This window comes from Flavicella marina (assembly GCF_009193215.1).
Lineage (GTDB): Bacteria > Bacteroidota > Bacteroidia > Flavobacteriales > Flavobacteriaceae > Flavicella > Flavicella marina.
Genome location: NZ_VYVA01000005.1, coordinates 115,344 through 173,014, shown reverse-complemented (window position 1 = coordinate 173,014; position 57,671 = coordinate 115,344). Strand labels below are relative to the sequence as shown.

Here is a 57,671-nt window from a genome sequence, read left to right as displayed (position 1 = left end):
TGCTTTATGACGCAATTCATAAGACAATGCATCCAAATCAATACGATCTAACAAATCAATCAAACACTCAGCTCCCATCTTCGCAATGAATTTATTTGGATCTGAATCGTCTAAATATCTGTTTTCCATTGGAATTGTTTCCAAAATATCAAGATACTCTTCTTCAGTTAAGAAGTCCATTTTTTGCAATGGTGTACCGTCTAAATTAGATGCAATACCTGGTTGAATTACTACGTAACGCTCGTAGTAAATAATCATGTCTAATTTTTTAGATGGTAATCCCAAAAGGTATCCCATTTTATTAGGCAATGATCTAAAGTACCAAATATGAGCAATAGGCACAACCAAATTGATATGACCTACTCTGTCTCTACGTACTTTCTTCTCTGTTACTTCTACACCACAACGGTCACAAACGATTCCTTTATAACGGATTCTTTTGTATTTTCCACAGGCACATTCAAAATCCTTGATAGGACCAAAAATACGCTCACAGAACAAACCATCTCTTTCTGGCTTGTGTGTACGGTAGTTTATAGTTTCTGGTTTTAAAACTTCTCCTTTAGAAACATCTAAAATAGATTCTGGAGAGGCTAAACCAATTGATATTTTACTGAATTTTTTTACAGTGTATTTATCTTCTTTTCTTGCCATGGTAAATGGATTCGAATTTAAAATGTAAATATTATTTTCCTGTCTGACTTTATATAATGGGTAGTATCAATTACTTAATACTACCCTTGTATATTTAGTCTTCTAATCTAACGTCTAATCCTAAACCTTTCAGTTCGTGCATTAATACGTTAAATGATTCAGGTAAACCTGGCTCTGGCATTTGCTCTCCTTTTACGATTGCTTCGTAAGTTTTAGCTCTTCCCATTACATCATCAGATTTAACTGTTAAGATTTCTCTCAAGATACTAGAAGCACCATATGCCTCTAATGCCCAAACTTCCATCTCTCCAAAACGTTGACCTCCAAATTGAGCTTTACCTCCAAGTGGTTGTTGCGTAATTAATGAGTAAGGTCCGATTGAACGAGCATGCATCTTATCTTCAATCATATGACCTAATTTGATCATATAAATAACACCCACCGTTGCTGGTTGATCAAAACGTTGTCCAGTTCCACCATCATATAAGTAAGTATGTCCAAATCTTGGCACACCTGCCTCATCTGTATGTGCATTGATTTCGTCTAATGAAGCTCCATCAAAAATTGGAGTTGCATATTTCTGACCTAGTTTTTGACCAGCCCATCCTAATACAGTTTCATAGATTTGTCCAATATTCATACGAGAAGGTACCCCTAGTGGATTCAATACAATATCTACTGGTGTTCCGTCTTCTAAGAAAGGCATATCTTCTGCTCTTACAATTCGAGCAACAATACCTTTATTCCCGTGACGTCCTGCCATCTTATCACCCACTTTTAACTTACGTTTTTTAGCAACATAAATCTTAGCTAGTTTTAATATTCCAGCTGGTAACTCATCCCCTACACTAATCGTAAATTTGTTACGACGCAATGTACCTTGTAAATCACTCACTTTAATTTTATAATTGTGAATCAATTCACTAATCATATCATTAAGGGCTTCATCAGTAGTCCAAGAACCTTTAGTTAAATGCGTGTAATCATTCACAGAATTTAACATCTTCAATGTATACTTCTTTCCTTTAGGGAAAACATCTTCACCCAAATCATTTTGTACACCTTGAGAAGTTTTTCCAGTTACAAGATTGAATAATTTTTCAATCAATGTATCTTTTAAAGCTTCAAATTTTACAGCAAAATCAGTCTCTAATTTCGCGATTTCTTCTTTATCACGAGTACGTTTAGATTTATCTTTTACTGCTCTTTGGAATAACTTTTTATCAATTACAACTCCTCTTAAAGAAGGTGAAGCTTTCAACGAAGCATCTTTTACATCACCAGCTTTATCACCAAAAATTGCACGTAATAATTTTTCTTCTGGAGTTGGATCAGATTCACCTTTTGGTGTAATTTTACCAATTAATATATCTCCAGGTTTTACTTCAGCTCCAATTCGGATCATACCATTTTCATCCAAATCTTTTGTTGCTTCTTCAGAAACATTTGGGATATCATTTGTCAACTCTTCGTTTCCAAGTTTTGTATCCCTAACATCTAAAGAATATTCATCAATATGAATCGAAGTAAATATATCTTCTCTTACAACTCTTTCAGAAATTACAATCGCATCCTCAAAGTTATACCCTTTCCAAGGCATAAAGGCTACTTTCATATTTCTACCCAAGGCCAATTCACCTTTTTGAGTTGCATATCCTTCACAAAGAACTTCTCCTTCTTCAACTCTATCACCTTTTCTAACGATAGGCTTCAAGTTAATATTTGTTCCTTGGTTGGTTTTTCTAAATTTAATCAAGTCGTAAGACTTCTCATCAGAATCAAAACTTACAAGTCTCTCATCATCTGTTCTATCGTACTTGATAGTAATTTTGTTTGCATCAACATACTCTACCACACCTGCTCCTTCTGAGTTGATCAAGATTCTAGAATCTTTTGCAACTCTACGTTCTAAACCTGTTCCTACAATAGGAGATTCAGGACGCAATAATGGCACTGCTTGACGCATCATGTTAGATCCCATCAATGCACGGTTGGCATCATCATGCTCTAAGAAAGGAATCAAAGAAGCTGAAATAGATGCAATCTGGTTTGGAGATACATCCATATAACTTACTTCTGTTGGAGATACTACTGGATAATCCGCTTCTTCTCTAGAAATAATTTTATCAGCAACAAAATTTCCACTTTCATCTAACGGCAAGTTAGACTGAGCAAACTTATGTCCTTCTTCCTCTTCAGCACTTAAATAAATAGGTTCATCATTGATGTTAACAACACCATCATTCACCTTTCTATAAGCAGTTTCGATAAATCCAAGGTGATTCACTTTTGCGTATACTGCTAAAGACGAAATCAAACCAATATTTGGTCCCTCTGGTGTTTCAATCGGACACAAACGACCATAGTGCGTATAGTGTACATCACGAACCTCAAATCCTGCTCTTTCTCTCGAAAGTCCACCAGGTCCTAAAGCTGATAATCTACGCTTATGTGTAATCTCTGCTAATGGATTTGTTTGATCCATAAACTGAGATAATTGGTTGGTACCAAAGAACGAATTGATCACTGAAGATAAAGTCTTCGCATTGATCAAATCAATAGGTGTAAACACCTCATTGTCACGAACGTTCATTCTTTCACGAATCGTACGAGCCATTCTTGATAAACCTACTCCAAACTGACTAGCCAATTGCTCACCAACAGTTCTTACACGTCTATTAGATAAGTGATCAATATCATCAACTTCTGCTTTCGAGTTGATCAATTCAATCAAATATTTAACGATGGTAATAATATCATTCTTAGTTAAAACTTTTTCATCTAAAGATTCATCAAGTTGTAACTTTTTGTTCATTCTATAACGACCAACTTCACCCAAATTATAACGTTGCTCAGAGAAGAACAATTTGTCAATAATTCCACGTGCCGTTTCCTCATCAGGCGGTTCAGCATTACGCAATTGACGGTAAATATGCTCAACAGCTTCTTTTTCAGAATTGGTTGGATCTTTTTGTAAAGTATTATGAATAATAGCATAATCTGCCATTTCATTATCCTCTTTGTGTAATAAAACGGTTTTAGCACCAGAATCAATAATCTCTTCGATATGCTCTTTTTCAAGAATAATATCACGATCTAAAACAATCTCATTTCTTTCGATAGATACTACTTCACCAGTATCTTCATCAACGAAGTCTTCATGCCATGATTTCAATACACGAGCAGCTAACTTTCGTCCTAATATTTTCTTTAAACCACTTTTAGAAACCTTTACTTCTTCAGCAAGGTCAAAAATTTCTAAAATATCTTTATCTCTTTCAAATCCGATCGCACGGAATAACGTAGTAACTGGTAATTTTTTCTTTCTATCAATATAAGCATACATTACTTGATTGATATCAGTTGCAAATTCGATCCAAGATCCTTTGAAAGGAATAACTCTTGCTGAGTATAACTTGGTACCATTTGCATGAAATGATTGTCCAAAGAAAACACCAGGTGAACGGTGTAACTGAGAAACAACCACACGTTCTGCACCATTAATAACAAAAGTACCTGAATCTGTCATATAAGGAATCGTTCCTAAATAAACATCTTGTACAATTGTTTCAAAATCCTCGTGTTCAGGATCTGTACAGTATAATTTCAAACGTGCTTTTAGAGGAACACTATGCGTTAAACCTCTTTCGATACATTCTTGAATAGAATATCTAGGCGGATCTACAAAGTAGTCTAGAAACTCTAATACAAAATTATTTCTTGTATCTGTAATTGGGAAATTGTCCATGAAGGTTTTGTATAACCCTTCATCACTTCGCGAATCTGCTTTTGTTTTTAACTGGAAAAAATCTTGAAAAGATTTGATCTGAATATCCAAGAAATCTGGATAGTCTGTAGCTAATTTAGCCGATGCAAAGTTTATTCTTTCAGTACTATTTTTCGTTGCCAAAGGAGAAAAAATTTTAGTTAAAATTCTGTGTTAAATAAAGAATAAATATAAATGCAAAAAATGGTCTAGGTCAAAAGGATACTCCTTCTGACCTAAACCTTAATTTAGTTGTTGGGTAAGATGCTTATTTAAGCTCTACCTCAGCTCCAGCTTCTTCTAAAGATTTTACAAGACCTTCTGCCTCATCTTTAGCGATTCCTTCTTTGATTGGTGCTGGTGCACTATCAACGATACCTTTAGCTTCTTTCAATCCTAAACCAGTTAATTCTTTAACTAATTTTACAACTGCTAATTTAGAAGCTCCTGCTGCTTTTAAGATTACGTCAAACTCAGTTTTTTCTTCTGCTGCGTCTGCTCCTCCTGCTGCTGGTCCTGCTACTGCTACTGCTGCTGCAGCTGGCTCGATACCATACTCATCTTTTAATATAGTAGCTAACTCGTTTACTTCTTTTACTGTTAAGTTAACTAACTGTTCTGCGAAATCTTTTAATTCTGCCATTTTGATTTTTTTTAATTGTAATATAATAATTTATTTGTGCGCTAATTTTATCTCTCTGATAACGTTTTAACGATACCTGAAAGCGTCTGACCTCCTGATTGTAATGCTGAAATAACATTCTTAGCAGGCGATTGTAACAATCCAACGATTTCTCCAAGTAACTCTTCTTTCGACTTGATGTTTACTAGACTTTCTAATTGATCGTCTCCTACATAAACAGCCTCTTCGATATAAGCTCCTTTTAAAACTGGTTTGTCAGATTTTTTTCTAAATTCTTTAATTATCTTAGCAGGAGCGTTTCCTGTTTCTGATAATAAAATTGATGAATTCCCTTTCAATGTTGCAGGTAATTCTCCGAACTCTTTTGTAGAGTTTTCCATTGCTTTTGAAAGCAATGTATTTTTAACTACAGCTAATTTTACGTCAGCTTTAAAACAAGCTCTTCTTAAGTTAGAAGTAGCTTCAGCGTTTAAACCTGAAATATCAGCCACATAGATGACACTGTTATCACTTAATTGGGCAGTTAAAGCATCTATTACTTGCGATTTTTCTTCTCTTGTCATAATTTACGATTTAACTTCCTATTAATTTGATTTTACATCTACAGCTAAACTAGGACTCATAGTACTTGAAATGTAAGTACTTTTGATATAAGTTCCTTTAGCAGCAACTGGTTTCATCTTAATAAGTGTCTGAATTAATTCATTTGCGTTATCAGCAATCTTCTCAGCATCAAAAGATACTTTTCCAATTGCAGCGTGTACGATTCCAGTTTTATCAACTTTAAAGTCAATTTTACCAGCTTTCACCTCAGAAACTGCTTTAGCTACATCCATAGTAACTGTACCAGTTTTTGGGTTAGGCATCAAACCTCTAGGTCCTAAAACACGTCCTAATGGTCCTAATTTACCCATTACACTTGGCATAGTGATGATCACATCAACATCTGTCCAACCACCTTTAATCTTTTGTAAGTACTCATCTAATCCAACATAATCCGCACCAGCTTCTTTAGCCTCTGCCTCTTTATCTGGAGTTACCAATGCTAATACTTTTACATCTTTACCTGTTCCGTGTGGTAAAGTTACAACTCCACGAACCATTTGATTAGCTTTTCTAGGATCTACTCCTAAACGAACTGCTAAATCTACTGATGCGTCAAAGTTTACATTTGAAATCTCTTTTACTAATACAGATGCTTCTGATAAAGAATATACTTTAGAACTGTCTACCTTAGCTTGAGCTTCTTTTTGCTTTTTTGTTAATTTTGCCATTTCTTAAAGTTTATTGTGGAGCATCTCCTTTCATAGTAATCCCCATAGAACGAGCAGTACCAGCAACCATTCTCATAGCTGACTCAACAGTAAATGCATTTAAATCTGCCATTTTGTCTTCTGCGATTGCTTTTGCTTGGTCCCAAGTGATACTTGCTACCTTGTTACGGTTTGGTTCTCCTGAACCTTTCTTGATCTTTGCTGCTTCTAAAATTTGAACAGCTGCTGGAGGAGTTTTGATTACAAAATCAAAAGATTTGTCTTTGTATACAGTAATTGCTACTGGTAAGACTTTCCCTTGTTTGTCTTGAGTTCTAGCATTAAATTGCTTACAGAACTCCATAATGTTAACTCCGGCAGCACCTAAAGCAGGACCTACTGGTGGAGACGGGTTAGCGGCTCCTCCTCGTACTTGTAATTTTACTACTTTACTTACTTCTTTTGCCATTTTCTAATTATTTATTAACTATAGTGGAAGCTATTTGTAACAGATAATATTCTTTTTACTGCAATTATGATATTTTATCAACTTGCATATAACTTAGCTCTAATGGTGTTTTTCTTCCAAATATTTTCACCATTACTTCTAATTTTCTCTTTTCTTCATTCACGTTTTCGATAATACCATCAAAACCGTTGAAAGGTCCATCAACAACTTTTACAGTTTCTCCAACTGTATAAGGAATTGCTACGTTATCGTTTTGAATAGCTAATTCATCAACTTTACCTAACATTCTATTGATTTCACTTTTTCTTAATGGCACAGGTTCACCTCCTTTAGTTTCCCCTAAAAAACCAATAACTCCAGTTACCGATTTAATTACATGAGGAACCTCTCCAGTAAGATTTGCTTCTACCATTATGTAACCTGGAAAATAAATTCTTTCTTTATTTATTTTCTTACCATTACGAATTTGAATTACCTTTTCCGTAGGAACCAATACCTGGTCTACATAATCAGACAATCCAAGTCTAGAAATTTCCGTTTCTATATAAGACTTAACTTTATTTTCTTGGCCACCGATAGCTCTAACTACGTACCATTTTTTTACAGAATCAGCCATTTGTCTTAATTAAACATGTTAAAAAACTTATCCAAACCATTTTGAAACACTGAATCTACAGCAAAAACTGCCAATGCAAATAACACTGTAAACACTGCTACAACCACTGTTGATTTTTGAGCTTCAGCTTTTGGCAACCAAGTCATATTGGTATTCAACTCTTCAAATGATTCTTTGATATATTTTATAACACTCATTCTATTCTATTTTTTTATGCACGGGCGGAGAGACTCGAACTCACGACACCTGGTTTTGGAGACCAGTGCTCTACCAACTGAGCTACGCCCGTAAAAACGGAGTGTTCTACATAAAAGTAAAACACTCCGAACTTAACTTATTTTGTATTCTTACAAGATTTCAGTTACCTGACCTGCACCTACAGTTCTACCTCCTTCACGGATTGCAAAACGTAAACCAACATTCATTGCGATTGGTTGGTGTAAATCAACAGTAATTGTCAAGTTATCTCCTGGCATTACCATTTCAACTCCATCAGGCAAGTTAATTGTTCCTGTTACATCAGTTGTACGTACGTAGAACTGTGGACGGTAGTTGTTATGGAATGGAGTATGACGTCCACCTTCTTCTTTTTTCAATACGTATACCTCAGCTTTGAATTTAGCATGTGGAGTTACAGAACCTGGCTTACAGATTACCATTCCTCTCTTGATATCTTCTTTATTAATACCTCTTAACAAGATACCTGCGTTATCTCCAGCCTCACCTCTATCTAAGATTTGACGGAACATCTCGATTCCTGTAATAGTAGAAGCTAATTTTTCAGCACCCATACCAATGATATCAACAGCATCTCCAGTATTAGCTACTCCAGTTTCGATACGTCCAGTTGCTACTGTACCACGACCTGTAATAGAGAATACATCCTCGATTGGCATTAAGAAATCTTTATCCACTTCTCTTAATGGCTCCTCGATCCAAGTATCACAAGCTTCCATTAATTCTAAAATCTTCTCAGACCATTTAGCATCACCATTCAATCCACCTAATGCAGATCCAGCGATTACTGGTCCATTATCACCATCATAGTCATAGAAAGAAAGCAAGTCTCTTACTTCCATCTCAACTAATTCTAACAACTCTTCATCATCAACTAAATCTACCTTGTTCATGAAAACAACAATTCTAGGAATTCCTACTTGTTTCCCTAATAAGATATGCTCTCTAGTCTGAGGCATTGGTCCATCAGTAGCAGCAACTACTAAAATAGCACCATCCATTTGAGCAGCACCTGTTACCATGTTCTTTACGTAATCCGCGTGACCTGGACAGTCAACGTGAGCGTAGTGACGATTTGCAGTTTGATACTCTACGTGAGAAGTGTTAATTGTAATACCTCTTTCTTTTTCTTCTGGAGCATTATCAATTTGATCAAAGTCTTTCACTTCTGAAAGCCCTGCAGCAGCTAATACAGTAGTAATAGCAGCAGTTAATGTTGTTTTACCGTGATCTACGTGCCCGATTGTACCAATGTTTAAGTGTGGTTTCGAACGATCAAAAGTTCCTTTAGCCATGATTATTAATTTTAATTCTTAGTTTATTATACTTTTTATTTATACTCTTTCATTTATTTCTTTGAGCCAATGACGGGAATTGAACCCGTGACCTCTTCCTTACCAAGGAAACGCTCTACCTCTGAGCTACACCGGCCAATTTGACTTAGAGCGAAAGACCGGGTTCGAACCGGCGACATTCAGCTTGGAAGGCTGACGCTCTACCAACTGAGCTACTTTCGCTTTTTATTTAGTCAAATTCCCTTTCCGACATTTCTATCGAAAAGCATTGTGGTGAGAGTAGGATTCGAACCTACGAAGCTTGCGCAGCAGATTTACAGTCTGCCCTCGTTGGCCACTTGAGTATCTCACCATTATTCAAAGAACAAAGTTTTTATCATTTTCAATCTAAAAACTCCAATTTGTCTTTTTGTACTTTTCTAACAACTTTTCAGTTGTTTTGAGCCGATAGAGGGACTCGAACCCACGACCTGCTGATTACAAATCAGCTGCTCTAGCCAGCTGAGCTATATCGGCGAAGCTGCACAAAAAAACAGTCCATTATTTCTAACGGACTGCAAATGTATAAAGTTTATTTTATTAAACAAACTTTTTATAATTATTTTTCTTTTTTTTTAGTGTTGTAATTCCCTTTCTTTTTCTTTTGATTTTTTCAACTGACGCTTCATTGAATCAGTTGCTGCTGAAGCACCCTCTTCAAAGGTCTTTGTTTCTTTTTTAACAATTAATTCACTTCCCGGAATGTTAATTTTAATCTCGGTAATCTTATTCTCTTTTTCACTTGTTTTTTGAACTTTCAAAAACACCTCAATATCAATAATCTTATCGTGAAACTTTTCAAGTCCCATTACCTTCTTTTCAACAAAATCAACTAACTTTTTATCTGCGTTGAAATTCACAGATTGTACAAATACATTCATGTAATACTATTTTTTATCACTCCTAGGGTGAGCTTGGTTATACACTTCTTTTAAATGATCTAGACTGGTATGTGTGTAGACTTGTGTCGCGGCCAAACTGGAATGCCCTAGTAATTCCTTAACCGAATTCAAATCTGCTCCTTCGTTTAACAGGTGTGTCGCGAACGAATGCCTGATAACATGAGGACTTTGTTTTACCTTGGTAGATACCCTACTAAAATAGGATTTAATTATTCTATAAACAAGCGTTCCGTACAATTTATTTCCTTTATTTGACACCAATAGATGATCTGTAGATCCAAACTGCTCTTCTTTTAATTTTAAATAATTTTTCATAGTTTTTCGAACAGAAGAAAGCAAAGGAATATATCTTTCTTTATTTCTCTTGCCTAACACCTTTAAAGTATTGCTATGCAGATCTACAGCATCTTCAGTAAGCGTTATCAACTCTTCTCTTCTCATACCTGTAGAATACAATAGCTCAACAAGTAGTTTGTCTCGAGCCGCCTCAAAGGTGGTCGCATCTATCATTTCTATCACTTCTATGATTTCGTTTTCAGAGAAGGGCACATTCACTCGCTTTGCAGTCTTCAAAGCCTTGTGACTCGCTAATGGATTCACAGATACCTCTTCAATCCGTTGTAGATATTTATAAAAACTATTAAGAGAACTCACTTTTCGGTTTACACTTCTATTTGAAACACCTGATGATACCAGCGCTACAATCCACGCCCTGATCTCACCATACGATGCCGATTCAATCTTCTTGTTTCCATATTCTTTTATGGAAAACTCCAAAAAACTCTTCAAATCATTTTGGTAAGCTGTTACCGTATGTTTTGAATATTTTTTTTCAAATGAAATATAATTTAAAAAATGTGTTATCATTTTATCGTAAAATTGACCTCTAACAAAACTAAAGAAATATGAATGCATAAAAAAGCCTGTTTCAATAAATTGAAACAGGCTTTTTATTTTGAAAACTCAAAAATTAACTCAACTCTTCGTTTGTTCTTAATCTTTGGATGTATTTCGCTTTGATTTTTTGCTTACGATTCACGACTGACGGCTTATTAAACTGCTGACGATCACGTAATTGTCTCATCGTTTTTGTGCGATCAAACTTTCTCTTAAAACGTTTTAACGCTCTATCGATATTTTCTCCTTCTTTAATAGGTATAATTAACATTGTGTATCACCTCCTCTCATCGTACTCTCTTTAATATGTTTGAATTGAAATAATTGTATTTCAATGATTCGTCTTTCTTTTCGGATTGCAAAAATACAACTTATTTTGAATTGGCAATCTTTTTTTATTCTTTTAATATATTTCTTGAGATGACCACCTTTTGAATTTCTGTAGTTCCCTCACCTATTGTGCATAATTTAGAATCACGGTAAAATTTTTCTACTGGAAAATCTTTGGTATAACCATATCCTCCATGCACTTGAACTGCTTCATTGGCAACCTTAACACAAGTTTCAGATGCATACATTTTTGCCATTGCTCCAATTTTGGTCATTGGTTTTTTGGCGTTTTTTAAAGCCGCTGCTTTGTGAACTAATAACTCAGAAGCTTCAATTTCCGTAGCCATATCAGCTAATTTAAAAGAGATTCCTTGAAACGAAGAAATTGGTTTACCGAACTGCACACGTTCTTTCGAATATTTTAGCGCCGCTTCATAAGCTCCTTTAGCGATTCCTAAAGACAAAGCTCCGATAGAAATTCGACCACCATCTAATATCTTCATGGACTGTATAAATCCTTCTCCTTTTTCACCTAATATATTCTCTTTAGGAACACGACAATTATCAAAAATCAACTCAGCAGTTTCGGAAGCACGCATCCCTAATTTGTCCTCCTTTTTCCCAGAAGAAAAACCTGGAGTACCTTTTTCAATAACAAAAGCCGTCATTCCATGTGAGTCACCTTTTTCTCCTGTTCGAGCAATCACCACAGCTATATCTCCACTAATCGCATGAGTTATAAAGTTTTTTGCTCCATTCAACACATAAAAATCTCCGTCTTCAACAGCAGTAGTACTCATCCCACCGGCATCGGAACCTGTATTGTGCTCCGTCAAACCCCAAGCACCAATAGATTGACCAGTAGCTAATTTTGGCAACCATTTGTTTTTTTGCGTTTCATTTCCAAATTGCAAGATATGTCCCGTACATAATGAATTATGCGCGGCAACCGAAAGTCCGATAGACCCATCAACTTTAGAGATTTCTTCAAGTATACTAATGTATTCGTGATATCCTAAGCCCGATCCACCATATTCTTCAGGTACCAAAATACCCATAAACCCCATTTCGCCTATTTTTCGGAAAAGCTCGACAGGGAATATCTGTTTTTCATCCCACTCCATTATGTGTGGCTTGATGAATTGTTGTGCAAAATCTTTAACAGATGCTGCAATCATTGTTTGTGTTTCTGTATACTCGAAATTCATGAAGAATATTTTGTTTAATCTTTTGTTTAAAATACTAAACAAAAATACGACCTAATTATTCAGCTCGCAAATATAAAACTATTCTATCGTATTTATCAATTGGAAATTGTGGTATTTTTTTTATTTCAGAAATATCCTTGATTATTTTCACAGAATCTCTGTACTGAAAGATCAACTTGGTTGCTTCATAATCTAAATAAACGATAGATAAAACTTCTTTAAAACTTGCCTTATTGATATTTAATTTTACCAATTTTGGCTTCTGATAAATTTTATAATTTGCTTTTATTTTGTTTATTACATCAGCATCTAAACCCCACACCTCTTCAAGCTGACTCATTAAGGTGAACCCACCTAATTTACTTCTATACTTTACAATACGCTCCGACAAAACCTCCCCAACACCGTAAATCTCTTTAAAATCACTTGTGTTTGCTTTATTCAAGTCCTTAAATTTCACTGGTGCGACTTTCTTCGTATTCTGAACTGTTCGTTTTTTGTGTTTTGGAAATTTGAACCTTTTTGTCAATACTACAAGTAGCGAATCTGAAACTTTAGTGATCCGTTGAAACTCTTCAACACTAGTGCACCATTTCCCATTTTTACGAAAGACCAATAATCTATCAATTTCCCAGATAGACATCCCTAATTCATACCCTTGTGCATCTGTTATAAAGTTAGGATTGATCAAAAATTCCTTTTTTTGCTCTCTAACAACATTCTTTAATGAATCAATCCTCGAATTCAAAGCAAGTATTTCACTCTCGTTTTCTTCAACAAATTTATCATGGCTAGCATAAAAAAAATACACTATTTGCAATAGCACCAAAAAACTCAAGAAATAAAAAACCCCATTCCGTTGTCTTTTGTTATAAACGAAATGGGGTCTTAATTTTTTCATAGTAAATTATTCTTTGATAGCCTTTAAATATCTTTTTAATTCATCTTTCACTTTAGGAGCTAAAATCAACAACCCTAAAACATTTGGAAAAACCATTGCAAAAATCATAGAATCCGAAAACTCTACTACTGAATTTAAACTTGAAGAGGCCCCTATTATTACTACCAATAAAAATAATCCTTTATAGGTTAAATCAGAAACTCTTCCCTTACCAAATAAATATTTCCATCCCTGAATTCCATAGTAAGACCAAGACAACATCGTAGAGAACGCAAATAATATTACAGCAATTGTCAAAATTAATGAGAAATTTGGAATCGCTGAATCAAACGCAACAGAAGTTAAATCTACTCCTCCAACACTTTTACCAGAACTATTAAGAACCACACTACTACCATCTAAATTTCCATAAATAAATAAATTACTTTTGATATTCGTAATCACAATCACTAAAGCAGTCATTGTACATATTACAACAGTATCAACAAACGGACCTATAGATGCCACAATACCTTCACTTGCCGGGAAGCGTGTTTTTACCGCTGCGTGAGCAATTGACGCAGAACCAACACCTGCTTCATTTGAGAATGCTGCTCTTCTAAAACCTTGAATCATAACTCCGATAACACCACCTACAACTGCTTTATTCCCAAAAGCACTTGACCATATCTGTCCTAACCCTTCAGGTACTACATCAACATTCATAAAAATTATGACAAAAGCGGCACCTACATAAAGAATCCCCATAAATGGAACTATCTTTTCCGTAACCTGACCAATACGTTTTATTCCCCCTATAATCACGGCTCCAACCAAAATTGCCATTATCACACCAAACCAAAACCCATCTTTTACGTCGAACAAAACTTTTAATTGGCTTGCAGCTTGATTTGACTGAAACATATTACCTCCTCCAAAAGAACCACCTACAACAAAAACTGCATAAATTGCGGCCAATACTTTTCCGAGGCCCATCATGTTTTTTTCTTTTAATCCTTGTTTCAAATAATACATTGGACCTCCATAAATTTTACCATCTGTTCCAACTTCACGATATTTTACACCCAAAGTTGCCTCTACTAATTTGGTCGACATACCAAGAAAACCAGCTAGAATCATCCATAAGGTCGCTCCTGGCCCACCGATTGCAATTGCTACAGCAACCCCAGCAATATTCCCTAAACCAACGGTTGCGGATAGCGCAGCTGTTAAAGCCTGGAAATGGGTTACCTCACCAACAACACCTTCGTGCTGCGGGCTTTCAAAAACATCACCACCTGGAGTAGGGTCCCCTGCTACAGTATCAACACTATGATGATCTACGGCATCATACTTTCCTTTGGCTGCATTAAAAGCCACTCCTAACAATCTAACATTCGCGAACTTAAAATACATCGTAAAAAAAAGTGCACCTAACAACAAAACTATTAACACAATCGGTACAGAAATCCCAACAATTGATACCGGATAAAACACGATAGAACCTATCCAATCTGCAAAAGGCTTGAATTCTTTTTCTATTTTTTCATCAATCGATAGCTCCTTCGCAAATCCAAAAAATGGCATTATCATTACAGCAAGGCTCGTTAGTAAGTTAGGCTTCATAAAATTCTGGTTCTTAATTTAATATTGAATGCAATATAGGAACTTCTCATGATATTTAATTTTTCATTTGAAAAACTATACTGTATACACAAGAGTTTCTTTTAAAACAATGTTTTGATTTTTGCTATTTGATCAGGTCTTCCTAAAAGGATCAGGTTTGATTTTGGTTCCAAAATCATATCCGAAGATGGATTAATAATGTACTCTCCATTCCCTGTAATAAAACCAATAACACTGCACCCGGTCGTTCTTCTTAAATCTAATTCTCGAATCGACTTGTTCAGATATTTACTTGGCAAATCTTCTACAGAAATCTCTTCCAAATTCGCGTAGCTTTCACCATCTAACGAGATCCTATTTACAAATTCAACCAAATCTGGAGTTACGACTAAAGATGCCATATGGTCTCCACCTAATTTATCAGGCATTATCACATTATCAGCCCCAGCAATCTTTAATTTTTTCTGAGACGACTCATTGTTGGCCCTACTCACAATATTCATTTTAGAATTCAACTGCCTAGCAGATAACACAACATATAAATTATCTGCATCTGATGGAAGTGCCGTAATCAAGTTTTCAGCATTTTTAACCCCTGCTTCTAACAACGAATCATCATCTGTCGCATCACCTTCAATATAAAAGAAACCTTCTTCTTCAATCTCTTTCAATAGTTCAGGAGATTTTTCTATAATAACACAAGATTTTTTAAAGTTTTGTAATTTAGAAACTGCTTGTCTACCATTTCTACCATAGCCACAAACAATGGTATGGCCTTCTAACTGCTGAATCTTTTTTACCATTTTATTTTTTTTAAGTTCTTCCATTAAATTACTATTCGAGAAAAATTCTGACACCACAGCAACTAAATAACCATAGATACTAATGCTAGTTAGAATTAAAAAAACTGTAAACAATTTTGCTCCATCACTCAATGGATTTACTTCACTAAACCCAACTGTTGTAATCGTAATTATGGTCATATAAAGACCATCTATAAACGAAAAGTCGAACAGGGATGAATAACCAATTACCCCTAGAATAATTGCTCCTAAAAAAAGGACTGCAGCCTTGTAAATTTTAGATGACAAATGATTAATTTTTTTAAATTACAAATCAAAAACAGAAGTTCTTTTGGTGTATACCATATCTTTCAACTTAAGCAAAAATGCTAGCATAAGATACAATCCAAAAGAGACTCCAAAAGTAACGAACGACAAGTAAATAAATAGGAGACGAATATTTTTTACGCCTATTCCTAAACGTTCAGAAAAACGCGTAGAGACATCAAAGCCATGCCTCTCAAAATAGTGTCTTATCTGGTGAATCCAATTCATAACTCTTTATTCGAATAATTTTTATGCAAGATAGCAAAAGCATTGAAATATTTCAATGAATCCATTGGTTTCCTCTTTAAAAAAAACAACAAGAAGCTTTGCTTATAAAAACTTTCACAAAAACTTTGAAAAGTATATTTTTGCCATTCAAAATCTTAGCAATGACAAAACAAGAATTAATCGAGCAAATCAAACTAAAAAAATCGTTTTTATGTATTGGTTTGGATGTAGACATCAACAAGATACCGAAACATTTGCTGGAAACAGAAGACCCAATTTTTGAATTCAACAAACAAATTATTGACGCTACACATCATTTAGCTGTTGCTTATAAACCAAACACAGCATTTTACGAGTGTTATGGTTTGGAAGGATGGAAGTCTTTAGAGAAAACGATTGCTTATATCAACGAAAAGCATCCTGAAATATTTACAATCGCCGATGCGAAACGTGGGGATATTGGTAACACTTCAACGATGTATGCCAAAGCATTTTTCGAAAATTTAGATTTTGATTCTGTTACCGTTGCCCCTTACATGGGTAGTGATTCTGTAGAGCCTTTTCTAGCTTTCAAAGATAAGTTTACCATAATGCTCGCTTTGACATCAAACAAGGGAGGTTTGGATTTCCAAGCACAACAGGTTGCTCAAGATGAAAAATTATACCAAAATATACTAAAACAGTCATTGACTTGGAATAACAACGAACAATTGATGTATGTTGTAGGTGCTACAAAAGCAGAATATTTTAAAGGGATCAGAGAAATTGTGCCAAACCACTTTTTATTAGTTCCAGGCGTTGGAGCTCAAGGAGGAAACCTACAAGACGTTTGTAAATATGGATTAAACAAAGATTGTGGTTTATTAATCAACTCTTCTAGAGGAATTATTTATGCCGGTCAAGGAGAAGATTTTGCCACCATCGCTCAAGAAAAAGCAAAAGAACTTCAAATCGAAATGGAAACAATTTTAAACGAAATGTAAAATACATTCGATTTCATCAAATTTAAGTAAAAACAAAAAAGCGACACATGGTGTCGCTTTTTTTTATTATAAATTCTGACAAGGGCTATTGTCTAGTAACCTCTTTCATCATAAACACTGGATTCAATCTATTCGGAACAGCATCTTTATTATTAGCACGTAGTACTTGATCTGTAACGCCGTAATACCTCAAAGTAAAAGTAAAGTCTTGTCCTTTGGTATCGATATTGTTTTTTGCACCCTCACCACAATTGAATGAAATGGTAACTGTGTTATCACTGTTCACTTCCCAAGTATTGCTATTGATATTTTTCACATCTTCATCTTCGAATAAATAACGTTGCGCATCATATACCGTAATCGATGTAAAATATACCGATTCAGGATTCATAAATGTAGTGCTATAACTTTTTTTACCATCGTACATTTTAGAGTTGCTATACAGATTAGATTCATTCACAATCGGTGAGGCTCCACCCCAACCCAAGGCACATTCTAAATTCCATTGGTGACGATCTGTAACATCTTTTTCATTTCTTGGAAACGTGTAATAAAATGCTTTTCCTACAACCTCGCTTCTCAATGCATCTGTTTTCGCATCTACTGCAGCAAAATCGTAATTCGGAACTTTAAAGTCTCCCGACACCAATCCCCATGTAGTTAATTTATTTTGATTTTCTTTCGCAACTTCTATCCCTTTTTCTAAACCACTTCTAAAAATTAAAAAAGCATGTGTAGTACCATCGGCAGTATCTAAATTAAGTGTATGTTTTCCTTTCGTTACAATATAATGCTGACCATGACCATACTGATCTACTACTTGAACAGAAGTGTACACCAAAACATCTTCTGGAATTTCAAAAGATATTTTACCATTCACTACTTTGGTAATCGCAACTGAATACAAACAATCGTGATTCATTTGTACAGTTGGTGCTTTCGCTCCTCTTGGAGCCATGATACGTAAATGAACCAACCCCTCATTTGCTCCTTTAGCCATCCAATTGCGATAATTCTTAGCTGTTTCTGCATGTGCGTAATTTTCATCTGTAATCTGAAGAACTTCCCCATCCATGAACTCCGCCTTACCGCCTGCTTTTTGATAGGCAATGGCGCTATCAATAATTTTAGACTCGATGATAGCCGCAGTAGTTGTTTCGTTAGTTTCTGTTTTTTGAGCTTCTTTACAAGAACTTACAATTCCTACAATAAGCAATGCAATCCATACTAGTTTACTATTTTTCATAATGTTTGTTTTATATAGTCTATAAATATAAAAAAACTATAGACTTTGTTTGGTACACCAAAGGAAAAACATCTCCTTAATATTTTTATTTTGATTAGAGTCAAGCAGATGAACTAAGCACTAAAAGAACTGGGTTTACCGTTGAAATAACAATTTAAACTATTGAATCCATATATCAATGTTTGCTATTTTTTAAAATGGACATAAGAATTACCCTTCGACGAGTTTAGGATACAGAAGGTCACTAATCAAAATAAAAGTCGAAATCAAAGTCTGAGTTTGAGGAAGACTTGTTTTTGACTATAAATCTATTTGCTTCAATGTTTCAATTTTATTACGTTCTAAGAAAGCATCTATGGTTTCAAAATGCTCAATTACACGTTTGTCTTTAAATTCAAACACTTTTTGAGAAAGACCTGTTAAAAAATCACGATCATGTGAAACTAAGATTAACGTTCCGTCAAAATTCAATAACGCCTCTTTTAACACGTCTTTTGATTTGATGTCTAAATGATTTGTAGGCTCATCTAATATCAAAACGTTTACGGGTTCTAATAACAGCTTGACCATCGCCAATCGAGTTTTCTCACCTCCAGAAAGCATACCTACTTTTTTATCTATGGCATCACCAGAAAACATAAAACGTCCTAAAATATTTTTTATCTGAGTTCTAATATCTCCCTTAGCAACCTGATCTACTGTTTGAAACACCGTTAATTGTTCGTCCAATAAAGCAGCTTGATTTTGTGCAAAATACCCCACTTTGGCATTGTGACCTAGTTCGCAAGTCCCTTCAAACTCAATCTCACCCATAATAGCCTTGATCATGGTAGATTTACCTTCACCATTCCTTCCTACAAAAGAAACTTTTTCTCCTCTAGAAATAGACATATTTGCATCATTAAAAACGACATGTTCTCCGTACGACTTGGACAAGCTTTCTGCCTGAACCGGATAATCTCCAGATCTTGGTGCTGGAGGGAATTTTAGAGCTAAAGCTGAATTATCTACCTCATCTACTTCAATAATTTGCAACTTTTCTAACATACGTTCTCTATCTCTTACTTGATTCGTTTTAGAGAATGTTCCTTTAAATTTATCGATAAAAGCCTTAGTATCGGCAATAAATTTTTGCTGTTCTTTATAGGCTTTTATTTGATGCTCTCTTCGCTCTTCTCTTAAAGTAAGGTAATGAGAATAATTTGCTTTGTAATCGTAAATTCTTCCCATAGTAACTTCTATGGTTCTATTCGTAATCGTATCAATAAATGCCTTGTCATGAGAAATAACCACAACTGCCTTTGCTTTATTCAATAAAAAATCTTCCAACCAAATCACAGATTCTATATCAACGTGATTAGTAGGTTCATCTAATAATATCAAATCGGGTTTCTGCAATAATATTTTTGCCAACTCGATACGCATACGCCAACCTCCACTAAACTCACTAGTCTGACGAGTAAAATCTTCACGTTTGAAACCTAAGCCCCCTAATGCTTTTTCAACCTCAGCATCATAATTTACATCTTCAAGTGCATAGTATTTTTCACCTAAATCAGATACTTTTTCAATGATTTTCATATAATCATCAGAGTCATAATCCGTACGAGTTTCTAACTCTTTGTTCAGACGATCCATTTCATCACGCATTTCAAAAACATGCGCGAATGCTTTTTCAGCTTCTTCAAAAACAGTACAATTATCCTCTGTCAACAAATGCTGTGGTAAATAAGCAATCACAGCTTCTTTTGGACAACGAACATTCCCTCTAGTAGCTTTTTGAACCCCAGCAATAATTTTCATCATCGTAGATTTTCCGGCTCCATTTTTACCCATTAGGGCAATTTTATCATTTTCATTAATTACAAAAGAAACATCACTAAAAAGTGTTTCTCCACTAAACTCAACCGCTAAAGCATCTATTGAAATCATTTGTCATTTTTTAAGAACAGCGAAAATAAGGAAAAGCTTTGGTATTAAAAATTTAAGACTACATCTAAAAGCCTTTCTTCATCGAAAAATTGAGTAATTATTTTGAAAGTATATTTCTCATAGCACTAAAAGTTTTATAGGGCATTTCGTCTATCGACGCGTTGACAAGCCAAGCTGGAATTTTTTGTGAAGGTTCGCAATGAAACATGTACGTAATTAAAATAGATTCACCGAAATTCTCTAATAATATATAACCCCTTGCCATTTTCAACATGTTTTTAATGAACATGTTTCTATTGGATCCAGTTATCCGAATTTTTAGATTACCTATTCTTTTTTCTTCAAATTTCATCTGGTAATTCATACCTTCATTTGCATAAGGCCAAGGATAATCAGTTTCCATAAAAAAAGTCAATTCATTCGCCTCAAGATCGATCAATTTTGCAGATGCTGTAAAGGCAAACCAATTCGGATAATTTTCTACATCTTTCAATAGTTTAATCACGGTCGCTTGGGAGGCTTGAACTGACATAATAGCTTTAAAAGCTACATACTTACTTCCCCGAACACTAGCAACATAAACTTGTATCCCGTTTTTATCTTTCACAAGTCTCCATGCTTCTTGTGCATGAACCTCATTCTGAATTACAACTTGAAGTAATAAAAACATGATTAAATTTATTACACCAACTCGATTTTTCATAATTTTTGATCACGATATAGTTTCACAAAATAATACACGAAAAAGACGGTAAAAATAAAATCTCCAACAACGATGATAAGAATTAGTGAATTTGCCAAACCATGTTTGTATAATTGCAATTCGGCAAGTGCAAACGCAAATTTACCTACTCCACCAATCAATGCTATCCCATGATACTTAACAGGGTTGTACGCAACCAACAAATACCCCATGAAAAACAACAAAGTAGTCCCCCAAGCGCCTTTGTAGATTTCCTGAAACAAAGGATCTGAAAGTTCTCTATCAAATAAGTTTTGAAAAGTATAGGCGGTATTAAAATAACCAAAAAAAGCTCCTAAAAGATTCCATAGAGCAGCAAAAACAAATAACACTGTAAAAAGCGGATATTCTTTATTTCTCATAAAACGAAAATTAAAAGTTATAAGCCGCAAAAGTAACCTGGAAAAGTAAGCGTTTTATTTACATAGGTAAAGAACTAGATTTCTGTACTCATTTTATTTCGTATTCTACTTAACTGAGTAGCACTAACACCTAGATAAGATGCTATATGGTACTGCGGAATCAACTGTTCTACACCAGGATATTCTTTTCTAAAAATCAAATAACGATCTTCTGCTTGCAACAGAGCCATTTCCAATTCCTTTTTTTCTTTCAACACAAAAAAGTATTCTGCAATTTTTCTCCTTAATCTTTCAATCTCAACGGAGTTTTTAGATAGTTTTTCAATTGCAACCAAAGGGATTTTCGTAATAATGCATTCTGTCAAAGCTTGTTGCGGTAAACGATTAGGTTGACCAGTAATTAATGAGACATAAGAACCTACAATATTTGGAGCTTTGAACAATGTTTTGTTGTATTCCTTTCCAGCTTCAGTTGCATAAAAAGAACGCACAATCCCTTTCGTCAAAAACCCTATTTCCTTAGATATTTCACCTTCTTTAACAAAGTACGCCCCTTTTTTTAGCTCAATCTCAACCATATTAGCAGAAAGCAATAACCAAGTATCCTCTGATATACTACTTATGTTATTTAGAAAATCATAAATATTGTCTTTCAAACTCAAATAAATTTTACAAATAACTCATCATTAAAAACAAGAAAGATTGGAAACATCACTTTAAAAACTTCTATGATTGACATTGAGGACAATCCCCTTCTAATGTTAGTTTTGCATTTTTTATTAAAAAACCTTTCGCTCCTTCTATATGAGGAATTTTTATGTCATTGATACAAAAGGTTTCATTACAAGAATTACAAATAAAATGCGCATGATTATGCACATGCTTGATAGAACTGCATTCTGAATGACAAATAGCATAACGTGTTAAATTACTTTTATCAGGGACTCTGTGTATGAGTCCAGTTTTTTCAAATGCATCTAAAGCTCTATATATAGTTACCTTATCGGTAGTATGTCCTAATATATTTTTAACCTCTTCGGCTGTTAAAGACGAATTCGAATCATAAAACAAAGACAACAACTCCTTTCTAAAAGTTGTTTTTCTCAATCCGTGTTCTTTCAACACCAAGTCCAAATCTGTCATTCTACCATTTTTTTAATTTCGAAAACAAATATAATATTTAAAACGCAATTTAGTTGCGTTAACACAAAAAACCTTTATATTTGCAACCGAGTTGCGTTAAAGAAACAAACATGTTAAAAATTTTTATCAAATCAGATACCATCGGATGTGTTACAAGTATATTGTGCTTGATACACTGCTCAATAACTCCTATACTATTTATGACATGGACTTCTACATCGTTACAAATGGAAGAGAGTCATAGTTTGTGGCATTTATTGGACTATCTATTTTTGATTGTTTCTTTCTTCGCAATATATAAAACAGCCACAAGGACAAGAAAAAATTGGTTAAAAATAGGATTTTGGTCCAGTTGGTTCTTTCTATTAACCCTATTGATAAATGAAAAACTTACTGTTTTAGAGCTTTCAGAATCTCTAATTTATCTTCCGACAATTTCAATTATTATATTACACAGTTATAATCTATTACAACCTTTACAGGTAAAACCCTCTCAATCTTCCATCAAACATTCGATCCAATGAGGTTTTTATCTATACTTTTAATCTTATTTTTTAACTGTGTTACTTGGGCTCAGTCAGACTCATGTGAGCACTCTGTTTCAGGAACAATACTCGACATCGAAACAAAAGAACCAATACCCTATGTTACGATTAAAATTATGGGTTCAGAGAAATACACCACGACTGATTTGAATGGTAACTTTATCATTAATGGTTTGTGCACAAACAATAACACAATTATTGCTTCGTGCTTTGGGTATTGCGACTCTGTCTGTGAAGATTACCATCAACATGGAAAATCACCACATATTTATTTGAAGCAAGACGTGTTGGAACTGAAAGATGTAACAATACACGCAAAAAAAAGAATTGAAGAAGGTGTAAAAACAGTTTCTAAAAGCACTATAGAACTAGAAGAAATAAAGAACAACCCAACCCAAACATTGGCATCTTTACTATCTCAAACAGAAGGTATTTCCTTCGTTTCAACAGGTTCGAACAATCAATTGCCAATCATCCACGGATTGTATGGAAATAGAATCCTTGTTTTAAACAACGAAATTAAACATGGTTTTCAGAATTGGGGTACAGATCATGCTCCAGAAATTTCATTGAGTTCGGCACACAATATCACTATTATAAAAGGTGCCTCGGGAGTAAGATACGGACCAGAAGCTTTAGCCGGTACCATCATCGTAGAGCCAAATCCTTTGTACCTTAACGAACCTTTATACGCAAGTGTAGAAACAGGATATCAAACCAACGGAAAGGGTATCTTTACGAATATCGAATCGGGTATTGGTTTTGAAAAATGGAGTTATTTCATCAATGGAAATTTCACCAAGATTGGAGATTTACATAGTCCTGATTACAGTTTGACAAATACTGGTAAAGAAGAAAAATATTTCGGATTCGGTACCAGGTACCAACATAAAAGCATCGATGTAAAAGCACATTATAGCTATGTCAATCAAAATTTAGCTTTGCTAAGGTCGTCTATTGCAGACAGTGGAAACGCCTTTGTAAATGCAATCAATTCTGACAAACCATTATTCATTACTCCTTTTTCATACGACATAAATGCGCCTAACCAAAAAACAGATCATCATTTTTTAAAATTGAAGATGGATTGGTGGTATGCCGATAACGGAAAAATCACTTTTAAATCAGGAACACAACTCAACAAAAGGCAAGAATTCGATGTAAGACGAAATTCAGACAAACCGATTATTGATCTAGATTTAATTACGCAGGATTATCAACTAGAATGGAATCATCCTGATTGGTATAAACTTGATGGATTGATCGGAGTGCAGTTTTTCAATCAAGATAACGACAACAACCCAGGAACCGGAACAACACCTTTGATTCCTAATTACAATACACACAGTTTTAGCGCATTTATTGTAGAAAGTAAAACATTCGACAAAAACACTTTTGAGTTTGGTAGCCGAATCGATTTTGTAAGCAACGATGTAAGAGGAAGAGAAACAAATCAAAACATCTATAGAGACCAATATCAATTCAACAATATTACATTTAGCTTAGGGGTTGTTAGAGAAGTTTCTGAAAAAACAACATTCAGATCGAATCTCGGTGCTGCATGGAGAACTCCAAATATGATCGAACTTTATGGTTTTGGACAACATGGATTTAAAACTACTTATGGATTATTGAGATACTATGTAAATAGTGATGGTGAATTAAAGACTGACAAAGTTATTAAAATGGAAGACAGTTCTGTAAAACCTGAAAAAGGGTACAAATTCATCAATGAATGGCAACATCAAAATAAAGATAATACGGTTAAAGCAACTGTTTATGGTCATTATATAGAAAATTTCATCTACAACAGACCATTGGCTGTACTCGGGACAATTAGAGGGCCTATGCCTGCTTTTATATACGATCAATCGAACGCGGTGTTTTTAGGAACTGATTTTAGTTGGAAAAAACAATGGTCGAAGCAAATAGCTGGTTTGTTCGGGTTTAGTTATTTGTGGTCGAAAAACATAGAAAAAAACGAACCGTTGATCAATCAGCCTCCGGTTACCACAAATTATCAAGTAACTTGGACGAAAAAGAACGTTTGGAAGTTTGATACTTCAACTATTTCTATAAGACCCAGTTATACGTTTCAACAGTACCAAGCTCCGAGAACGATTCCTCCAGAAGATTTGATCGACGGCTCGGTTATCATCACTCCAGAATCAGAAATTTTTGATTTCAAAGCTGCTCCTGAAGGTTACTTTTTGATGGATGTAGCTTGGAGAATTCAAATAAAAAATGTGAATGCAAGTATCACGGTACAAAATGTATTCAATACTGCATATAGAGATTACCTAAACGAAATGAGATATTTCGCAGATGAACCTGGAAGAAACTTTTTATTCACACTTAGATATTCATTCAAGTCAAAATCTTAAACACAAATAAAATAATCTATTTAAAATCAATAATAAAAAAATGAAAACAGAAATGAACACCTTCAACCTACTAAAAAGACTAAGCTTTTGGTCACTACTAACAGTTTCATTGATAAGCATCAGCTGTAGCAATGATGACGAAGTTCCTCATGAAGAAAACGACCTAGAAATCATCACAGATATAAAACTAATTTTCACTAACGAACTAGATGCCAATGATGTAGTTGAAGCTAGAGCTGAAGATCCTGATGGAGAAGGAGTTGAAGAGCTAGAGGTTTTAGATGCAATCAACTTAGATGCTAATAAAACCTATATCTTAACATTTGACATTGAAAACCATTTAGCCGAAGAAGAAGAAGAAGAAGAACATGAAGAAGAAGAACATGGACATTCACATGGATTTGATATAACTGAAGAAATTGAAGAGGAAGCAGAGGAACATCAAATATTTTTTAGCTTTACAAACGATGCATTTTCAAATCCTTTAGGAAATGGAAATATTGACAACGCTTCAGATGCTATCAACTACAATGATTTTGACGAAAATCAAAATCCTCTAGGCTTATCTACAACCTGGACTACAGAATCTTCTCAAGTATCAGGTGGTACATTTACGGTAAGACTACAGCATCAACCAGACATAAAAACAAGTTCTTCTGGTGCAAATGATGGTGATACTGATTTTGAATTAGAATTTGTATTAAACATCCAATAATAATAATAATAATAATAATAATAATAATAATAATAATAATAATAATAATAATAATAATAATAATAATAATAATAGAAAAAGCCCTTAATTAAATTAAGGGCTTTTTTCTTTCAATAACTTCTTACTCTTGTTTTCAAAAAGCTACTCGATCTAAATATTAGTGTATCTTTGCAGCCTAGAGAAAAAGCATGAGCCTAACATTACTTTCCTCACCTTTACAAGGGTTTACAGATTTTAGATTTCGAAATGCCTTTCATAAATATTTTGGAGGAATCGACACTTTTTATGCACCATATATTCGCATGAATGGAAAAATCGTGATTAAAAATTCTTATAAAAGAGATCTCGAATTAGCAAATAATGACACCTTAGAAGTCATTCCACAAATAATGACCAATTCTGATGAAGAATTTCTTTTTGTGGTAAAATATATTCAAGAATTAGGATACAAAGAGTTGAATTGGAATTTAGGTTGTCCTTACCCCATGGTAACAAAAAAAGGAATGGGCTCGGGTCTCATCTGTCAACCCCAGAAAATCGACCATATCTTAAAAAGAGTTCATAACGAAACAGACATCACAGTTTCTATGAAAATGCGCATGGGATACGACAATCCTGATGAAATTCAAGATGTTTTTCCGATACTTGACAAATACCCTTTGAAAAACATTGCGATACATGCGCGTATTGGGAAACAACTATACAAAGGCGGAGTAGATTTAGATTCCTTCCAAAAATGCATTGACAACACCAAACACAAACTCTATTACAATGGTGACATTACCAGTGTTGCTTCATTTCAAAAACTACAAGAAAGATTTCCGAGCATTGACCATTGGATGATAGGAAGAGGTTTGATAGCCGACCCTTTTTTGCCAAAAATGATTAAAGAAAACACTACAAAGTATCCTGAAAATGCTATCGATACTTTCAGAACTTTTCATGACACTATATATCAACAATACGATGAATTTCTTTCCGGCCCCACTCCTATTAGAATGAAAATGTTAGGTTTCTGGGAGTATTTCTCTCAATCTTTTGACAACCCACAAAAGGTTTTCAAAAAAATTAAAAAAGCCAAAAACATCAATAATTACCAAGTCGCAGTAAAAGAAATTTTAGCCAATAAAGAATTCAAAGGGTTTCAATAAGTTTTTTTGAAATCTGCGCTAGTATGAAGATCAATAAAAGCTGTACACATGTCAGAAAAAAACCTATTGCACCCAAGAAACAAACACAAAAGTCGTTACAACCTTATTGCTTTGTCTGAAAGTTTCCCGAATTTAAAACCATTTATAAAACAAAACAAGCACGGTGATCTTTCTATTGATTTCTCTGACCCAACTGCAGTAAAAATGCTAAATAAGGCCTTGCTATTTAAATATTACAATATCAAAGAATGGGATATACCTGAAGGCTTTTTATGTGCGCCAATACCAGGTCGAGTAGATTATATTCACTATCTAGCTGATTTGCTTGCTGAAAACAACAATGAAATTATCCCTACAGGAACTGAGGTTTCCTGTTTAGACATCGGTGTCGGAGCTAATTGTATTTATCCAATACTCGGGCATCAAGAATATGGTTGGTCTTTTGTAGGAGTGGATATTGAAAAAAAATCATTGAGTGCTGCTAATCATATAGTCAATACTAACAATTTAGAGAATCATATATCACTACGCTTTCAGGAAAACACGAAAGATATTTTTAGAGGAATTATACAAGAGAACGATTTTTTTGATGTTAGCATCTGTAATCCTCCTTTTCATGCTTCTAAAGATCTGGCAGCTGCTGCTTCACGACGAAAAGCAAAAAACTTACAATTAAAAAACAAAGACATTCTAAACTTCGGAGGTCAACAGAATGAGTTATGGTGTGATGGAGGGGAAATTGCTTTTTTAAAGAATATGTGCCGACAAAGTAAGCACTTCAGTAAAAACATTACTTGGTTTACAACATTGGTCTCAAAAAAAGAAAATGTACGTCCTTTAAAAGTACTATTGAAAAAACTAGAGGCGAAAAGTATAAAAGTGATTCCAATGGGACAAGGAACAAAAATCAGTAGGATTTTAGCCTGGAGCTATACCCAAAACCTGTAAAAACTCATTAAAGTATTCACCCTTCGACAGGCTCAGGGTTCAGATTGGAGACTGAGCTTGTCAGAGTCGCATTCCGCTATAAAAAAAGAGAACTCATTTTACCAATCAAAACAACAAAAGTTTAGTTTGGAGACTGAGCTTGTCGAAGTCTCAATTCAAACTTCATCAATTAAAGAAAACAATAATTTATTTAAACGAATCTGTTTTTTTATCATAGTTATAAGGGCAATGTTTACAACCACTTTTACAACAATACCCTCTTTTTAGGTGATACTGCTCTGTAAATACTCTATAACCTTCTTCATTCCAATAAAAATCTCCTTCTTCAAGTGTTGGTAAATTCATCTTATTTTTCTTAAGCAAAGCAAAAGTAGTGCTTCTAGAGCTTCAAAAGAATATTTTAGAAAATATTTCAATGAATTTTGCATCTTTTTTGACTTTACTGCGTCTTATGAGTAACTTTAACTATTAAATAATGCAATTATGAAAAATACAAACTGTACATGCAATTGTGACGCATGTAAAAACGGACAATGTGCAAACTGTACTTGTGAATCTTGTACCTGCACAAATTGCAATTGTTAATCAACTTTCCTTCTCTGTAGTCAATTATGGAGAAGGAATTAATTTCAAGTAATGCAAACAGAAAAAATATATTCAGATTTTTCAGCAGCTTTGAAAAAATTTATTCTAAGCAAAGTAAAGAATGAAACCATCGCTGATGATATTTTACAAGAAGTATTTATTAAAATCCATCTGCATAAAAACGAACTGCAACAAAAAGATAAATTAAAATCATGGCTTTTTCAAATAGCCAACAATACCATTCTCGATTATTTTAGAAAAAGAGAGCTTGTGCTTCCTGATTCTGATAAAAACATCAGACTAGAAAATCCTGAAAAAGATCATCATGATGCTACAGATTGTTTAGTGCCCTTAATTTTAAAACTTCCGAAAAAATATAAAGACATACTTATTTTAACCGAAGTTAAAGGATTCAAACAAAAATATGCCGCTGATCAACTCAACATCAGCTTACCAGCAGCGAAGTCTAGAATACAACGAGGTAGAGAATTACTCAAACAAGGATTTATGGATTGCTGTGATTACAAGTTGGATGAAAATGGATTTTTAAAAGGGGCACATAAGAACAAAGAAGATTGCAAGGTTTGCAATTCATAGAAGTACATAATTATATTTCTATTACTTAGCTATTTTGCTAAATTTGCACAAAAAAAACATGTCAAAAGACGTTTACGGAAACGCATTGATAGATTATCAAAATCAGCAGACCACGGAAGAATTAGTTACCTACTCTTCTATCGCTGGTGAAGATATTATGCCTCTCGCCTACTTATTTCGCTCTTTTGACCAAATGCCACAACTAGAACAAAACGCATTACATCTTTGTACTGGAAAAATTTTAGACCTTGGTGCGGGATCTGGAAGTCATTCACTTTATCTTCAAACTAAAAACAAAGATGTTTTAGCTCTTGATATTTCTGAGGGTGCCATAGAAGTTTGTAAAAACAGAGGTATTAAAAACACCCTTTTAAAAAACATTTGGGAGTTTCAAAATCAGAAATTTGATACGATCCTCGCTTTGATGAATGGAACTGGAATCTGTGGAAAATTAGAAAAACTTGCACCATTTTTAGTACACCTAAAATCGCTTCTTAACCCTAAAGGTCAGATTCTTATCGATTCTTCTGATTTGATTTATATGTATGAAGACGAGCAAGGTGAGCATTGGATTCCAAGCAATCTAAATTATTACGGAGAAGTTGACTTTAAAATGCAGTATAAAAACGAAGTGAGTGACACATTCCCATGGCTCTATGTTGATTACAACACTTTGCAACGCTGCGCTATTTACAACGGCTTCAAATGCGAATTGATTTTAGAAGGAGCCCATTACGATTATTTAGCAAAACTTACCTTATTATAATATGAAACATCTATTTATCCTATTTTTTACTTGCCTAAGTTTCCATTCCATTGCCCAAACTAAACAACAGAGTTTGAACTTTCAAAACGAATTAAACGCACGCTTTGCGAACGACGATACTTCTCCTTTAAAAAACAAAGATCGAAAACAATTTCAAGCACTTCCATTTTTTGAATGGAACAAAGCCTATGTTGTAATAGCTTCTGTACGACTTACTCCAGACGCACCTTTGTTTAAAATGGAAACCACAACAAATAGAAACCCTTTATACCAGCAATATGCTGTTGCTACTTTTTTGCTGAATGGACAAAAGCAAACTTTAAAAATTTATCAAAGTCAAGATTCTAAATTCAGTTTTGACTATAAAGACTATCTTTTTCTGCCATTTAAAGATCTAACCAATGGTGAAGAAACCTATGAAGGAGGTCGTTACTTAGACGTATTTATTAGCAATATTATCAATGGTGAAATTTTGTTAGATTTCAACCGAGCTTACAATCCATATTGTGCATACAACCACAATTACTCTTGTCCGATACCGCCCGTAGAAAATCATTTAAACACAAAAATTGAAGCTGGAGTAAAAAAGGGATTTATTCAAAAAGATTGATCCAAAAATATTACTTCATCAACATCACGCCAATTCCATTTACCAACCACTGTACCTTTATTCAAAGTTACAATTCCAGGGTTAGATCGAATGATTGTTTTTAACGTTGTCCCGTCACAAAACAAAAAATCAAATGGCAAATCAAACTCTTTCTGAATAGCAATCGTTGTCTCAGTAGAAGAAGCCGAAACACCATACACCATATACCCTTTTTTTTCTGCTTGTAAAGCAAGTTCTTTCATTCCAACAAAACCTGTAAGAGATGCATTTTCGATCTCATAACTAATCAATAGCAATACCTTATCTGCACTCAAAATAACTTCTGTCAAATCTTCGGTTTCTGACTCTAAAAAGAAATCGTGCACTGGAGGTAATTCATCACTATCATCAACATACTCCATTCCTTGTTGAATATTGTTTCCGATGGCATAAGCTCTAAAATCAATAATAGGCAAGTGCACCAAAACATAATAGGTGACATATATAAATAGAACAAAAAAACCAATCGAAATAGTACGCAATATCTTATCACTCAACACTGTAGTAATCGATGAAATATTCAGCATTAATGGTACTAAAAGCACCAACAAAATAACATTCTTATAAAAAGTATCCCAAGGACTCAATTTTAAAGCATCACCAAAACAACCGCAATCTGTAACTTTATCATAATAAGCAGAATACCATGTTAGAAACAGAAACAACAAATTTATTACAAACAATGAGAGAACAGTAAGTTTTGGTTTATAACCTAAAAGCAAGGTTATACCCAACATAATCTCTACTAAAATAAGTAAAATTGAAAATGGCAATGCAACAGGAATCAAAAATTCTAGATTCAATACATCAGCACCAAAATATTCTTCAAATTTATAAGAAGAACCTAAGGGATCAACAAGTTTCACAAAACCAGAATACAAAAATGTAACTGACACAAGTAGTCTAGCTATGAACACAATAATTCCCTTCATGTCTTTTTAATTAAGATGTTGCTTGTCCTAAATGAATCATCGCAAAAACCGCATAATTTATCATGTCTTGGTAATTTGCATCCAACCCTTCAGAAACGATTGTTTTACCTTTATTATCTTCAATCTGTTTCACGCGCAATAATTTTTGCAATATCAAATCTGTTAAAGAACTCACACGCATATCTCTCCAAGCTTCTCCATAATCATGGTTTTTATTCTCCATTAATGTCTTGGTGATATCGATATGTTTTTTGTACAATGCAACCGCCTCTTTTGTATTTAGATCAGGTTGCTCAGCAATACCTTTTTCTAACTGTATTAGAGCCATGATTGAATAATTGATAATCCCAATAAATTCAGAAACTTCACCTTCATCAACTTTTCGTACTTCGTTTTCTTGCAACTGACGTATTCTTTGTGCTTTTATAAAAATCTGATCTGTTAGAGATGTAAGACGTAAAATTCGCCATGCACTTCCATAATCAGTCATTTTGTTTTCGAATAAAGTACTACAAGTAGCTATAATAGCATCGTATTGTTGAGCAGTGTTTTGCATAAATAAGATTCAAAATATTATTGTAAATTTCGCCCAAAATATCTTTGCATTTAATAGCGAAATAATTGCAAACGAAATTAAAAAAAAGTTTATCAATTACCTCATTTTATTATGGAATTGTTACACTACTAAAACGAAAGCTGATTCTCTAGGAATCCTAACGACATGTATACAATCAACTGCAAAGGAAAACTCATCGATTTGTCAAAACCCAGAATAATGGGAATTTTAAATATTACTCCTGATTCATTTTTTGACGGAGGTAAATACAACGATTTGACAAGTGTTAATAAACAGGTCTCAAAAATGCTCAAGGAAGGAGCTACTTTTATAGATGTTGGAGCCTACTCATCAAGACCTGGTGCTACACACATATCTGAAGGTGATGAGTTTCAGAGAATTGTACCAATAGTTGAATATTTAACTGAGAACTTTCCGGAAATCGTACTTTCAATAGATACATTTAGAAGTAACATCGCTCGAAAATGTATTGAAGCTGGTGCAGCAATCATTAACGATATTTCTGGAGGAAATGCCGATACAAAAATGTTTGAAACCGTTGTCGAATTGCAAGTACCTTATATTATGATGCACATGCAAGGCACTCCTCGAAACATGCAAGAAAACCCAAGCTATTCGAATATCACACAAGAAATTTTAACTGATTTTGCAAAAAAAGCTGCTACATTAAAAGAAATGGGGTTAAATGATTTGATTGTAGATGTAGGTTTTGGTTTCGGAAAAACAATTGAGCATAATTACGAATTGTTAAAAAATCTCGATTTGTTTCATGCATTAAACACTCCTATTTTAACAGGTATTTCTAGAAAATCGATGTTGTACAAACCCCTAAACACATCTCCTATAAATGCATTAAATGCCACCACTGTTGCTAACACTATAGCCTTGCAAAAAGGAAGTCAAATTTTAAGGGTTCATGATGTAAAAGAAGCTAAAGAAGCAATAGAAATCACTGAGCTATTAAAATAAACCTCAAAAAAAAGCCCAACTTTCGCTGGGCCAATTTATTGATTTACTTTATACAATCTCTCCAAATTGTATTTAAGCATGCTGATTTAAAATAAAATCAATTACTCGTAATCAAAAAAATTAAACATGTGACAAATGTATTGGACCAATGGAATTTAAAATAAAACATATGTCCAATAAACCGCAACAAAAAAAAAGTTATACTTTATTTATTGTTCTTCAGAAAGTAATCTGAAGGTCTTGCGATGGTATTTACAACTGCCATTTTCGGCAATTGCTTTTCGATGTGCTTTTGTTGGATATCCTTTGTTTTGTTTCCAGTTATAACATGGAAATTCTTCATCCAGCTTTTCCATGATTTCATCCCGATAAGTTTTTGCCAATACCGATGCAGCGGCAATATTTAAATATTTCCCATCTCCTTTTACAATTGTTTCATGCGGTATATCTCTATAAGAATTAAATTTATTTCCATCGACAACAATAAACTCAGGTAACTGTTCTAACCTATCTATAGACTTGTGCATCGCCAAAAGAGATGCTTGTAAGATATTTATTTTATCGATAGTTTTTTCATCAACAATACCTACGCCGAAACTAAGTGCATGCTTTTCAATATAAGGACGTAATTCTCGCCGTTGTTTTTCAGAAAGTTTTTTAGAATCATTTAACAACGGGTGTTTAAAATTTTTAGGCAATATAACCGCCGCTGCTACTACTGGACCCGACAAACATCCCCTTCCGGCTTCATCCGTACCAGCCTCTAATGAAAATTTTGAATATTTTAATTTTAAAGACATAAGCTAAATAAACGCTGTAAAAATACTATTTTCTGAAAAGATACTAATGAAAATTATGACTGGATATTATCCATAAAAAAGGCTAATTTTCAACATTACAAAAGTCGTAGATTCTCAATAAAAAATTTACCTTTGCGACTGATATTTATAAGCGCTTATTTTCAACACAATAAACAAAAGAAAACTGGCAACTATAAAATCTTGAACACTATTTATGAAGAAGTTTTTATTTACTTTATACGTTATCTTATTTTCTTTAAGCAGTTATGCTCAAGAAAAAGATAGTATTCAAGAACCAGAAATTTATAATCTAGATGCGCTAGCTCCCAAAAAAGGACAGCCCCTTGCAGCTAGGAGTAATGAAAAAGATGATGGTGTAAAAGTAGATCCTGAATCTGGAAAAACTGATTACAAACTTTATAAAATTATCACCCACGAAAAAGATACCGTTTTAGTCGACACTACGTTGTCTATTCAAAGCCAATACGAAATCAATTATTTAAGAAAAGATTTATTTGGTAAACACGCATTTCAAAATCAAGGTCAGGTTTTAACGCAATTAACCTACGATTACAACGACCAAGAAATATTGCCGAGGATGGGACAAACCCCTCGTCATGAAACGTATAATGAAATTGAAGATGTTGCGTATTACAAAGTACCAACACCTACAACTGAAATCATGTACCGAAATGGTATAGAACAGGGACAAGTATTAGATTCAAAAATCGCTATCAATGTTAGCGAAACTATGAACTTTTCATTGGGTTACACAGGACTGAGATCTTTAGGTGCCTATCGTAGTTCTTTATCTAGCTTCAAAAATTTTGTTGGTACCTTTTCTTACCAATCAAAAAACGATCGATACAGACTTCGATTCCACAACACGAATCAAAGAATTGAAAATCAAGAAAATGGTGGCTTAACAGAAATTGCACAGGGTTTCTTCGAAGCCAACGACTCTGAATATAGTGATCGAGGTAGACTTGATGTGAATCTAGAAGATGCATCATCTGTATTGAATGGAAAAAGGTATTATGTCGATCATAACTTTAAACTTTTCACTACAAAAGACACCATCCCGAAAAAAATATCAAATATAAAGCTTGGACATATTTTCAATTACGAAACAAAACAGTTCAACTTTTTAAAGCCCACCAGTACGGATTATTTTGGAAATTATTTCTCTGCTGAAACAAATGACATGACATCTTATAAGTCGATGGACAATAAAGCCTATATGGACTTTACCTCTCCATATCTTTTAGGAAAATTTAGAGCAATTGCGGGCTATCATTATTACTACCAAGGTTATCGAAATGTAGTTAATACTGGAAATGGGACCATACCAAATCAAATTAAAAATGATGCCGTTTCTATTGGTGCTAATTGGAAGGCGGCAATAAAAACTATACATCTTAATGCAAGTGCTTCGACGATTATCGCTGGAAGTATAAACGGTAACAATTTATTTGTAGAAGCTGCTTTTAAAAACAGTAAAAAAGTAAATATATCTGCTTCATTACAGCTAAATTCGAAAGCACCAAATGTCAATTATCAATTCTTTCAAAGCAACTTTATAGAATACAATTGGTCAAATAATTTTAAAAACATCAATACCAGAAACTTGAATTTCAATTTGGCTACAAAATGGATTCAGGCTACAGCTTCTTTAACACAAATAGAAGACTTTGTGTATTTCAATGAAGATGCTCAAGCAAAACCAACGCAACACAATGAAACTATCAATTACTTTAAACTTCGTGCGCACAACGAAATCAAAGTTGGGTACTTCGCATTAGATACTGATTTCATTTATCAAAATGTAGCGAGTGGCGCAAATGTTTACAAAGTACCTGATGCTATTTTAAGAAGTACTTTTTATTTTTCTAAGGTCTTTTTCGAAAAAAAATCTTTGTATTTACAAACCGGAATTATTGGTAAATACTTCACTTCTTATCAAGCTAACAATTACAACCCTGTTTTGGGGGAGTTTACACTACAACAAACAGATTTTATTGGTGGCAAACCGATCTTTGATGCCTTTATAAATGCACAAATAAGAAGAACACGATTGTATTTTACATTCGAAAACTTAATGCAATTGACTGGCAAAAATTATTATTACTCTACACCGAACAAACCCTACACCGATTTTAAAATCAAATTTGGGTTTGTATGGAACTTCTTTAAATAGTACTTAAATTATAACCTCAATTTTATGCCTCAAGAAATTCAACTCCAAGTAAAACCAAAAGTTGCGGCTACTGAATGGTTATTAAAAAAAGAAGTTGCCTACAAATTAAAAGTTTCAAGTGATGATATTTCACATGTAGAAATTTTAAAACGCTCTATTGATGCAAGACAAAAAGCTATCAAAATCAATTTAAAAGTAGCGGTATTTATACACGAAGAATTCAAAGAACAACTTCCTCAACTTCCCATTTATCCAAATGTAAGTGCTAACGAAGAGGTTTTGGTTGTTGGCGCTGGACCCGCAGGCTTATTTGCAGCCTTAAAACTGATAGAAAAAGGTTTAAAACCAATCGTTCTTGAACGTGGTAAAGATGTTCGTGCAAGAAGACGTGACTTAGCAGCTATCAACAAATTACACATTGTAGATGAAGACTCAAACTATTGTTTCGGTGAAGGAGGAGCTGGAACTTATTCTGATGGAAAATTATACACCCGTTCAAAAAAACGTGGAGATGTAAACGCAATACTTGAGTTATTGGTAGCATTCGGAGCTACTAAAAATATTTTGATCGATGCACATCCACATATAGGAACAAACAAACTTCCGAAAATTATTGCTGCCATGCGTGAGACAATTATCGCACATGGTGGCGAAGTATTATTCGAATCAAGAGTGACTGATATTCGAATAAAAAACAATGCTGTTGTCGGTGTTACGTTGCAAAACAACACAAAGATAGATGCAAATAAAATGATTTTAGCAACAGGTCATTCTGCGCGAGATATTTTTGAATTACTACATCAAAAAGAAATCTTAATAGAAGCAAAACCATTTGCTTTAGGAGTACGTGTCGAACACCCTCAAAGTCTAATTGATAGCATCCAATACAAATGTGATATAAGAAGTGAGTATTTACCTCCTGCTCCATACAGCATTGTAAAACAAATAAAAAACAGAGGTGTGTACTCATTTTGTATGTGTCCTGGCGGAATCATTGCTCCTTGTGCTACAAGTCCTGGTGAAGTAGTAACGAACGGATGGTCTCCTTCAAAAAGGGATCAACCTACCTCCAACTCGGGTATTGCAGTAGAGCTTCGCATCGAAGACTTTAAAGAATATCAAAAATTTGGGCCTTTAGCAGCCATGGAATTTCAAAAAAACATCGAACAAAAAGCGTGGAGACTAGGTGGTGAAACCCAAAAAGTACCAGCGCAACGCTTGACGGATTTTACACGAGGAAAGTTATCTAACGATATTCCTAAAACATCTTACCAACCGGGAACGACATCTACTGAATTAGCTGAAGTATTTCCGAATTTTATATATAAAACGTTGCAAGATGGTTTCAAACAATTCGATAAGTCGATGCGTGGTTATTTAACAAATGAAGCCGTGGTTCATGCTCCGGAATCTCGAACTTCATCCCCAGTAAGAATTCCAAGAAACGCCGATACACTAGAACACCCTCAAATAAAAGGTTTGTATCCTTGTGGTGAAGGTGCTGGTTACGCCGGTGGTATTATTTCTGCCGCTATAGATGGTGAAAAATGTGCAGAGCAATGTAAAATCAGCATATCAAACAGTTAACTACTTTCTTGTTTAATTCATCAGGATTTTCAAGCTTTTTTAGATATTTGCTTAACTTTGCAGAGCAAAAATGAGCAACATGAATTTACCTTTTTACAAATACCAAGGAACAGGAAACGATTTTGTAATGATTGACAATCGTGATTTACATTTTCAACAAGATGATACTGAGTTAATAAACCGTATGTGTGATCGTCGATTCGGGATTGGAGCAGATGGTTTGATCTTATTAAATCCTTCTGAGGAGTACGATTTCACCATGGTATATTACAACGCCGATGGTAATGAAAGTACTATGTGCGGAAACGGAGGAAGATGTCTTGTTGCCTTTGCCCATGATCTAGGTGTCATAAAAAACAAAACCACATTTGATGCTGTAGACGGGTTACACCATGCAACTATCGAAAATGGTTTGGTGAATCTTCAGATGATTGATGTAAACCAAATTTCCATAGAAGATACGCATGCATTTTTAGATACTGGATCTCCACATCACGTACAAGTCGTAGAGAATATTGGAGCATACGATGTTTTTAACAATGGAAAAAGCATACGAAATGGAGCGCCATACTTTGAAGAAGGAACCAACGTTAATTTTGCTGAAGCTATTGATAACAACACTTTTCGAGTAAGAACCTACGAAAGAGGTGTTGAAGATGAAACTCTTGCCTGCGGAACCGGAGTTACGGCTGTTGCAATTGCAATGTTCGAACAAAACATCACTTCAAGCAAGCAAATAAAGTTATTGGTTGAAGGAGGAGAATTAGAAGTTTCTTTCGAAAAAGAAAATAACGGATACAAAAACGTATTTTTAAAAGGTCCTGCGAAATTTGTTTTTGAAGGATCATTTAAAGCTGCTTAAGAAATGGAGTTATTAAAAGGAAAAAAAATAAACTTACGACCCTTAGAGCCAGAAGATTTAGAGTTTTTATACAACGCTGAAAACGACGGAAATTATTGGAAGGTAAGTGGAACACAAACTCCTTTTTCTAAATACCTCTTAAAAAATTACATCGAAAACTCACATCAAGATATTTACGAAGCGAAACAGCTCAGACTGATTATTGAAACCTCTGACTCAAGAACTCCTGTTGGTATGATAGATTTGTTTGATTTTGAACCTCAACACAAAAGAGCAGGCATAGGTCTGTTGATTCTTTCAGAATACCAAAACCAAGGTTTCGCCTCAGAAAGCATTTCTATGTTGGTTTCGTATGCACATCATTACCTTGGTTTGCACCAAGTTTTTGCCAATATCGGACTTGACAACCAAACGAGTATCCATCTTTTTGAGAAACACAATTTCACAAAAACAGGTATTAAAAAAGATTGGATCTTATACAATGGGTCTTATTTTGACGAAGCAGTTTACCAACGTATTTTAACCACAAAAAATGAACAATAAAAAGAGAATTTTAGGAATTATTGCCACAATTTCGATCCTTATATTGATTATTGGATATAACTATTACTCAGATATTTATAGTGAAAATGTAAAAAGCAGCGATACTATTTATATCCCAAGTAGCAGCACTAAAGTTGATTTTTTAAAATTGATAACCCCGTATGTTAAAGATACTAGTTCTTTAGCATGGGTACTAGACAAAAAAAAATACAGTCACCGCATCAAAGCAGGAAAATACACGATCTCTGAGGGAATGAACAACAATGAGTTGGTCAATTTATTAAGGAGCGGAAAACAAACCCCAGTCAACCTAAGTTTCAACAATCAACATAACTTAGAAGCATTAGCAGGAAGAATAGCAACTCAAATCGAAGCCGATTCTATCGAACTAATAAAAGCATTTACCGATGAAGTGTTCCTAACAAAGAATGGGTTTAATATAGCTACTGCCTTAGCAATGTATATACCGAATAGTTACCAAATCTATTGGAATAGTAGTGCTGAAAATTTTCGAGACAAAATGTTAAGAGAATATAATTCGTTTTGGAGCCTAACGAGAACGAGTAAAGCTAAAAGACAAAACTTATCACCAATTCAAGTAATATCTTTGGCGGCAATCGTACAAAAAGAGACTGCCCATGTTTCTGAACGACCAACAGTTGCCGGTTTGTATTTAAACAGGTACCATAAAAAATGGCCTCTACAATCTGACCCAACAGTTATTTTTGCTTTGAAACAAAAGCACGGTCAAGATTTTGAAGTAAAAAGAGTGTTAAACAAAGATTTACACATAGATTCACCTTACAATACATATAAGTATAGAGGGATTCCACCAGGACCGATTGCGATGCCTGACATATCTTCTATCGATGCGGTGTTAAACCCACATAAACATAATTATTTTTACATGTGCGCTAGTGTTGAAGACTTTGGCAAACATGCATTCGCGAAAAACCTTAGTGAGCACAACAAAAACGCAAGAAAATATCAACGTTGGTTATCTCAACAAGGTATCAATAGATAAGATATTTTCTTATTTTTACTAAAAAGCATGTTTGTGAAAAACTTAAAACTGTTTGTTGTTCTCTTCTTTATACTATTCGTTTCGTTAGGAAATGCACAGACGAAAAGCTCATTTTTCACAAAGTCAGACACCTTAAACAAGTCTCGATTGAGAGGTGTCTATTTATCTGAAGCTGCCATAGCTTCTGTAACCTTGATCGGACTCAACCAACTTTGGTATGCAAACTATGAAAAATCAAAGTTTCATTTTATCAATGACAACTCAGATTGGTTGCAAATGGATAAAGTCGGACATGCTTTCTCAGCTTACCAATTGGGACGATTGAGTATGTCGGCAATGGATTGGGCAGGAGCTTCTAAAAGAGACCAACTACTTTACGGAGCACCATTAGGTTTTGTGTTTTTGACAGCCGTAGAGGTTATGGATGGGTTTTCTGCAGAATGGGGAGCGTCTACTGGTGACATTATAGCAAATGCGGCAGGAACTGCGTTTTTGATAGGTCAAGAATTGGGCTGGAAAGAACAACGTATATCGTTTAAATATTCTTTTCATAGAACTGATTACGCTACTCTAAATCCGGATGTACTTGGAAAAAATTTAACAGAGCAAATGCTGAAAGATTACAATGGACAGACCTATTGGCTATCTGCAAATGTTTGGTCATTTGCCAAAGAAAGTAAGTTTCCGAAATGGTTGAACATTGCTTTTGGGTATGGTGCTGAAGGAATGTTATCGAAACAACCCGGTCATGAATTGGAAGTTTCACCTCGATACAGACAGTTTTACGCATCTTTCGACATAGATTTGACGAAAATAAAAACAAATTCCCCCTTCTTAAAAGGATTATTCAACACTTTAAATTTTATAAAAATACCAGCTCCAGCTATTGAATTTACTAGCAATGGTAAAATTATCGGACACTGGATTTACTATTAACTTCTTGATAATTTAAACTTTACTTACCAACAAATAAAAAGACGTATATTTGCCGCTGCAAAAAACAAATTGAGACAGAAACAAATATTCGTATGAAATCTATCAAAAAGAAGTTTTTTTTAAGTATTGTATTTACAATCCTTTTATATTCTGTAGGAGCCAATGAACCTTTTGTCAAAGGATCTAAACTCGACCAAGCCACGTTTTTATCACTACCTACAAAAAAAACAGCAAAAAGCACATTCACAGGTCCCTATAATAAAAACGATTTTTTTCATTTTAAAGAAGCTCTTGCTTTTAAAGAGTCTGGAGGTAATTACAAAGCTATAAATTCTTTTGGTTATCTAGGAAAATACCAATTCGGAAGTGGGACACTTGAACGATTTGACATCTACAACACACAAGATTTCTTACAAAATCCTGAACTGCAAGAAAAAGCTTTTATTGCACTGTGCCAAGTAAACAAGTGGATACTTAGAAAAGACATCCGTCGTTCTGTCGGCAGAAAAATAAACGGAATTGTAATCACGGAATCAGGTATCTTAGCAGCTGCTCATTTGGCTGGTGCTGGAAACGTAAAAAAGTTTTTAAGATCTAATGGTGATTTTCATTTCGAAGATGGTTATGGAACTAGCATAGAAGAATATCTATATACATTTAGAGGCTACGACACATCTAACATAATAAAAAACAGAATGCCCGAAGTAAGCTAATTTTTATTTATGAACAATAAAGATAGCAGGTCTTTTGTGTAAATCGGGCTTCACTCTAGACCACTCTTTCATACTATAAGTTTTGATATACTCAGAACTCAACGAAATATCTGCAGCGATACACAAACGTGTCGTAGGATGTAATGTAGCTTTTAAATCATCAAACATTTTTTCATTTCGATAAGGTGTCTCAATAAAAATTTGTGATTGATTTCTATCTTTAGATATTTTCTCTAGTGCTTTTATTTCTCTTTTACGCTCTCCTTTATCAATAGGTAAATACCCATTAAAAGCAAAATTTTGCCCATTCATTCCAGAGCCCATCATTGCCATTAAGATAGAAGAAGGTCCTACCAACGGAATTACTTGTACTCCTTTTTCATGCGCTAACTTCACAACATCAGCTCCTGGATCAGCAATTGCAGGAACCCCTGCTTCAGATAACAATCCTACAGAAACTCCCTCTTGACAAATATCTAAATAATGTTGTACCTCCAATGCACTAGCATATTTATCCAACAACATAATTGTTAAATCAGGTTGTGACTTTTTAGGCGTTAATTTCTTGATAAATCTTCGTGCAGATTTTTCATTCTCCACAATAAAGTGATCAATTTCTTCTACAACTTTTTTCACAGAAATAGGCATCACCTCTAAAGGTTCATTCTCTCCTAATGTTGTTGGAATCAAATACAACTTACCTAAGCCCATACTCAAAAAATTAATTTGTTATTTTCTTTGCAATAATAGCACAACTTGCATCTAACATTTGAAACACGTTTTCAAAACCTTGTTCACCTCCATAATATGGATCAGGAACTTCTTCGTCTGAACCAGCCTCTAATTCATTCAAAATCATTTTTACTTTTGTGCGATCGTGCTTATTTCTAGCCAATTTCAAAATATTCAAATAATTCGAATGATCCATAGCATAAATAAAATCAAACCTATCGAAATCTTCTTGAGTAAACGCTCGAGCTTTTTGATCAGTAATATCAATACCATGTAATTTTGCAACCTCAACAGATCTTGGGTCAGGTAAATTACCTATGTGCCAACCAGAAGTACCAGCAGAATCAACGGTAACCAATTCTGAATTTACTTTGGACTTTAAAATGCCTTCAGCCAAAGGTGACCGGCATATATTACCCAAGCAAACCATCAATACTTTAACCATCTTTTAGAAAGTTAATTTATTGGTCAAGTCTTCTACGTATTTTTTAAATTGCTTGTCTGTTTCTGTCAAGTTATCTACGGTCTTACATGCATGCAAAACAGTTGCATGATCACGTTTTCCAATTTGAGAACCTATACTTGCTAAAGATGACTTCGTCATTCTTTTCGCAAAGTACATAGCTAACTGACGTGCCTGCACAATATGACGTTTTCTAGTTTTTGATTGTAATGTCGCAACATCCATATCAAAATATTTAGAGACCACTTTTTGAATGTAATCAATAGAAACCTCTCTTTTGGTGTTTTTAACAAATTTATCAACGATTTGCTTCACCAAGGTCATCGTAAATTCTTTTTTATTAAAAGAAGCTTGCGCAATAAGTGAAATCAATACTCCTTCTAATTCACGAACATTCGATTTGATGTTTTTTGCAACATATTCCACAATCTCTTCAGGCATCTCTACCCCATCTCTGAACAATTTGTTTTGAAGAATTGAAATTCGTGTTTCAAAATCAGGTGTTTGCAACTCTGCAGACAATCCCCATTTGAAACGAGACAACAAACGCTGTTCAATATCTTGCATATCAACAGGTGCCTTATCTGAAGTTAAAATCACCTGTTTACCATTTTGATGTAAATGATTGAAAATATGGAAGAAAACATCTTGCGTTCCTTTTTTACCAGATAAAAACTGCACATCATCAATGATTAATACATCAATCATTTGATAAAAATGAATAAAATCATTTCTAGTATTCCCTTTTACAGAATCAATATATTGTTGTGTGAATTTTTCCGAAGAAATATACAAAACCGTTTTATCGGCATATTTATCTTTTATTTGCACCCCAATTGCATGAGCCAAATGGGTTTTTCCTAAACCTACTCCTCCATAAATCAATAATGGATTGAAAGATGTTCCACCTGGTTTATTTGCTACCGCCATACCAGCAGACCTAGCCAATCGGTTTGAATCACCTTCAACAAAACTTTGGAAATTATAATTAGGATTTAATTGAGATTCAATTTTTACTTTTTGTAAACCCGGAATCACAAAAGGATTTCTCAATTCTCTTTTTTTCAATTCTAAAGGAACCGATACATTTTGAGATTTTAAAGGCGCACGATTTGAACTTGGGATTTTCACAATCTGAGGACTGTTGCTACTATACGCATTTTCCATTTTAACTTCATAGACCAACTTAGCATCTTTACCAAGTTCTCTAACCAAAGCAACTCTCAATAACTTAATGTAATGTTCTTCTAACCATTCATAAAAAAACTTACTAGGCACTTGCACTGTTAATACCTCACCAGAAACCTTCATTGGTTTTATAGGCTCGAACCAAGTTTTATATGCTTGCGGCTTGATGTTGTCTTTTATAAAAGACAGGCATTCCTCCCAAACCGTCGTGGCTATTTTAGTCATTGTTTTAATAGAGTAAATTTATAGTTTGTAATTAGTCAAAATTGAGACGTTCCCACCGTTCATTTTGGTTATACAAAAGTGTGAATAAATTTTAGTATAAAAAAATGAAATCAGTATAGGTTCTTAATTATTTTTTGCGTAAAATAAGCAGCATTAAAAATAAAAAATGATAGAAAATAAAACTCCCTTAAAAATACGTTACAGTGAAACTGACCAGATGGGTTACGCACATCACGGGAACTATGCACAATATTTTGAAATTGGCAGATTAGAACTTTTACACGATCTGGGAATTTCTTACAAAAAAATGGAAGAAGAAGGAATAATACTTCCTGTATACTCGATAAACACTAGGTTTATCAAACCTGCCAAATTCGATGACTCTTTAACACTGAAAACAATCTTAAGAGAATTACCGACTGCTAGAATTACATTTGAATACGAAATCTACAATGCTGATAATGAAAAAATAACTACTGGAGATACCACGTTAGTTTTTGTTGACACACAAAAAAATAGGCCTATAAAAATTCCGGACACACTTCTTACAAAAATGATTTCTCACTTTTAAAATTAGTTAATTTAAATTTGATATAAATTGTATTTTTTTAGACATTTTTGAGCGTCAAAAAATGCAACTTTTCGAAGTGTTTTTTTACTGCCTCAAATTCTGATTTTTTTACAGCTATTATTATCTCACAATTTGATGTTAAATTCTGAGAATCTATCAAAATTCGTTTTTGCTTGATAACTCGCATTACATTATTCATAAATTGATAAGCAAACACCAATTTTAATTTTTCTTCGATTGTTTTTTCTACGATCGAAGAATTCTCTAAACTTAATTGCGCAGAAGTTTTGTACGCACGAATCAAACCACCGACACCTAATTTCACTCCGCCAAAATACCGAACAACTACTACAAGTACATTTGTGACATCAAAAGAAAGTATTTGACCATAAATCGGTTGTCCTGCAGAATTACTAGGTTCTCCATCATCATTCACACGAAAACGAACCGTCTCCACACCTATCTTCCATGCATAACACCAATGACGTGCAGAATGATGTTCTTTTTTAATTTGAGCTATAATTTCTTTCACTTCATCTTCAGAAGACACAGGAAATACGTAGCCAAAAAATTTACTACCCTTTTCTTTGAAGAGCGTAACCTCTGAAGGTTTATCTAATGTTTTATACAGATCTAAATCCGACATTTATATTTCAGTTCTATTAACATACCAGAACAAATCCGTATTCTTAACCGCATCCTTTTTAAAAACCTCTTTAGAAATCACAGGTGCTTCTACTCCATTTACAAAAGAAACATCACCAACAAAAACTCGAGCTTCATCCCAAATACCCGAATTGATAAAAGCATTCAAGGTCTGTGTACCTCCTTCAATAATGATTGATTGTATATGATGTCGCATCAACACTTCACAAATTTGCTCTACAACATTTCCAGAAAAATCAATAGACTCAAAAAACAATTGTTTTTCCGCTGAAGCTTCAAACTCAGTATTGACATCAACAACAAATATCGTTTTTTGACTCAAGTCATACAAAGAATTCTCTTTCGAAATTCGTAATGTTCTATCTAAGACTACTCTTACTGGTGGCACCCCTCCCCAACTCCTAACGTTTAACTTTGGATTATCAGCAATCGCAGTATTGGTACCTACCAAAATTGCATGCTCTTCACTTCTCCATTTATGCACCAATTGTTGTGCATATACATTGCTAATCCAAACAGGTCTATTGACCTCTTTTTGATCAGGCGCTATAAAACCATTTTTAGTTTGTGCCCACTTAAGAATCACATAAGGTCTCTTTTTATTTTGAACGGTAAAAAAACGTTTGTGCTGCTCTAAACATTCATTTTCTAAAACACCCACTTTCACATGGCATCCATTTTCTATCAAGCGCTCTACACCTTTCCCTGCGACTACTGAATGTGTATCTATACAACCAATAACGACATTGGGAATTTTATGCTTAACGATCAAATCTGCACACGGAGGTGTTTTACCAAAATGGGCACAGGGTTCAAGCGTCACATACAAAGTAGATTTCGATAATAATGTTTTATCTCTTACAGATGCTATCGCATTTACTTCAGCATGACTACCACCATAAGGACTTGTAAACCCTTCTCCAATAATTTTATTTTCATAAACCACGACACATCCTACAGACGGGTTAGGTCTTGCAGTACCAATTCCGTTTTGAGCCAACTCAATACAACGTGCCATAAATTGTTCCTCTACCTTCATACAACAAAAGTAGGGCATCTATACGAGAGCAACAATCTATTCAAGTCAAAATAAGACAACACAATTATGTTTCCTTTGAATACTATTCGATATTTAATGTACTTTTGCCTCCATGAATATCTCTACATTAAAATCGTTTTTTCATGAAGAATTATCAGGAATGTATCCTGACTCAGAAATCGAATCGTTTTATCATATACTTACCGAATTCAAACTAAAAATGTCTCGAATAGACAAGGCTTTGAATCCTACCAAATCGATAACAGAACAAGAAAAAACGTATTTTACAAGGGCAATTGAGTTATTAAAAAAAGAAACTCCAGTTCAGTACATCACAAAAGAAACTGAATTCTACAGCCTACCATTTGAGGTAAACGAAAACGTACTCATTCCACGTCCAGAAACCGAAGAATTGGTGGACTGGATCATTCAATCTTCAAACAAAAGTACTCCCTTAAAAATATTAGACATTGGAACAGGGAGTGGTTGCATTGCTATCTCTCTCGCTAAGAATTTACCCAGTGCGCAAGTAATAGCGATTGATGTTTCAGAACTTGCATTGATGGTAGCAGAAAAAAACGCCAAGCACAACCACGTTACTATTAAGTTTACGAAACAAGATATTTTATCCACAGAAAAATTCATAGAAAATTTTGACATTATTGTTAGCAACCCGCCATATGTCAGAGAGCTAGAAAAAGAAGAAATCAAAAAAAACGTTTTAGAGTACGAACCACACACAGCATTATTTGTCGATGACAACAACGCACTTGTATTTTACAAGAAAATAGCTGATTTAGCCTTTACACATTTAACAGAGAACGGAAAATTGTTTTTTGAAATCAATCAATATCTCGGTCAACAAACTCTTGATATGTTAAGAGAGAAGGGATTCAAAAAAAACAAATTAAAAAAAGATATTTTCGGAAACGACAGAATGATCTTATCCCAAAAATAAACTACTCTTAAAAAATTAAATAGTCAGTTGACTGAAATAAGTATCTTTGCAAAATGAGAATTGATATTATTACCGTATCCCCAGAATTAATCAAAAGTCCTTTTGAATACTCAATATTAAAAAGAGCACAAGACAAAGGCTTAGCTGAAGTTCATTTTCACAATTTAAGAGACTACGCTCTCAATAAATACAATAAGATTGACGACTATCAATTTGGTGGGGGTGCCGGAATGGTATTGATGATCGAACCTATCGACAAATGCATCTCTAAACTAAAATCTGAAAGAGATTACGACGAGATTATATATATGACTCCTGATGCTCCCATACTAAACCAATCAACAGCCAATACGCTTTCTTTAAAAGAAAATATCATTGTGTTGTGTGGTCATTATAAAGGTGTCGATCAAAGAGTTCGTGATTTATTCATTACCAAAGAAATTTCAATTGGTGATTATGTACTGAGTGGTGGTGAGTTAGGTGCTGCAGTTTTATGTGATAGCGTGATCAGGTTGATTCCGGGTGTTCTTGGAGATGAAACTTCTGCATTGACAGATTCTTTTCAAGACGATTTACTATCACCACCTGTCTACACTCGACCAGCCTCATACAAAGGAGCTGATGTTCCAGAAATATTGCTCTCAGGTAATTTTCCAAAAATCGACGAATGGAGATCAGAACAAGCTTATGAAAGAACCAAACAAATCAAACCCGAATTGCTAGATGAATAGAGTTCAGCTTTTTTTAAAAACGTATCCCGCACTTAGTATTGTTATCGGTTTCCAATTATTCCGATTGTTCTTATTGCCGTTTATGGGACTAATGCCTCAAGATGCATACTATCATTTTTATGGAGAGAACCTTTCCCTCTCTTATTTCGATCATCCTGGAATGATTGGTTATATCTTACGTCTTTTCACTTCAATATTTGGCAAAACCGTATTTGTAGTGAAAATGGCCGATTTTATAGTCACCTCAATCTCTGTGTTCAGCTTCTTCAAATTAGGTTCTTATTTTTTATCGAAACCTAAACTGAACAATGCACTAGTACTCATGAGTACTACAGTATTTATCTCAATTTTAAGCTTCAACTCAACACCTGACGTTCCGTTAATTTTATTCTGGACACTTTCATTAATTTGCTTGTACAAGGCTATTTTTGAAAACAACAAAACCTATTGGATTTTGGGAGGTATTGCGATGGGACTCGCCTTTGACAGCAAATACACCGCGCTATTACTACAAATAGGATTACTAGCCTTTTTAGCATTCTCTAACAAGTACCGAAAACTACTTGTATCTCCTTGGCTATGGAGCTCACTTATACTATCAGCTCTGGTTACGTTTCCAGTTTGGTACTGGAATTATCAAAATGAATTTGCGTCATTTTTGTTCCAATCCTCGGATAGAACCGGTAGTATATCTAAATTTCAAATTCAACCGAAATATTTTTTTGGAGCCATCGGACACCAAATATTCTTGTTACTTCCTATATTATTATTAACTTTTTTCACACTTCTCTACAAATACATCAAAAAAGCAGTAACAAAGTTTAAGCTACCTTCTGACAAAACGTTATTTCTATTTGCATTTTTCTTACCGACTTTTTTAGGTTTCTTTTTACTGACACCTGTTTATTGGGTAAAACTAAATTGGATGATGCCATCCTATATTACAGGGGTGCTTATCTCGACGATGTTTATAAAAAAGAAACACATCAAAACACATGTATACATTTCTGGTCTGATCCACCTTTTAGTAAGTGTGCAAATATTATTTTATGTTGCTCCAATTAAAAGTGATGATACTTGGGTCGGTTGGAAAGAGTTAGTTCATGAAACAGAGAAACTACAAAACAATTACCCTGACACCTTTATTTTTTCTGATGACGGTTACAAAACAACTGCTTGTATGACGTTTTTTAGCAATCAAAAGATTTATGCTCAAAATATTATCGGAAAACCTGCTTTGCATTTTGATTATATCGGTGATGATTTGACACTTTTGAATGGTAAAAATGCATTATTCTTAGACTCAGACAAGCGATTTAAAAACCATAACAAACATGGTGGACAGCGCACAGAACTAGATCAATATTTCTCTCAAGTCACAGAACTTGAGCCTATCATCATAAAAATCAACGGAAAAGACAGTCGCAAATTCTGGGTATATCTTTGCGAAAATTACCAAGTAAAAAAATAAATCCACAGTTTTTCAGATTAAAAAAAAGAAGTATATTTGCAACCTCAAAATCAACCTCTGACGAAAATCGTGAATGTTGGTGATTGACAAACCATTAAATAATAAGCAATGGCTAATTTAGTAGAATTTGTACAAAACGAATTTGTAGCAAAGAAAGAATTCCCAGAATTCAAAGCAGGAGACACAATTACTGTGTATTACGAAATTAAAGAGGGTAACAAAACTCGTACTCAGTTTTTTAGAGGAGTTGTTATTCAAAGAAGAGGAAACGGAGCTTCTGAAACTTTTACAATCAGAAAAATGTCTGGAACTGTTGGTGTAGAGCGTATCTTCCCAGTAAACTTACCAGCTTTACAAAAGATTGAAGTAAACAAGCAAGGTAAAGTAAGAAGAGCTCGTATCTTTTACTTTAGAGGACTAACTGGTAAAAAAGCCAGAATCAAAGAAGTTCGTCGTTAATCTGACCTTCATTTTTGAAACTCATAAAAACTCGTTAGAAAATTCTAACGAGTTTTTTTTATTTACTTCAATAACATTGCAAGTATTTTAACCTTCTATTAAAACATTTTCAATCAAAATCATTAAATTTCCTTATTCTTTGATATATTCTCAAACAATACAATTGATTTTTAACATATAACCACTATCTCTGTGTAATTTCTATTATTTTAGAACTAATTTATCTCTAGATATTCATTACATTTGTGCTGCTTTAAAACAGCTTAAAAACTGTATTAATTCAGAAAATATTGTTCTTAATATCTTACGATAATTATCATATTTTGAAAACAATATTATTTGACAGAATAACAAAAATAACACCGGAGAATTCAATATAAAAATTAAGAATCTTATGACAACAAAAACATCACAAATCGTGTATACAATTACGGACGAAGCTCCGGCATTGGCTACTTATTCTTTTTTACCTATTGTAGAGACATTTGCAAAACAAGCAAATATCAACGTTCAAAAAAAAGATATTTCACTTGCTGCTAGAATCTTAGCTAACTTATCTGAATTTCTTCCTCAAGATCAAAAAGCTGATGATGCACTTGCTGAATTAGGTGCTTTAGCTAAAACACCTGAAGCTAACATAATCAAACTTCCGAATATTTCTGCGTCAATTCCCCAACTACAAGCAGCAATTAAGGAATTACAAGCACAAGGATTTGCATTACCTGATTTTCCTGCGACACCACAAAACGAAAAAGAAGAAGCTATCAAAGCAGCTTACTCTAAAGTTTTAGGTTCTGCAGTAAACCCTGTTTTACGTGAAGGTAACTCTGACCGTAGAGCACCATTGGCAGTATCTCAATATGCTAAGAAAAACCCTCATAAAATGGGGAATTGGGAAAAAGACTCAAAAACTCATGTTGCTTCTATGGAAGCGAATGACTTTTATGGTTCTGAAAAATCAGCAACACTAGAAAAAGCAACTGAATACAAAATTACCTTCAACGGTAAAGATTTAAAAGGATATGCTCCTTTATTGGCTGGTGAAGTAATTGATACTTCTGTAATGAGTATTAGTGCATTGAAAGAATTTGCAGCCAAAGAAATTGCAGATGCAAAAGCAAACGGTGTATTATTTTCTTTACATATGAAAGCAACAATGATGAAGGTTTCTGACCCTATTATCTTTGGAGCTATTGTAGAAGTTTTCTACAAGGATGTCTTTGAAAAATACGCTGACTTATTTACTGAGTTAAATGTTACTGCAACCAATGGTATTGGTGATGTATATACTAAAATAGCAGGACATGCTCAAGAAGCAGAAATTAAAGCTGCTATTGATGCAGTTTATAAAGATGCACCTGCTGTAGCTATGGTAAATTCTGACAAAGGGATTACTAATTTACATGTACCATCTGACGTTATTATTGATGCATCTATGCCTGCAATGATCCGTACTTCTGGTCAAATGTGGAATGCAGAAGGACAACAACAAGATACTAAAGCTTTAATTCCGGATAGATGTTATGCCGGTGTTTTCCAAGCTACTATTGATTTCTGTAAAGAAAATGGCGCTTTTGACCCAAGAGAAATGGGAACTACTCCTAACGTTGGATTGATGGCTCAAAAAGCTGAAGAATATGGTTCTCATGATAAAACATTCCAATTGGATGCTAACGGTACTGTTGAAGTTGTAGATATTGATGGTAATGTAATTTTATCTCAAGAAGTTCAAGAAGGAGATATCTTTAGAATGTGTCAAACAAAAGATGCACCTATCCAAAACTGGGTAAAATTAGCAGTAGATAGAGCGAGAGCTACGGGATGGCCTGCAGTTTTCTGGTTAGATAAAAACAGAGCTCACGATGCTGAAATCATCAAAAAAGTAAATACGTACTTACCTACTCATGATACAGAAGGATTAGAAATTCACATCATGGCTCCTATCGAAGCTACTTTATTTACATTAAAAAGAGTAAAAGTAAACTTAGATACTATTTCTGTTACAGGAAATGTATTGCGTGACTACTTAACGGATTTATTCCCCATTTTAGAATTAGGAACTTCTGCAAAAATGTTATCTATCGTTCCTTTAATGAACGGAGGTGGATTGTTTGAAACTGGTGCTGGAGGATCTGCTCCTAAACACGTTCAACAATTTGAAGAAGAAGGACATTTACGTTGGGATTCTTTAGGAGAATTCTTGGCTCTAGCTGTTTCTCTTGAAGATTTAGGCATCAAAACTAACAATAAAAAAGCACAAGTTCTTTCTGCAGCATTGAACACAGCAAACAGTGCTTTCTTAGAAAATGACAAAGCTCCTTCTCGTAAGGTTGGTGAGTTAGACAACAGAGGAAGTCACTTCTACCTCGCTATGTATTGGGCACAAGCATTAGCAGCTCAAAACGAAGATGCAGAATTGAAAGCAATCTTCACTCCTGTTGCTTCAGAGCTAACAACTCAAGAAACTACTATTGTAGAAGAATTAAACAATGCCCAAGGCAAACCAATGGATATCGGTGGTTATTACTACCCTAACACTCAAAAAGCAGCTAACGCTATGAGACCAAGTACTACTTTAAACAAAGTATTGGCATCAATCTCATAAGCATTAGAAAAACTCAAATAAAAAACGTCTAAATATTAATTTAGACGTTTTTTTTATATCTTTTTTGAAGAACCTCGAACCACTAATTCAGGATCCAAAATCTTTTTCCTCAACACAGGAGGTGTATCTGCTTCCTTAATACGTCTTAGGAAAGCTTCCGCTGTATATTTACCTATTTCTGTACTATGTTGTTCAATAGTAGTAATAGAAGGAAAAACCAAAGAAGTAAAAGGTTCGTTTCCAAAACCAACAATAGCAATTTCTTCCGGCACTTTAATACCTTGTTCCTTCAAATACTCTAAGGCACCTAAAGCAGCGTAATCACCCGCTACATACACCGCATCTGGTCTGTTCTCTCGATGTAACAACTCCTCCATTATCAAACGTCCATCAGTTTTGGTCAATTTACATTCAAAAATCAAATTATCATCTAATGGAAGATTGTGTTTTTCTAAAGCATCTCTATAACCTCTAATTCTATTCTTAAAAATTCGAGTATGACTAAAACCACCGATATGCGCAATACGCTTACAATTTTCACTTACCAAATGATCAACAACCATATGACTGCTTTGATAATCATCAATACCAATATAATCAACACCTAAATCATTTTCACCTCGATCAAACAACACCAATGGTATCCCCTTCGCTTTTATTTTTTCATAAAATGAAAAGTCTTTCGTCTCATTTGCCAAAGAAGCAATTACTCCGTCTACTTGTGTAAATAACAATGCATCAATATTCCTACATTCTTTTTCAAACGACTCATAAGACTGAGAAATAATAATATTATACCCTTTCTCATGCAATACGTTTTCAATACTTTCTAAAACGGCTGAGAAAAAATTACTATTTGCTCGAGGAATGATAACTCCCACCAAGTTACTTTTTCCTTTTCTAAGTGCACTAGCCAAATAATTCGGCTGATAGTTCAAATTTTTCGCTACTTGTTGAACCGATACTTTGGTTTTCTCACTAATTCTTGGATGATTATTCAACGCTTTTGAGACTGCCGAAGGCGTCAATCCTAACACATTTGCAATGTCTTTTATCGTAGTTTTTTTTTTAGTTCCCAAATTTTATCTATATTTGTTCCAACGTTTGAACAAAAATAGTATTTTTTCAGAGAAACACCAAACACTAATAAACTTTCAAAACACAGTAAACATAGGTGATTGAAGGTTTTTTTAGCGCGAAATAGTTAGGGTTGTACAGAGGCAATCCTATTTTTTACAAAAGGTGTTCAAACGATAGAACAGAATAATTCAAACTAAAAATAAACAACAGATTCAACTCAAATTGAATCATTAATTAAACAAACAAAAATGGGTAAAGTAGTAACTTTCGGAGAGATCATGTTAAGATTGGCTCCACAAGGATTTTTAAGATTTTCACAAGCTAACAGTTTTGATGCTGTATATGGTGGTGGTGAATCTAACGTAGCGGTTTCATTAGCAAACTATGGTGTAGATGTAGATTTCGTAACTCGTTTACCAAAAAATGACATTGGAGAATGTGCATTAATGGAAATGAGAAAAAGAGGTGTTGGTGTTGATAAAATCGTTTATGGTGGAGATCGTTTAGGAATTTACTTCTTAGAAACTGGTGCTGTATCTAGAGGTTCTAAAGTAGTTTATGACCGTGCTCATTCTGCAATTTCAGAAATTGAATCAGGAATGATCGATTGGGATGTTGTATTTGAAGGATGTGAGTTTTTTCACTGGACAGGAATTACTCCTGCAATCTCTCAAGGAGCTGCAGATGTATGTTTAGAAGCTGTGAAAGCTGCAAGTGCAAAAGGAATTACAATTTCAACTGACTTGAACTACCGTGCAAAATTATGGAATTTCTGTGATGCTGCTCATAGAGAATCAATCATGACTGAATTGACTTCTTACTGTGATATTATTTTAGGAAACGAAGAAGACGCTGAAATGCACTTCGGAATCAAGCCAGAAGGAATTTCTGTTCAAACAGAAGGACACAATGTAAAAGCAGAGGCTTTCTTATCTGTATGTGAGCAAATGATGGAAAGATTCCCTAGAGCGAAAAAAGTAATTACTACTTTAAGAGGTTCTATCTCTGCATCTCACAACACATGGGCTGGAGTATTATACGATGGAAAAACTTTGTTCCAAACTCGTCAATACCAAATTACTGATATCGTAGATAGAGTTGGTGGTGGTGATTCATTTATGGGAGGATTGATCTACGGACTATTGCAATTCCCTGAAGATGATCAACATGCATTAGACTTTGCTGTTGCTGCTTCTTGTTTGAAACACACAATCAAAGGTGATGCTAACTTAGCAACTGTTGCTGAAGTTGAGAAATTAATGGGTGGTGACGCATCAGGGCGTGTAGCTAGATAATAAATTTTAATGTTGAGCTGTTTGAACTATAAACTCAAACAGCTCTTCTTCTTATAATACATTACAACAAAATGGCACAATTTACTAGAATTGAAGTTGCAGCAGCAATGAAAGAAACAGGGATGATTCCTTTGTTTTTTAACAATGATATCGAATTAAGTAAAAAAGTATTGAAAGCATGTTACGATGGTGGAGCTCGTTTAATGGAGTTTACTGCTCGTGGAGATTTCGCTCATGAAGTTTTTGGTGAGTTAACAAAATATGCTATCGCAGAATTACCAGGTATGATTATGGGAGTTGGTTCTGTAACTGATGCAGCAGCAGCTTCTTTATATATGGCATTGGGAGCTAACTTTATCGTTACTCCAGTTTTAAGAGAAGATATCGCAATTGCATGTAACCGTAAAAAAGTTTTATGGTCACCAGGATGTGGTTCTTTAACTGAAATCGCTAGAGCTGAAGAATTAGGATGTGAAATCGTAAAATTATTCCCTGGAGATTTATACGGTCCTAAATTTATCAAAGGTATCAAAGGACCTCAACCTTGGACATCAATTATGCCTACAGGTGGAGTAGCTCCAACTGAAGAAAACCTATCTGGTTGGTTCAATGCTGGTGCAACATGTGTTGGTATGGGATCTCAATTGATTTCTAAAGATATCCTTGCGAATAAGGACTACGCTAAACTAGAGCAAGATGTAAAAGCTGCTTTAGCTATCGTTAAAAAAGTAAGAGGATAATTTTTTATTTTCTAAAAAAATAAAAGCGCAGTTTTTACTGCGCTTTTTTTATGTTTTTTTTTGAAAAGTTTATTCCGTACTATTTTTGCTTGAAGAAGCTCTTACCAACAATTCAGTCTCAATAATTATTTTATTTATAGCTCCTTCTTCAATAGGATTTTCAATTCTATTTAAAAAGGCCTCCGCTGCTAATTTTCCTATTTGCTCACTATTCTGGTTTACTGTAGAAATTGAAGGCGACAAATAGGAAGTAAAAGGCTCATTACTAAAGCCCACCAAAGCCATATCCTCTGGCACTTTAATTCCATGCTCATTCAACACCTGTAAAGCTCCCAACGCAGCAAAGTCACTGGCTGCATAGATAGCATCTGGTCTATTCGGTAATTTCAATAACTTCTCCATTATTCTTCTACCATCCTCTAAACGCAAAGTACTTTTACTAATGATAGTTTCATCAACGGGTAAGCCTCTTTTCTCCAAAGCATCCACATACCCCCTGATTCGATTTCCATATACTCTTGTATTATCATAACCACCTAAATGAGCAATACGACTACAACCTTGAGCGACCAAATGATCGATAATCTTAAAACTCGTTTCATAATCATCAATCCCAACATAGTCAACTTTTAAATCCAACTCACCTCGATCAAACAAAACCAACGGTATTTCCTTGGCTTTTATTTTTTCGTAATAACTTAAATCAGTAGTTTCATTGGCCATCGATGCAATAATTCCGTCGACCTGTGTAAATAACAAAGATTCAATACACTTGCACTCCTTTTCAAACGATTCATTTGACTGAGTAATGATAATATTATACCCTTTGGCATTCAAAACCTCTTCAATATTTTCTAAAACAGAAGAGAAAAAATTACTATTATTTCTAGGAATAATCACCCCAACCAACCTACTTTTTCCACTGCGCAATGCACTTGCTAAGTGATTGGGTTGATAATTTAATTTTTTTGCAACTTGACGCACTTCTTTCTTAGTTTTCTCACTAATTCTAGAGTCATCATTCAAAGCTTTTGAGATGGCCGAAGTGGACAATCCCATCACCTTGGCAATATCTTTTATGGTGATTTTTTTTTTAGTCGTCAAAATTTTTATACATTTGCTACATCGTTATAGCAAAGATAGTTAAATATATTTCATCACAAAAATGGAATAACACATAATCGTCTTTTCTTTTTATAGAAACAGGTTTTTGATTATTGAATAGCAATAATCTTTTTTTGACCGATTAGCTAAAACGATGTAGCAGATAGTAACTCCGATGTTTTCTATCTTCTCAAAAGAGCCAAAAGAGAATTTTCTCTTTTTTTTACCGCTTGCTAAAACGATGTAGCAAGTTGAACATAATTGAAAATTACATAGTCTTCTTTTACAGGAGAACCATTAATAA

Annotated in this window: 59 protein-coding genes and 5 tRNA genes (1 of these 64 only partly in view); 25 read left to right on the top strand and 39 right to left on the bottom strand. The window is 34.2% G+C overall.

Annotation, left to right across the window (positions count from 1 at the left end; translation table 11 throughout):
- The 22 genes from rpoC to F6P99_RS11405 form a co-directional block, all read right to left on the bottom strand.
- Positions 1-654 carry the beginning of a DNA-directed RNA polymerase subunit beta' gene (gene rpoC / locus F6P99_RS11510; RefSeq protein ID WP_152287634.1) on the bottom strand. It extends 3,630 nt beyond the left edge of the window, so 654 of the gene's 4,284 nt are visible here — the first part of the coding sequence; its start codon is at positions 652-654; its stop codon lies beyond the left edge, outside the window.
- Positions 655-748: 94 nt separating this feature from the next.
- The gene (gene rpoB, locus F6P99_RS11505; protein WP_152287633.1) at positions 749-4,564 is read right to left on the bottom strand and encodes a DNA-directed RNA polymerase subunit beta; all 3,816 of its coding nucleotides are present in this window, start codon (positions 4,562-4,564) and stop codon (positions 749-751) included.
- A gap of 124 nt (positions 4,565-4,688) precedes the next feature.
- The gene (gene rplL, locus F6P99_RS11500) at positions 4,689-5,063 is read right to left on the bottom strand and encodes a 50S ribosomal protein L7/L12 (protein WP_152287632.1); all 375 of its coding nucleotides are present in this window, start codon (positions 5,061-5,063) and stop codon (positions 4,689-4,691) included.
- Positions 5,064-5,110: 47 nt separating this feature from the next.
- Positions 5,111-5,626, bottom strand: a complete 516-nt coding sequence (gene rplJ / locus F6P99_RS11495) for a 50S ribosomal protein L10 (RefSeq protein WP_152287631.1) — start codon at positions 5,624-5,626, stop codon at positions 5,111-5,113.
- A 21-nt stretch (positions 5,627-5,647) separates the two neighbouring features.
- Positions 5,648-6,337 carry a 50S ribosomal protein L1 gene (gene rplA / locus F6P99_RS11490; RefSeq protein ID WP_152287630.1) on the bottom strand — a complete coding sequence of 230 codons (690 nt, stop codon included), beginning with the start codon at positions 6,335-6,337 and terminating at the stop codon, positions 5,648-5,650.
- Between the two features lie 10 nt (positions 6,338-6,347).
- Positions 6,348-6,785, bottom strand: coding sequence for a 50S ribosomal protein L11 (gene rplK / locus F6P99_RS11485; protein ID WP_152287629.1), 438 nt, complete (start codon positions 6,783-6,785; stop codon positions 6,348-6,350).
- A gap of 64 nt (positions 6,786-6,849) precedes the next feature.
- Complete coding sequence (gene nusG, locus F6P99_RS11480) at positions 6,850-7,401, bottom strand: transcription termination/antitermination protein NusG (protein ID WP_152287628.1); 552 nt, start codon at positions 7,399-7,401, stop codon at positions 6,850-6,852.
- 5 nt (positions 7,402-7,406) lie between these two features.
- A complete protein-coding gene (gene secE, locus F6P99_RS11475; RefSeq protein ID WP_152287627.1) occupies positions 7,407-7,598 on the bottom strand; it encodes a preprotein translocase subunit SecE in 192 nt (63 codons plus the stop codon).
- Between the two features lie 19 nt (positions 7,599-7,617).
- A tRNA-Trp gene (locus tag F6P99_RS11470) sits at positions 7,618-7,690 on the bottom strand.
- A gap of 58 nt (positions 7,691-7,748) precedes the next feature.
- The gene (tuf, locus tag F6P99_RS11465; protein WP_152287626.1) at positions 7,749-8,933 is read right to left on the bottom strand and encodes an elongation factor Tu; all 1,185 of its coding nucleotides are present in this window, start codon (positions 8,931-8,933) and stop codon (positions 7,749-7,751) included.
- Between the two features lie 64 nt (positions 8,934-8,997).
- Positions 8,998-9,069, bottom strand: a tRNA-Thr gene (locus F6P99_RS11460).
- A gap of 13 nt (positions 9,070-9,082) precedes the next feature.
- Positions 9,083-9,155 (bottom strand) — tRNA-Gly (locus tag F6P99_RS11455).
- Positions 9,156-9,204: 49 nt separating this feature from the next.
- A tRNA-Tyr gene (locus tag F6P99_RS11450) sits at positions 9,205-9,285 on the bottom strand.
- 90 nt (positions 9,286-9,375) lie between these two features.
- Positions 9,376-9,449 (bottom strand) — tRNA-Thr (locus F6P99_RS11445).
- Positions 9,450-9,547: 98 nt separating this feature from the next.
- Positions 9,548-9,853 (bottom strand): ribosome hibernation-promoting factor, HPF/YfiA family, encoded by a 306-nt coding sequence (gene hpf / locus F6P99_RS11440; RefSeq protein ID WP_152287625.1) that lies wholly within the window; start codon positions 9,851-9,853, stop codon positions 9,548-9,550.
- 6 nt (positions 9,854-9,859) lie between these two features.
- Positions 9,860-10,789, bottom strand: coding sequence for a tyrosine-type recombinase/integrase (locus tag F6P99_RS11435; protein WP_226913069.1), 930 nt, complete (start codon positions 10,787-10,789; stop codon positions 9,860-9,862).
- Positions 10,790-10,844: 55 nt separating this feature from the next.
- Positions 10,845-11,042, bottom strand: coding sequence for a 30S ribosomal protein S21 (rpsU, locus tag F6P99_RS11430; RefSeq protein WP_152287624.1), 198 nt, complete (start codon positions 11,040-11,042; stop codon positions 10,845-10,847).
- A gap of 124 nt (positions 11,043-11,166) precedes the next feature.
- Positions 11,167-12,309 (bottom strand): acyl-CoA dehydrogenase family protein, encoded by a 1,143-nt coding sequence (locus F6P99_RS11425; RefSeq protein ID WP_152287623.1) that lies wholly within the window; start codon positions 12,307-12,309, stop codon positions 11,167-11,169.
- 55 nt (positions 12,310-12,364) lie between these two features.
- A complete protein-coding gene (locus F6P99_RS11420) occupies positions 12,365-13,210 on the bottom strand; it encodes a helix-hairpin-helix domain-containing protein (protein ID WP_152287622.1) in 846 nt (281 codons plus the stop codon).
- A gap of 6 nt (positions 13,211-13,216) precedes the next feature.
- Positions 13,217-14,815 carry an alanine/glycine:cation symporter family protein gene (locus F6P99_RS11415; RefSeq protein WP_152287621.1) on the bottom strand — a complete coding sequence of 533 codons (1,599 nt, stop codon included), beginning with the start codon at positions 14,813-14,815 and terminating at the stop codon, positions 13,217-13,219.
- A 101-nt stretch (positions 14,816-14,916) separates the two neighbouring features.
- Positions 14,917-15,906 (bottom strand): potassium channel family protein, encoded by a 990-nt coding sequence (locus F6P99_RS11410; protein WP_226913068.1) that lies wholly within the window; start codon positions 15,904-15,906, stop codon positions 14,917-14,919.
- An 18-nt stretch (positions 15,907-15,924) separates the two neighbouring features.
- Positions 15,925-16,152 (bottom strand): PspC domain-containing protein, encoded by a 228-nt coding sequence (locus tag F6P99_RS11405; RefSeq protein WP_152287619.1) that lies wholly within the window; start codon positions 16,150-16,152, stop codon positions 15,925-15,927.
- A gap of 161 nt (positions 16,153-16,313) precedes the next feature.
- Here F6P99_RS11405 and pyrF point away from each other — a divergent pair, with 161 nt between their 5' ends.
- Positions 16,314-17,135: an orotidine-5'-phosphate decarboxylase gene (gene pyrF, locus F6P99_RS11400; RefSeq protein WP_152287618.1), complete on the top strand. Its 822-nt coding sequence runs from the start codon at positions 16,314-16,316 to the stop codon at positions 17,133-17,135.
- Between the two features lie 85 nt (positions 17,136-17,220).
- Here pyrF and F6P99_RS11395 read toward each other — a convergent pair whose 3' ends face one another.
- The 6 genes from F6P99_RS11395 to F6P99_RS11370 form a co-directional block, all read right to left on the bottom strand.
- Positions 17,221-18,381, bottom strand: a complete 1,161-nt coding sequence (locus F6P99_RS11395; protein ID WP_152287617.1) for a DUF1214 domain-containing protein — start codon at positions 18,379-18,381, stop codon at positions 17,221-17,223.
- Positions 18,382-18,681: 300 nt separating this feature from the next.
- Complete coding sequence (locus F6P99_RS11390; protein ID WP_152287616.1) at positions 18,682-20,313, bottom strand: ABC-F family ATP-binding cassette domain-containing protein; 1,632 nt, start codon at positions 20,311-20,313, stop codon at positions 18,682-18,684.
- 97 nt (positions 20,314-20,410) lie between these two features.
- Positions 20,411-21,016: an SRPBCC family protein gene (locus F6P99_RS11385; protein ID WP_152287615.1), complete on the bottom strand. Its 606-nt coding sequence runs from the start codon at positions 21,014-21,016 to the stop codon at positions 20,411-20,413.
- Positions 21,013-21,417: a hypothetical protein gene (locus tag F6P99_RS11380; RefSeq protein ID WP_152287614.1), complete on the bottom strand. Its 405-nt coding sequence runs from the start codon at positions 21,415-21,417 to the stop codon at positions 21,013-21,015. Before F6P99_RS11380 ends, F6P99_RS11385 begins: the two co-directional genes overlap by 4 nt.
- Before the next feature lie 74 nt (positions 21,418-21,491).
- Positions 21,492-22,073: a Crp/Fnr family transcriptional regulator gene (locus F6P99_RS11375; RefSeq protein ID WP_226913067.1), complete on the bottom strand. Its 582-nt coding sequence runs from the start codon at positions 22,071-22,073 to the stop codon at positions 21,492-21,494.
- Between the two features lie 70 nt (positions 22,074-22,143).
- The gene (locus tag F6P99_RS11370) at positions 22,144-22,560 is read right to left on the bottom strand and encodes a Fur family transcriptional regulator (protein ID WP_152287613.1); all 417 of its coding nucleotides are present in this window, start codon (positions 22,558-22,560) and stop codon (positions 22,144-22,146) included.
- 110 nt (positions 22,561-22,670) lie between these two features.
- On the opposite strand from F6P99_RS11370, the gene F6P99_RS13545 reads away from it, so the two are divergent.
- From F6P99_RS13545 to rlmF, 5 genes are all read left to right on the top strand, one after another.
- Positions 22,671-23,084 carry a MerC domain-containing protein gene (locus tag F6P99_RS13545; RefSeq protein WP_152287612.1) on the top strand — a complete coding sequence of 138 codons (414 nt, stop codon included), beginning with the start codon at positions 22,671-22,673 and terminating at the stop codon, positions 23,082-23,084.
- Positions 23,081-25,489, top strand: a complete 2,409-nt coding sequence (locus F6P99_RS11360; RefSeq protein ID WP_152287611.1) for a TonB-dependent receptor — start codon at positions 23,081-23,083, stop codon at positions 25,487-25,489. Before F6P99_RS13545 ends, F6P99_RS11360 begins: the two co-directional genes overlap by 4 nt.
- Positions 25,490-25,529: 40 nt before the next feature.
- Complete coding sequence (locus tag F6P99_RS11355; RefSeq protein WP_226913066.1) at positions 25,530-26,204, top strand: GTP cyclohydrolase; 675 nt, start codon at positions 25,530-25,532, stop codon at positions 26,202-26,204.
- 188 nt (positions 26,205-26,392) lie between these two features.
- Positions 26,393-27,355 (top strand): tRNA dihydrouridine synthase, encoded by a 963-nt coding sequence (locus F6P99_RS11350; protein WP_152287610.1) that lies wholly within the window; start codon positions 26,393-26,395, stop codon positions 27,353-27,355.
- Between the two features lie 48 nt (positions 27,356-27,403).
- Entirely contained in the window at positions 27,404-28,303 is a 900-nt protein-coding gene (rlmF, locus tag F6P99_RS11345; RefSeq protein ID WP_152287609.1) for a 23S rRNA (adenine(1618)-N(6))-methyltransferase RlmF, read from the top strand.
- A gap of 186 nt (positions 28,304-28,489) precedes the next feature.
- Here rlmF and F6P99_RS13435 read toward each other — a convergent pair whose 3' ends face one another.
- On the bottom strand, positions 28,490-28,648 hold the full coding sequence (locus F6P99_RS13435; RefSeq protein ID WP_193316066.1) for a DUF5522 domain-containing protein: 159 nt from the start codon (positions 28,646-28,648) through the stop codon (positions 28,490-28,492).
- A gap of 291 nt (positions 28,649-28,939) precedes the next feature.
- Here F6P99_RS13435 and sigZ point away from each other — a divergent pair, with 291 nt between their 5' ends.
- The 3 genes from sigZ (at position 28,940) to F6P99_RS11330 (ending at position 30,861) form a co-directional block, all read left to right on the top strand.
- The gene (sigZ, locus tag F6P99_RS11340; protein WP_152287608.1) at positions 28,940-29,485 is read left to right on the top strand and encodes an RNA polymerase sigma factor SigZ; all 546 of its coding nucleotides are present in this window, start codon (positions 28,940-28,942) and stop codon (positions 29,483-29,485) included.
- 58 nt (positions 29,486-29,543) lie between these two features.
- On the top strand, positions 29,544-30,251 hold the full coding sequence (locus F6P99_RS11335; protein WP_152287607.1) for a class I SAM-dependent methyltransferase: 708 nt from the start codon (positions 29,544-29,546) through the stop codon (positions 30,249-30,251).
- A gap of 73 nt (positions 30,252-30,324) precedes the next feature.
- On the top strand, positions 30,325-30,861 hold the full coding sequence (locus F6P99_RS11330; RefSeq protein WP_226913065.1) for a DUF1684 domain-containing protein: 537 nt from the start codon (positions 30,325-30,327) through the stop codon (positions 30,859-30,861).
- On the opposite strand, the gene F6P99_RS11325 is transcribed toward F6P99_RS11330, so the two are convergent.
- Positions 30,849-31,832, bottom strand: coding sequence for a DoxX family protein (locus F6P99_RS11325; protein WP_152287605.1), 984 nt, complete (start codon positions 31,830-31,832; stop codon positions 30,849-30,851). The two genes, F6P99_RS11330 and F6P99_RS11325, sit on opposite strands and share 13 nt — an antisense overlap.
- Before the next feature lie 10 nt (positions 31,833-31,842).
- Entirely contained in the window at positions 31,843-32,388 is a 546-nt protein-coding gene (locus tag F6P99_RS11320; protein ID WP_152287604.1) for a DUF1599 domain-containing protein, read from the bottom strand.
- Between the two features lie 219 nt (positions 32,389-32,607).
- On the opposite strand from F6P99_RS11320, the gene folP reads away from it, so the two are divergent.
- Positions 32,608-33,378, top strand: coding sequence for a dihydropteroate synthase (gene folP, locus F6P99_RS11315; protein ID WP_152287603.1), 771 nt, complete (start codon positions 32,608-32,610; stop codon positions 33,376-33,378).
- Between the two features lie 209 nt (positions 33,379-33,587).
- On the opposite strand, the gene F6P99_RS11310 is transcribed toward folP, so the two are convergent.
- A complete protein-coding gene (locus F6P99_RS11310) occupies positions 33,588-34,178 on the bottom strand; it encodes a ribonuclease HII (RefSeq protein ID WP_152287602.1) in 591 nt (196 codons plus the stop codon).
- 214 nt (positions 34,179-34,392) lie between these two features.
- Between F6P99_RS11310 and F6P99_RS11305 the strand changes: the two genes are divergently transcribed.
- From F6P99_RS11305 to F6P99_RS11275, 7 genes are all read left to right on the top strand, one after another.
- A complete protein-coding gene (locus tag F6P99_RS11305) occupies positions 34,393-36,375 on the top strand; it encodes a putative porin (RefSeq protein ID WP_152287601.1) in 1,983 nt (660 codons plus the stop codon).
- Between the two features lie 24 nt (positions 36,376-36,399).
- Positions 36,400-37,962 carry an NAD(P)/FAD-dependent oxidoreductase gene (locus tag F6P99_RS11300; RefSeq protein ID WP_152287600.1) on the top strand — a complete coding sequence of 521 codons (1,563 nt, stop codon included), beginning with the start codon at positions 36,400-36,402 and terminating at the stop codon, positions 37,960-37,962.
- 79 nt (positions 37,963-38,041) lie between these two features.
- On the top strand, positions 38,042-38,824 hold the full coding sequence (dapF, locus tag F6P99_RS11295; protein WP_152287599.1) for a diaminopimelate epimerase: 783 nt from the start codon (positions 38,042-38,044) through the stop codon (positions 38,822-38,824).
- A 3-nt stretch (positions 38,825-38,827) separates the two neighbouring features.
- Positions 38,828-39,367 carry a GNAT family N-acetyltransferase gene (locus F6P99_RS11290; RefSeq protein ID WP_152287598.1) on the top strand — a complete coding sequence of 180 codons (540 nt, stop codon included), beginning with the start codon at positions 38,828-38,830 and terminating at the stop codon, positions 39,365-39,367.
- Complete coding sequence (gene mltG, locus F6P99_RS11285) at positions 39,357-40,391, top strand: endolytic transglycosylase MltG (protein ID WP_152287597.1); 1,035 nt, start codon at positions 39,357-39,359, stop codon at positions 40,389-40,391. The genes F6P99_RS11290 and mltG overlap by 11 nt, the downstream gene beginning before the upstream one ends.
- 27 nt (positions 40,392-40,418) lie before the next feature.
- Positions 40,419-41,327 (top strand): DUF2279 domain-containing protein, encoded by a 909-nt coding sequence (locus F6P99_RS11280; RefSeq protein WP_152287596.1) that lies wholly within the window; start codon positions 40,419-40,421, stop codon positions 41,325-41,327.
- Positions 41,328-41,419: 92 nt separating this feature from the next.
- Positions 41,420-42,040, top strand: a complete 621-nt coding sequence (locus F6P99_RS11275) for a lysozyme family protein (protein WP_152287595.1) — start codon at positions 41,420-41,422, stop codon at positions 42,038-42,040.
- A gap of 3 nt (positions 42,041-42,043) precedes the next feature.
- Here the strand turns inward: F6P99_RS11275 and F6P99_RS11270 are convergent, their stop codons facing one another.
- The 3 genes from F6P99_RS11270 to dnaA are packed head-to-tail and all read right to left on the bottom strand — an operon-like array spanning position 42,044 to position 44,648.
- Positions 42,044-42,751: an SAM-dependent methyltransferase gene (locus F6P99_RS11270; RefSeq protein WP_152287594.1), complete on the bottom strand. Its 708-nt coding sequence runs from the start codon at positions 42,749-42,751 to the stop codon at positions 42,044-42,046.
- A gap of 10 nt (positions 42,752-42,761) precedes the next feature.
- Positions 42,762-43,217 carry a low molecular weight protein-tyrosine-phosphatase gene (locus F6P99_RS11265; protein WP_152287593.1) on the bottom strand — a complete coding sequence of 152 codons (456 nt, stop codon included), beginning with the start codon at positions 43,215-43,217 and terminating at the stop codon, positions 42,762-42,764.
- Between the two features lie 3 nt (positions 43,218-43,220).
- Positions 43,221-44,648, bottom strand: coding sequence for a chromosomal replication initiator protein DnaA (gene dnaA, locus F6P99_RS11260; protein WP_152287592.1), 1,428 nt, complete (start codon positions 44,646-44,648; stop codon positions 43,221-43,223).
- 166 nt (positions 44,649-44,814) lie between these two features.
- On the opposite strand from dnaA, the gene F6P99_RS11255 reads away from it, so the two are divergent.
- Positions 44,815-45,219, top strand: coding sequence for an acyl-CoA thioesterase (locus F6P99_RS11255; protein ID WP_152287591.1), 405 nt, complete (start codon positions 44,815-44,817; stop codon positions 45,217-45,219).
- Positions 45,220-45,256: 37 nt separating this feature from the next.
- Here the strand turns inward: F6P99_RS11255 and F6P99_RS11250 are convergent, their stop codons facing one another.
- Both F6P99_RS11250 and ribD read right to left on the bottom strand, forming a co-directional pair.
- Positions 45,257-45,865, bottom strand: a complete 609-nt coding sequence (locus tag F6P99_RS11250; protein WP_152287590.1) for an IMPACT family protein — start codon at positions 45,863-45,865, stop codon at positions 45,257-45,259.
- On the bottom strand, positions 45,866-46,924 hold the full coding sequence (ribD, locus tag F6P99_RS11245) for a bifunctional diaminohydroxyphosphoribosylaminopyrimidine deaminase/5-amino-6-(5-phosphoribosylamino)uracil reductase RibD (protein ID WP_152287589.1): 1,059 nt from the start codon (positions 46,922-46,924) through the stop codon (positions 45,866-45,868). It abuts the gene before it with no gap.
- Positions 46,925-47,036: 112 nt separating this feature from the next.
- Here ribD and prmC point away from each other — a divergent pair, with 112 nt between their 5' ends.
- From prmC to F6P99_RS11220, 5 genes are all read left to right on the top strand, one after another.
- Positions 47,037-47,882: a peptide chain release factor N(5)-glutamine methyltransferase gene (gene prmC / locus F6P99_RS11240; protein WP_152287588.1), complete on the top strand. Its 846-nt coding sequence runs from the start codon at positions 47,037-47,039 to the stop codon at positions 47,880-47,882.
- Between the two features lie 53 nt (positions 47,883-47,935).
- On the top strand, positions 47,936-48,613 hold the full coding sequence (trmD, locus tag F6P99_RS11235) for a tRNA (guanosine(37)-N1)-methyltransferase TrmD (protein WP_152287587.1): 678 nt from the start codon (positions 47,936-47,938) through the stop codon (positions 48,611-48,613).
- Positions 48,606-50,084 (top strand): glycosyltransferase family 39 protein, encoded by a 1,479-nt coding sequence (locus F6P99_RS11230; protein ID WP_152287586.1) that lies wholly within the window; start codon positions 48,606-48,608, stop codon positions 50,082-50,084. The genes trmD and F6P99_RS11230 overlap by 8 nt, the downstream gene beginning before the upstream one ends.
- 108 nt (positions 50,085-50,192) lie before the next feature.
- Entirely contained in the window at positions 50,193-50,543 is a 351-nt protein-coding gene (gene rplS, locus F6P99_RS11225; RefSeq protein ID WP_152287585.1) for a 50S ribosomal protein L19, read from the top strand.
- A 394-nt stretch (positions 50,544-50,937) separates the two neighbouring features.
- Positions 50,938-53,148, top strand: coding sequence for an NADP-dependent isocitrate dehydrogenase (locus tag F6P99_RS11220; RefSeq protein WP_152287584.1), 2,211 nt, complete (start codon positions 50,938-50,940; stop codon positions 53,146-53,148).
- A gap of 53 nt (positions 53,149-53,201) precedes the next feature.
- Here the strand turns inward: F6P99_RS11220 and F6P99_RS11215 are convergent, their stop codons facing one another.
- Complete coding sequence (locus F6P99_RS11215) at positions 53,202-54,227, bottom strand: LacI family DNA-binding transcriptional regulator (protein WP_152287583.1); 1,026 nt, start codon at positions 54,225-54,227, stop codon at positions 53,202-53,204.
- A 249-nt stretch (positions 54,228-54,476) separates the two neighbouring features.
- On the opposite strand from F6P99_RS11215, the gene F6P99_RS11210 reads away from it, so the two are divergent.
- Together F6P99_RS11210 and F6P99_RS11205 are read left to right on the top strand one after the other, a co-directional pair.
- Positions 54,477-55,523 carry a sugar kinase gene (locus F6P99_RS11210; protein ID WP_152287582.1) on the top strand — a complete coding sequence of 349 codons (1,047 nt, stop codon included), beginning with the start codon at positions 54,477-54,479 and terminating at the stop codon, positions 55,521-55,523.
- Positions 55,524-55,594: 71 nt separating this feature from the next.
- Positions 55,595-56,263, top strand: a complete 669-nt coding sequence (locus F6P99_RS11205) for a bifunctional 4-hydroxy-2-oxoglutarate aldolase/2-dehydro-3-deoxy-phosphogluconate aldolase (protein ID WP_152287581.1) — start codon at positions 55,595-55,597, stop codon at positions 56,261-56,263.
- Positions 56,264-56,332: 69 nt separating this feature from the next.
- Here F6P99_RS11205 and F6P99_RS11200 read toward each other — a convergent pair whose 3' ends face one another.
- Positions 56,333-57,367, bottom strand: a complete 1,035-nt coding sequence (locus F6P99_RS11200; RefSeq protein WP_152287580.1) for a LacI family DNA-binding transcriptional regulator — start codon at positions 57,365-57,367, stop codon at positions 56,333-56,335.
- Between the last annotated feature and the right edge of the window lie 304 nt (positions 57,368-57,671).

Coding starts and splice junctions, on each gene's coding strand:
- rplS (WP_152287585.1), top strand. CDS start 50,193: ATGGCTAATTTAGTAGAATTTGTACAAAACGAATTTGTAGCAAAGAAA.
- folP (WP_152287603.1), top strand. CDS start 32,608: ATGGGAATTTTAAATATTACTCCTGATTCATTTTTTGACGGAGGTAAA.
- ribD (WP_152287589.1), bottom strand. CDS start 46,924: ATGAAGGTAGAGGAACAATTTATGGCACGTTGTATTGAGTTGGCTCAA.
- F6P99_RS11415 (WP_152287621.1), bottom strand. CDS start 14,815: ATGAAGCCTAACTTACTAACGAGCCTTGCTGTAATGATAATGCCATTT.
- F6P99_RS11390 (WP_152287616.1), bottom strand. CDS start 20,313: ATGATTTCAATAGATGCTTTAGCGGTTGAGTTTAGTGGAGAAACACTT.
- rpsU (WP_152287624.1), bottom strand. CDS start 11,042: ATGTTAATTATACCTATTAAAGAAGGAGAAAATATCGATAGAGCGTTA.
- F6P99_RS11395 (WP_152287617.1), bottom strand. CDS start 18,381: ATGAAAAATAGTAAACTAGTATGGATTGCATTGCTTATTGTAGGAATT.
- F6P99_RS11350 (WP_152287610.1), top strand. CDS start 26,393: ATGAGCCTAACATTACTTTCCTCACCTTTACAAGGGTTTACAGATTTT.
- F6P99_RS11290 (WP_152287598.1), top strand. CDS start 38,828: ATGGAGTTATTAAAAGGAAAAAAAATAAACTTACGACCCTTAGAGCCA.
- secE (WP_152287627.1), bottom strand. CDS start 7,598: ATGAGTGTTATAAAATATATCAAAGAATCATTTGAAGAGTTGAATACC.
- rlmF (WP_152287609.1), top strand. CDS start 27,404: ATGTCAGAAAAAAACCTATTGCACCCAAGAAACAAACACAAAAGTCGT.
- F6P99_RS11420 (WP_152287622.1), bottom strand. CDS start 13,210: ATGAAAAAATTAAGACCCCATTTCGTTTATAACAAAAGACAACGGAAT.
- pyrF (WP_152287618.1), top strand. CDS start 16,314: ATGACAAAACAAGAATTAATCGAGCAAATCAAACTAAAAAAATCGTTT.
- F6P99_RS11325 (WP_152287605.1), bottom strand. CDS start 31,832: ATGAAGGGAATTATTGTGTTCATAGCTAGACTACTTGTGTCAGTTACA.
- mltG (WP_152287597.1), top strand. CDS start 39,357: ATGAACAATAAAAAGAGAATTTTAGGAATTATTGCCACAATTTCGATC.
- F6P99_RS11265 (WP_152287593.1), bottom strand. CDS start 43,217: ATGGTTAAAGTATTGATGGTTTGCTTGGGTAATATATGCCGGTCACCT.
- F6P99_RS11425 (WP_152287623.1), bottom strand. CDS start 12,309: ATGAATTTCGAGTATACAGAAACACAAACAATGATTGCAGCATCTGTT.
- hpf (WP_152287625.1), bottom strand. CDS start 9,853: ATGAATGTATTTGTACAATCTGTGAATTTCAACGCAGATAAAAAGTTA.
- dapF (WP_152287599.1), top strand. CDS start 38,042: ATGAATTTACCTTTTTACAAATACCAAGGAACAGGAAACGATTTTGTA.
- F6P99_RS11300 (WP_152287600.1), top strand. CDS start 36,400: ATGCCTCAAGAAATTCAACTCCAAGTAAAACCAAAAGTTGCGGCTACT.
- F6P99_RS11230 (WP_152287586.1), top strand. CDS start 48,606: ATGAATAGAGTTCAGCTTTTTTTAAAAACGTATCCCGCACTTAGTATT.
- F6P99_RS11275 (WP_152287595.1), top strand. CDS start 41,420: ATGAAATCTATCAAAAAGAAGTTTTTTTTAAGTATTGTATTTACAATC.
- F6P99_RS11370 (WP_152287613.1), bottom strand. CDS start 22,560: ATGACAGATTTGGACTTGGTGTTGAAAGAACACGGATTGAGAAAAACA.
- nusG (WP_152287628.1), bottom strand. CDS start 7,401: ATGGCTGATTCTGTAAAAAAATGGTACGTAGTTAGAGCTATCGGTGGC.
- F6P99_RS13435 (WP_193316066.1), bottom strand. CDS start 28,648: ATGAATTTACCAACACTTGAAGAAGGAGATTTTTATTGGAATGAAGAA.
- F6P99_RS11305 (WP_152287601.1), top strand. CDS start 34,393: ATGAAGAAGTTTTTATTTACTTTATACGTTATCTTATTTTCTTTAAGC.
- F6P99_RS11360 (WP_152287611.1), top strand. CDS start 23,081: ATGAGGTTTTTATCTATACTTTTAATCTTATTTTTTAACTGTGTTACT.
- rplJ (WP_152287631.1), bottom strand. CDS start 5,626: ATGACAAGAGAAGAAAAATCGCAAGTAATAGATGCTTTAACTGCCCAA.
- tuf (WP_152287626.1), bottom strand. CDS start 8,933: ATGGCTAAAGGAACTTTTGATCGTTCGAAACCACACTTAAACATTGGT.
- sigZ (WP_152287608.1), top strand. CDS start 28,940: ATGCAAACAGAAAAAATATATTCAGATTTTTCAGCAGCTTTGAAAAAA.
- trmD (WP_152287587.1), top strand. CDS start 47,936: ATGAGAATTGATATTATTACCGTATCCCCAGAATTAATCAAAAGTCCT.
- F6P99_RS11380 (WP_152287614.1), bottom strand. CDS start 21,417: ATGAGAAATAAAGAATATCCGCTTTTTACAGTGTTATTTGTTTTTGCT.
- F6P99_RS11335 (WP_152287607.1), top strand. CDS start 29,544: ATGTCAAAAGACGTTTACGGAAACGCATTGATAGATTATCAAAATCAG.
- F6P99_RS11205 (WP_152287581.1), top strand. CDS start 55,595: ATGGCACAATTTACTAGAATTGAAGTTGCAGCAGCAATGAAAGAAACA.
- F6P99_RS11255 (WP_152287591.1), top strand. CDS start 44,815: ATGATAGAAAATAAAACTCCCTTAAAAATACGTTACAGTGAAACTGAC.
- F6P99_RS11280 (WP_152287596.1), top strand. CDS start 40,419: ATGTTTGTGAAAAACTTAAAACTGTTTGTTGTTCTCTTCTTTATACTA.
- dnaA (WP_152287592.1), bottom strand. CDS start 44,648: ATGACTAAAATAGCCACGACGGTTTGGGAGGAATGCCTGTCTTTTATA.
- F6P99_RS11310 (WP_152287602.1), bottom strand. CDS start 34,178: ATGTCTTTAAAATTAAAATATTCAAAATTTTCATTAGAGGCTGGTACG.
- rplK (WP_152287629.1), bottom strand. CDS start 6,785: ATGGCAAAAGAAGTAAGTAAAGTAGTAAAATTACAAGTACGAGGAGGA.
- prmC (WP_152287588.1), top strand. CDS start 47,037: ATGAATATCTCTACATTAAAATCGTTTTTTCATGAAGAATTATCAGGA.
- F6P99_RS11220 (WP_152287584.1), top strand. CDS start 50,938: ATGACAACAAAAACATCACAAATCGTGTATACAATTACGGACGAAGCT.
- F6P99_RS11250 (WP_152287590.1), bottom strand. CDS start 45,865: ATGTCGGATTTAGATCTGTATAAAACATTAGATAAACCTTCAGAGGTT.
- F6P99_RS11405 (WP_152287619.1), bottom strand. CDS start 16,152: ATGAATTGGATTCACCAGATAAGACACTATTTTGAGAGGCATGGCTTT.
- F6P99_RS11320 (WP_152287604.1), bottom strand. CDS start 32,388: ATGCAAAACACTGCTCAACAATACGATGCTATTATAGCTACTTGTAGT.
- F6P99_RS13545 (WP_152287612.1), top strand. CDS start 22,671: ATGTTAAAAATTTTTATCAAATCAGATACCATCGGATGTGTTACAAGT.
- rplL (WP_152287632.1), bottom strand. CDS start 5,063: ATGGCAGAATTAAAAGATTTCGCAGAACAGTTAGTTAACTTAACAGTA.
- F6P99_RS11355 (WP_226913066.1), top strand. CDS start 25,530: ATGAAAACAGAAATGAACACCTTCAACCTACTAAAAAGACTAAGCTTT.
- F6P99_RS11210 (WP_152287582.1), top strand. CDS start 54,477: ATGGGTAAAGTAGTAACTTTCGGAGAGATCATGTTAAGATTGGCTCCA.
- F6P99_RS11385 (WP_152287615.1), bottom strand. CDS start 21,016: ATGAAAAATCGAGTTGGTGTAATAAATTTAATCATGTTTTTATTACTT.
- F6P99_RS11435 (WP_226913069.1), bottom strand. CDS start 10,789: ATGCATTCATATTTCTTTAGTTTTGTTAGAGGTCAATTTTACGATAAA.
- rplA (WP_152287630.1), bottom strand. CDS start 6,337: ATGGCAAAATTAACAAAAAAGCAAAAAGAAGCTCAAGCTAAGGTAGAC.
- F6P99_RS11270 (WP_152287594.1), bottom strand. CDS start 42,751: ATGGGCTTAGGTAAGTTGTATTTGATTCCAACAACATTAGGAGAGAAT.